This is a genomic window from Pantoea sp. JZ2, from assembly GCF_035191405.1.
Lineage (GTDB): Bacteria > Pseudomonadota > Gammaproteobacteria > Enterobacterales > Enterobacteriaceae > Pantoea > Pantoea stewartii.
This window is the reverse complement of record NZ_CP045247.1, coordinates 858456-916126: the sequence shown is the minus strand read 5'-3', so window position 1 is coordinate 916126 and position 57671 is coordinate 858456. Positions and strand designations below refer to the sequence as shown.

Genomic DNA, 57671 nt, shown 5'->3' with positions numbered 1-57671 from the left:
GAAAAACAAAAATGCCGCAACGCCTGACAAAAGCAGCGCACCCGGCAGCGACATTCCGATTGGTCTGGGCTATGACAACGGCACCAGTGGCAGCGTCGCGATGTCAGCCCCTGTCTCAGACGGCCTGCTGTGGGTCGAACCCAAAGACGGTATCCCGGTGGATGCCAGCGGCAAACCCGTGAATGACAGCAATAAAAACAGCGCGACCGGCTTCTCGTTTGCCTCGTCGTTCGGTGAAGCGGGTGATGCCGGTAAGCAGGCCGGCGCAGCGGTTTCCACAGCCGTCAGTCAGGCTGTGCCGGATGCGGTGAAACCCGTCGATCCGGTATTTACGCTGCCGGAGAACTCCACGCTGGTCGGTAGTCGCGCCATGACGGCACTGCTCGGCCGCGTTCCCATAGACGGCAAAGTCACCGATCCATACCCGTTCAAGGTTATGTTAGGCAAAGACAACCTGACGGCCAACGGCATCGAGCTGCCGGACGTTCAGGGCGCCATCGTGTCCGGTACGGCGACCGGTGACTGGACGCTGTCCTGCGTGCGCGGGTCCATTACCAGCATCACGTTTGTGTTCGCGGACGGCACGGTGCGCACGCTGCCGTCGCCGGACAGCCAGAACGGCGGCAGTAATAACCAGAATTCCCAGAACAGCAGCGGAAACGGCAATAACAGTATCGGCTGGCTGTCGGATGACAACGGCATTCCCTGCATCTCCGGCACCCGTAAAAGCAACGCCTCTACCTATCTGCCGACTATCAGCCTGCTGGCCGGCGCGGCCGCTGCCGGCGATGCCCTTTCACAGAACCAGATGACGGGCCAGACTAACGCCATGGGCGGCGTGACGCAGACCCTGACCGGTGATGCGGGACAGGCTGTGCTTGGGAAATCGCTGTCAGGGAGCATGAAAGAAACCGTGGACTGGGTAAAACAGCGTTATGGACAGACGTTTGACGCGATATACGTGCCGCCGGGTCAGACAGTGGCGCTGCACATTACCCGCCAGCTGGCGCTCGACTATGAAGAAAAAGGCCGCAAGGTTAAGTATGACTTCAGCCTGGCAGGCTCAGGTACGGGGATGGACTGATGAACAGCCAAAGTAAAGACAGCTGTGAGCTTGAGTACCGCGTGGGTTATACCCCGCTAAGTGGCCGACTTTATGCCGGCTTCGTCCGGCGAGATACAGGCAAGTGGGAAGCTGAACCGCAGGACGTGACGGACTGGGCCATGCTGGCCGTCGCGCAGAAGCTGGTTCGTGAAAATACTGATGTTCTGCTCAGGCAGGCGGATGGCCGCATCCTGCGCCTGTCAGCAGTCATTTCTGAGATACACACGCTGGAGGCTGATGATGAAGAATAATGCCTTAATTTTGCTCGTTCTGGGCGGAACAGTTGCTCTGATGCTGAGCGGCTGCAGCACCTCCAAAGATGAAATGCTGCCACCGGGTGACAGCACCATGCTGGAGCTCTGGAACAACGGCGCCTCAACAACCCACGCCACCGCTGAAAGCCGCACCACGCTGCGCCGGCCGGTCTCCGACAGTGAGCGTACGATCGGACAACAGACCCGGGACAGCTACAGCCGCACCCAGGAAAATGAAATTCAGCAGACGTTTCCGCGACTGCCCAACCCCGACATGGTGATGTATGTGTTCCCGCATCTGGCCGACGGCAACACGCCGGTGCCGGGCTACAGTACCGTTTTCCCGTTTTACAGCCAGGTGCAGTACGCGCTGCCCGGCGAACGCACGGAGGCGCTGTAAATGGCCTTTCGTCTTTTTCGCCGCAGCCGTGAAGCCCAGACTGAACATCAGTACGGTCATGGGCCGTTCTCGGTTGAGGGCCATGAGCCGATCACCCGTGACGGCCGGCTGACTCACGCCGATGAATCAGGTCTTTATGCCACCGGTCCCTCCATTATCGACCACGTTCCCTGGGGGGAATACCTTCCCGAACACCAGTGCATCCTGCTCGATGACGGCGTTTCTGTGGGTGCAGTTTATGAGATCAATCCGGTCGGCACCGAAGGCCGTCCCGAATCGCGCCTGGAAGAAATCCGTGACGTGGTTGAAAATGCGCTGCAGGACAGCATTCCTGAACTGGACTCACACCAGTGGGTGGTGCAGTTCTTCTGTCAGGACGATTCGGATTTGTCGGCGTATATGGATTCCATCCGGGGCTACGTCAGACCACGGGCACAGGGGACGGCTTTCACCGAGGCCTGGTTGAACGAACAGGAGCGGCATCTGAAGAACGTGGCCGCTGAAAAAGGCCTGTTTGTCGATGAAACCGTGACAGGTGCACCCTGGCGCGGGCAGATCCGTCGCACGCGTATGGTGGTTTACCGCTGGGTGGAAAAGCCTTACCGCGACCCGATGGCGCCGGAAGTTTTACTGAATCAGGTCTGCGACCGTCTGACCTCGGCAATGAGCGGTGCCGGCATTCGTTCCGTGCGCCAGAACGGTGAGCAGATACACAGCTGGCTGCTGCGATGGTTCAACCCGGCCCCCCAGTGGACAGACAAGGCCACGCTTTACCGCTGTGCCCGCCACCGCGATGACGCGCCCGGCGACCTTCCTCTGCTCAATGACTTCAGCGAAAGCCTGTGGTTCACCCGCCCCCGCAGCGATGCGGACAAGGGCATCTGGTGGTTTGATAACGTCGCGCACATAGCGGTGCCGGTCGCCCGTATTCGTACCCGCCCGCAGACAGGACACCTCACCGGTGAGGTAAAGCGCGGTGACAATATCAACGCCATTATGGATCTGCTACCGGAAGGCACCGTGCTGGCCATGACGCTGATTGTGCAGCCTCAGGACAAACTGGAGGCGAATTTTGCCAGCCTGAGCCGCAACTCGATGGGAGAGAACGTCGATTCGCTGCGTGCGCGTGAAGATGCCGCCACTGCCCGTACGTTTCTGGGTAACAAGCACAAGCTTTACCGGGCGGCAATCACCCTGCTCATAAAGGGTCAGGACGAGGACGCCCTGAGCAAACGCTACCTTGACCTCAGCAGTAAGCTGCTGAACTGCGGGCTGGAGCCGGTTAATCCGGAACACGACATCGGTCCGCTCAGCACTTACATGCGGGCGCTGCCGATGTGCTTTAACCCGCAGCTTGACCGCCACAACTGGTACACGCGCCTGATGTTTGTTCAGCACTTTGCCTGCCTGTCACCGGTTTACGGGCGAGACACCGGCACCGGCCATCACGGTCTCACCTTTTTTAACCGGGGCGGCGGTCCGCTGTCTGTCGACCCGCTGAATAAAGCGGATCGCACCCAGAACGCGCACCTGTTGCTGTTTGGCCCGACCGGTGCCGGCAAGTCAGCCACGGCGGTCGACAAGCTTTCTCAGATGGTGGCCATCTATCGATCGCGTATTTTCCTGATTGAGGCGGGGAACAGCTTTGGCCTCTATGGTGACTACTGTGCGTCGCTGGGCCTCAGCGTTCACCGCGTCAGCATCAAGCCCGGCAAGGTCGTGTCGCTGGCACCCTTTGGTGACTCGCACCTGTTACTGGATGTGAAGCCCGAAGCGTTGATCATCAGTGAGGAAGACCTGCCGGATACTGATGCAGACGATGAGGATGATGAAGACGGTGAGCGTGACGTTCTGGGGGAAATGGAGATTGCTGCCCGCCTGATGATTACCGGTGGTGAAGCCTCGGAAGAGTCCAGAATGACGCGTGCTGACCGTGGCATGATCCGCGAAGCCATCATGAATGCCGCCCGCAAGGCTTATGCTGAGTCCCGCCAGATGCTACCCGAGGACCTGATGTTTGCGCTGCAGGACATTGCTCATGACATCAGTCTGGGCACTGACGACCGCGAGAAACGCACGCCGGCCCGCCGCGCACGCGCCGAGGAGATGTCAGAGGCGCTGCGCATGTTCACGGAAGGTTTTGAGGGCGAACTGTTCAACCGCCCGGGCACCCCCTGGCCTGAGGCCGACGTCACGATCGTGGACCTGGGGCAGCTGGCCCGCGAAGGGTACGAAGCGCAAATGGCCGTGGCGGTGATTTCTCTGCTTAACACCATCAATAATATCGCCGAGCGCGATCAGTATCTTGACCGTGACATCATCGTGCCCATTGATGAGGGACATATTGTCACCACCAACCCACTGCTGGGACCCTATGCCACCAAAATCGCCAAAATGTGGCGAAAGCTGGGCACCTGGCTCTGGATTTTCACCCAGAACCTTGCCGACTTCCCTGATACGTCGAAAAAGATGCTGAACATGGCCGAGTGGTGGATATGTCTGGTTATGCCGCCTGAAGAGGTTGAGCAGATTGCCCGCTTCAAGACGCTTAATGATGAGCAAAAAGCAATGCTGCTCTCTGCCACAAAACTGCCGCGCAAATACACTGAGGGGGTCATTCTCTCGCGTAAGGTGCAGGCGCTGTTCAGGGCCGTACCGCCGAGCCTCTACCTGGCGCTGGGCATGACGGAAAAAGAAGAGAAAGCAGAACGCCGGGCCATCATGAATGAATTTAAATGTACGGAACTTGAGGCCGTTTACCATGTTGCACGTCGCCTTGACGAGAGCCGTGGTCTTATTCACTGACAGGGGATTTTATGAAAAAACTGACCATGGCGCCGCCACTGGTTGTCGGGGACAAGGCTTTAATCGCCACTGTTATTTTTACCGTCCCCCCGCAGGGGCAGGCATCGGTGGGTGAGACGGATAACCGTGCCATCGTGAAGCTCCGTGAGGAGATAGGTCAGCGCCTTGAGCATCCCTTGCTGGTATCGGTCTATCCTCATCGCGTCGGGCGCCGCAGCTGCACGGCGGTGCATATGTCCGGTGCCAATGATAAAGCACTGGATATTCTCATTACCGTCACTGGCAACACACTCTGGCCAACCGAGGGGGATTACAGGACCGGCATTCGCTGGAATATCTGTGTGCCGGATGCGACAGATATGCTGTGGGTGCTGAAGGAGATAGACCGCGCGACAGAAGCTGAGATGTGCCATTAAACAGACCCTCCGTTATCGCCCGGCACCGGTGTTTGGTGTCGGGCGGGAACGGAGGCTGCGGGTGCGGGCGGCATAGAGCCCGCGAATACTACGATTCAGTATCCTTCATTGTAGCGCTGCCGCGCCTTATACAATCGTCTCGTCTCGGCACGACGACCGTCAGGCGGTATATCTGCCGCCATGTTAAGGCAATGCTCACGCCGCCTGGCAATCAATTCTCTTTCTGCATCGTCTTTGGAGCCATCCATTACTGCCAGCCAGCGTCGTGCGGCACGGTGCCAGAGGCCGCGTTTTTCAAGTGATTCAGCAATGCTGTCTTCCAGTTTCATTGATTTTTTGCTCGTATTAATCAGCCTGATCGTACCCGCTATTCTTTCAGGCTCCCGTTATGACTTCTTCATTTAACCCTTAATCAGCATCAGAAAAATGGCTCTGAAACCACTACAGGAGCAGTCTGATGCGACACCCTTTCGAACTCGACCCCGAAATCATTCACCACATCATCTACAGCCAGGCCGGCTCAGTGGCCAAAGCCCTTATCGAACTCATAATGAACAGCGTCGATGCCGGCGCGGGTGCGGTCATTCTGGAGATTACCCCGGAGGGCTTCACCTGCCGTGACGACGGTCGCGGTTTTGCCTCACATGACGATGTGAAACGCTATTTTGGCCGCTTCGGTACGCCACACCGTGAAGGCGATGCCACCTACGGCCGTTTTCGCCTCGGCCGTGGCCAGATTATGGCGCATGCCCGGACCGCCTGGCGTTCGCAGCGCTGGCAGATGGACGTCGACACGCGGGTGATGGGCTATGAGTATGAACTGACAGAGTCGGGAGAGATTCAGGAGGGGTGTGCCATCAGTGGTGACTGGTATGAGCCGATGTCCACCCAGGAGCGTATGTCCTGCATGCAGGAGATTCGTGACCAGGTGCGTTACACGCCCGTCTCGGTCAGCCTCAACGGCAACGTGATTACGCGCAAACCGGAGCTCGAAAAATGGGATGCTGAAGACGACGTGGCCTGGTATCGCCTGCGCGAAGACGGCACCGTGTCCATTTCTAACCAGGGCGTGCTTGTCAGGCATGACCCGGGGCATAACTGGGGCGTTGGCGGCCTTATCGTGAGTAAAAAAGCCATTGCGCTCAACGTTTCACGAACGGAGATTCTGCGCAAGAGCTGCATGGTCTGGAAGCAGATAGCAGCAAAATTCAGCGGGCTGGCGCAGGCCTTTTCTGACAACACCGGCAGCCACCGCAAAACAGAGGCCCGGCGTGAAAAAACCGCCCGCGCGCTGCTTGCCGGCGAGGGAGACCTGCAGACGCTGGTTAACGGCGAAGAGGTGATTACGCTGCTCCCGGGCAAACAGCACGTCACCCTGGAGCACTTCCTGCGTAAATGCCGCTACTATCCCTCTGCCGTCGATAAAAACTGTTTTACTTTGGTTGAGTATGCTCGCAACGTCCCGCGCGGGGAGCTCATTGCGCGTGCCGGCATCGCGCCGGTCATTCACCCGGTGACGCTGACGCGCTTTAACTGCGACGGCACGGATGATTTTATGGACTGCATGCGTCGCGTGCGCGACAACCTCATCGCGCACCGCGCACAGCTGCCGTCTTCCGGCCGCTGGGGAATGCCGTTCAGCTCAGAGCTGCAGCTTATTGATTTTGACACGCTCAGCGCGAACTTTGTCGACCGCACGCAGATGGTGAGTGAAAAGACCCTGGATAAGGAAACCCGCAGGGCCTGGACGGCGCTGCGCTACTGCCTGGCCCAGTATGCACGGGTATGCTCGGGCGGCGAACGCCATAGCACCGCCCGGGCTCACGGCGGCGTGCGGTTCCAGATACTGCTGGGCGAGTCGACGTCGGCCGACGCCTGGACGGACGGTGAGACGTACATCGCCTTTGACACTGATATCGTGCGCCAGCTTAAAACTGACGCGCTCAGAACGGCCAGTCGCCTCTTCAGCCTGACAGAGCACGAGGTGGCACACGAAGGTGACAGCATGGACTGCGGCCACGATGAGGGGTTTTATCAGCGGTTTCACGATATCAGCACAGGGTGTGCGGCTGAACGTCAGCATTTTATGCACGTCTGGCTGATGAAATACACGACCAGCCTTGAAGGTGCCGGCAAACGCGCGAAAGGTCAGGCGTGGAGTGAGCGTTACCTGGCTGAGCGTGCCAGTACCGGTCGTGAAAGGAACGGCCTGCCCGGGATTATCAGTGCTGACAGCCTGGCTGATGACGTCGGGGCGGCTGTCGAGCCGGAGGACGGTAACCTTCTTACCTTCCTTAATCAGCAGCTAGGAGTAGCGGGTACGCAGTCACCTGAATCCGGCGACTGGGCTGACGTCGTGGCTGCGGGGATCGAGGAGGCCGGCGTCGCCCGAGAACGCAGGGCTGAGGAGAGAAGAATTTACGAGGAGGAATTGGAAATTTACAAAGCATCGCCCGAATACCAGCAGCTTATAAAAGACCAGACCGAGTATTTTGGTGCCTCTGAGCAGGAAGAGCGAGAGTTCATGGCGTCCAGCCGTCTTCGTTTACTTGAGTCCCTTCCCGGCGCAACCCCTGAAAACCTCACGCAGGAAATTTTAGAATATCTTGTCTACATCACAAATACAGATGAAGAGGAGCTGGATGCCTGGCAGCGAAAAACCTGGGAACAGCCCGGCGGATACAGACCTCTGCCCACAGCAGACGACAGCGCTTCCGTTGTTCAAAAGTCAGAGGCCCGACCAAAAGACAGCATCCCTGAGGCCTGGCAGCCTTACGTTAATGAGGGTGAGACGCGCGCAACGATTGAGCGCAACGCGGCCGCTGCGGGCTTCTTCTGGGAGCTGGATTATCTTGAATGGCGACATTCAAACGAGACTGGCAGTCAGGAATGACAGATAAAAAAAAGGGGGCCTGGAGGGCCCCAGAGAGTTCAATTTTCAGCAGTAGCTTTTTTATTATGATGTTCAAAGGGGACTCGATTTAGTTATCGACGGCATCCGTTCAATCTTCAGCACTTTTCAGAGTCTTTTTTCAATTTGAGCTATACCGGCGTAATGACCATGGAAGCTGCTCAGAAGTTAAAAAAAAGGGGCCAGGAGGCCCCAAACGGAATTAGCTAAGATTTTATTCACGATGCTCACCACCTTCTGGCAGTTCGCTTACTGGTGTATCGGCTGGCTTTTCCGGTCCTTAAGGGCCAGTGTGTAACGGTTTATGAATCAGCGTGCCGCACAGCTGACCGCCGTAAGAATTATGATTTCTGAGTTAAGAGTTAACGGCTGATCCTGCCACGCGAACAACGCACCCTGACTGTACTATCCACTCAGGGAGTGTTGTCCATGAAAATCCCCCTCTGCTGCCTTACCACTCTGTTTATCACCGCAGGTGCCCACGCCGGCACCGTGATTTATACCGACCATGCGCACCCCGTTACCGGTGAGCTGAGCCCCGACGTGACCGTCACTGAGCTGGACGCGCCCGACCGTCTCCAGGCCCAGCTATTCGGTCCGCTCTCCGCTAACCCGGCGCAGGCAGAGCAGCAGGCCCGGGCGGTCATCGCCTCCCCGGCGTTCCGTCAGAATCAGCAGGCCTTAGCAGCGAGCTATGCCGGCGTCGCACACGCCTGGTCACTCGGGCTGGAAAAGTACCCTGCCGTGGTGTTCGACGATAAATGGGTGGTGTACGGCACCACCGACGTCGCCGGAGCCCGGGCGAAACTCAATGCCTGGCGGGAGAAACAGCCGTGAACATGCGCCTGTCCCGTCCGCGCCGGCTGATGCTGGCCACGCTGTTTACCTGCACCGGCACGCTTGCCAGCGTGAACACCGCGAGCCTGCTCTCCGGCGCCATGAGCCCGGACTGTATCAGCTGGCGCATCAGCGGCATCTGTTACTGGCTGCTCTGCACACCTTTCGGCTGCACGGTGAAAACCTCGGTCAAAGTCACCCACTACACTCCGGAAGCCGTGGTCTCTGCCTACCTTAACCCGGGCGACAACCCCTGGACCGAAATGTCCGCCGTGAGCGCCACGGCCGGTGGCGCTGAAAGCCTCGTGTCGGGCGGTCTTGCCGGCGTATCTGCTGGCGGTGGCCGTCAGGAGATGAAGGCCCCGGGCATGCGCAAACAGAACCTGCATTTCTACTACGGCGATGCGTATGGCCATCCGGCGACGTCGCTCATCGGTGGGATGGTGCCGGGCTATTCCTGCCGCTCAGCGGCCACGCCGTTCGTGCCGTATTTCGTCAGCGCCATGGACGCGCTGGCCTGGCGAACGGGCGTGCCGGAGTCGCTCTATCCGGAAGCGCTCATCCCCGGAAAACGTGAAATCGGGAATACGTTTGCCGGCGAGATGTGGGGCAACGTTTATCCCCGCAGCGGCTTCGTCACGCAGACCGACAGCTACAAATCGGCGGCCGTCGTGGTCCAGCGCGTCGCCGACATCATCACCCGCGAGGGACAGCTGCACGTCTACACCCAACTTGTTGGCCAGCGGTCTCCGGGCTACTGGCCACCTGACCCCGTTACCGAAAACACTGGTACAAAAAATCACAAGTGGCAGCGGCTTTCGCCGCAGCTGTCGCAGAGCTGCGCGGTCTTTCCGGACACGGGTGGCCAGACGGCGGAAAGCGGCGATTACGCCTGGGCGCTCTGGCAGCCTTACAGCTGCTGTAAGCGACGTGGCCAGACCTTCCTGTACAGCACCGATTTTTAATAAGGACACACTGCATGAAGAATTTCAGCGTTAAAAAACTGCGCGTGGCCACGGGCGCGCTATTCCTTTTCCTGGTGATGCCGGCACTGGCCATCGATACCACGCTTTCCTCTCAGGGTGCCGGCGTCAGCGGCGCCATCAACGACGGCCTGTTCTACTCCATAGGTGGCGGCTCGGTCATTTCGCCGCCCTCAACGCGCAGCAATATGTCGCGCCTCGGCCTGGACGGCGGCTGGAGCAGCGATTTGATGTGCGGCAACTTCGACCTGAAAACCACCGTCGGTAACCAGCTCAACGGTATCACCAGCGGATTCAGGGACCTCATGGGCAACGTCATTCAGGGCGCGACCGGCGCGGTGATGAGTATGCCGGCGATGGCCATTCAGCGTGCCAATCCGGGTCTGTATGAAATGCTCACCAACGGCGTGCTGCAGGCAGGTCTGAACTTTGACAAGGCACAGATGAACTGTCAGAACATGTCGAAAAAGCTGGCCGACTACACCCTGGGCAGCAAGTGGCAGCAGGCGGCGGTGTCTGAAGAGTATAAAGACATCGTGGCATCGAGCGGCGGTGATGCGGTTTCGAGCGACCAGAAACTGCAGAAGGCCACCGGTGAAGAAGGCGTGACCTGGGTCGGTGGCCAGAAACGCGGCGGTAAGGGGCAGCCGGCGATTCAGCCCACGCGCGACCTGGCAAAAGCCGGCTACAACATGATGAACAGCCTGCCGGTGACCAGCAACAGCAGCGTGGGGTCAGCCAGCTGTAACGGTACGGTCTGCCAGCGCTACAAATCCTCCGATGAAGCCGCTGCGGCCGTAGTGAAGGTGCTCGGCGACCGCTCTATCCGCACCTGCCGTGAAACCAGCGAATGTACCAGCGGCGGCGCGGATAACCAGCCGGGCAGCACCGTTGCCGGCACCGGCTTCTCGCCGGTACTTGAAGACGCCACCAAAACCAACCTGGAGCAGCTCAGCAAGCTGGTTAACGGTCAGCTGCAGCCCACGGCCGATAATCTGGCCGCGCTCAAAACCGGCAGCCTCGTCGTCACGCGCGGCGTGATTCAGGCGCTGCGTGATGACCCGGACAGGGCCGCACTGGTGCAGCGACTGGCGGGTGAGCTGGCCATGGCTGACACGGTTGAGGCGGCACTCACCATGCGACGCATGCTGACGACCGGTGAGTCTGAGCCGAACGCGGCCGAACAGCCTGAGGCCATCGCCGAGGGTGACCGTCGCGTGGATGCGCTCGACCGCGAGCTGAACGCGCTGCGTAACGAGATGGAGCTGCGCAGGTCCATCAGCAGCAACAGCCTGCTCACCACGCTTGAACGTCAGGGCGAACGCAATCAGGACAACCAGCTGCAGCAGAAAGCCGGCAATCAGGACCAGGGTTTCAGCCAGATGAGCCAGCCTCAGCCGGGAGGCAACTGACATGAAGCGCAGATTCCTGAGCGGCCTCACCGGCCGCATTCTTCTGATATTCCTAATCATGTTTCTGGCCATGGGCGCGATTTTTGGTCTGGCGTCGGTGTTCATGGCGTATGACCCCGATGGCCACCTTCTTCAGAAGTGGCTCTACGACAGCCGGTGGGCCATGTTTGCCTGGCGACTGTGCATGTATGGCTTCATCGGCTGCGTCTGGATTATGAAGGTGCGACCGCGCCTGCTGAAGCGCTGGCCGGAAGACGCAGCAACAGTAAAAAGTACAGAAATCTATGCCGTGCTTTTCGTTCTGGCCACGGAGTACGTAGCCTGGTCAAACGCGGTTCGGGGAGGCTGACATGACGGCGAACAGTTACCTGGAATACTTCCTCATCCTGTTTGGCTGGGTACTCAATAACTCGATGTGGGGCATCCTCAGCAGCACCGGCCTGTTCGCGCTGCCGCTGGTTTTCAAGGTGCTCGGCGTGTGGCTGAAGGTGCGTGAGGAAGGGGCCGACGAGGGTAATAAAGGTGTACTCGCGCTGCCCCGCATCGAGCACACGATTTACCTTTCCTTTCTGGTCATGCTGCTCTGCTGCGTTCCGCTGGTGCCGGTGGATATCAGCACCATCAAGTTTGACGACGCGCGGGCGAAACAGTGCGGCTTCAGCGTACCCACGCCGCAGAACTCCGGCTATAAAGGGCTTGTAAATGACTTCGACGGCCGCACGGCTGAGGTGCCGGTGTGGTGGTATCTGCTGCATATGATGTCGAAGGGCACCACGCAGGCGATGATAGCGTCCATTCCCTGCGGCACGCAGCTGCGTCAGCTGCGCTTTGACGTGCAGAACACAAAACTGCGCGACCCGGTGGTGCTGCAGGAGGTCCAGGACTTCGCAAACCAGTGCTACTCCCGTGCCTATTTTAAGTTAAAAAACAGCAACAGCCAGCTGAGCGACGCCACCATCAACTCAGTCGGCTGGATTGGCAGTGACTATTTCCTTAACACCTCAGGTTATTACGACTATTACACGGCCATGACGCCACGAAGCCAGTGGCCCTACAACAGCAGTCGTGACAGTGGCTATCCGGATACAGGCCAGGGAGGGTATCCGACGTGCAAAACCTGGTGGTCTGACGGCAGCAACGGACTGCGTAAGCGTGTACTGGCCAGCTTCAGCGAATCTACCCGAAAAGAGCTTCAGCGCCAGTTTCCAGGCACACAGTGGGAAGAGCCGGCGCTGCGCTGGCTGGTCAGCCCCAGCAACGCAGAAATTTCAGGGAGCGGCGTCACCTACATGTCCGGCAGTGCGGACACAACGAGTGGTATCGGAGGGAGCCTGTCACGGTTTACGTCCACGGTCGGGCTGGGCATGAAGCAGGTTGAGGCGTTGCCGGGCTTTGATGCGCTCAAGCAGGCGCTGCCGATGATACAGGCGCTGCTTCAGATGATGATCATTATTGTCATCCCCGTGCTGATGATGTTCAGTGCCTACGAGCCAAAGACAGTAGTAACGATTTCGTTTGCGCTGTTTGCGCTGCAGTTCATCACGTTCTGGTGGGCACTGGCGGGCTGGCTGGATGACAGACTTATCACCATTCTCTACTCAAACCTTGCGGCAGGCGGCATGGCATCAGGGCAGCCTATTGCAGACTTCCTCAGCTCACCGCGTGACGGATGGATCATGAACCTGGTCCTGGGGATGATGTATGTGGTGTTTCCGGCGTTCTGGGTAGGAATGCTGGGATGGGCAGGAGCAAAAATTGGGTCGATGGCCAGTCATTTATCAGACGGAGCTAAAATGTCTATGGATGCAGGTGCCGAAGCAGGGAAAAAGGCTCAAGGTATAGCCACTCAAGGTGTCAAAGGGGTAATAAAGTAGCAAAATCAAATAAATAAAAGCGGCGGTATCATTTCGCCGCTTTATTAAAAACCGTCTTTCTCTTTAAAAAAACCCTCTTTTTCCCAACTGTATTTCAAAGATGACTTATATTCATCACTTGGTTTAGATGCAGCTTTGGTTATGGAAGAAACTAAGGTAGTGGCAGAAAAAGCTGCTCTAACAGAATCTCGCAAATCCTCACCAAAGCTCCGACCATTCTCGTATTTATCAAGCTCATCATTCCAGTCGCTGGCCATGAAGTCTGCCTCCGATACTATGATAAACGCCCGACCCCAGATTACTTTAAAGACAGCTAAGTTGGCAAATTTTTGTACAGTATCTGGGGTGTACGTTTACAGGGTTAAGTTGGCAAACAGTAGTCGCTGAGTGCGGCAGCAGTTTTGCAATTAATTACAAAATTCAGCTTTTACCAGGCAAACAGAACAGGATACATAACAGTAAATTCATCTTGTAACTCGCTCAGGAGTAAAAATGAAATCATTCAAAACCTTTGAAATGGATGAGAGTTTTATTAAATCTAAACACTGCATGAAAAACGATATTCTTGCTGCTTGCATTGGGTATAGAAGTAAATATGAGGAATATGAATACATCAGGGGATTTAGCGAAGAGAAAGGCAATGGTTACGCCATTTTATTATGGTTTTATTCAAAGCTATTTAGTGATCTAAAATTACCTATTAATAATGACAGAAATTATTTGAGATACAAAGAGGATGTTGATAAAACGATAGAGTCGCTTAATGAACTGCAATTGAACGAGGTTGTGAGCGAGTTGACGGAAATCTACAATGGCACTCAGAAAGCACTAAAGGATGCTGGCGTAAGTTATATAAATTTGAGACGTGAAATTGCGCCTGGGAAGATACGCTCAATGGGAGGAAGTTCAGCTAAAATATCACCCTTTGGGATTTTCGAAATGGATTACAGTGGTATGCTCATGCTTTACAAAGCTTCTGCTGAAGTTATAGGTAGAAAAACAATACCCGTATATATGGATGTGATTAACTCTTTTACAGACACAAATGACAAGGGCGGGTATGGCTCTATTTCATTAGAGTTAAGCATCCCGGCAGAAGACGTTCTGTATTCGCATCTTAATTTTCACACCGATGAGACAGAAGGAGAAGAGTGGGTGATACTTAACCGTTCTCCCACAGGCATGGTTGAATTACAAGTTTCCAGTATTGTTATTATTGATAAGGAGGTTGAAAGCTTTTACAAAAATTGTTATAGCAATATTGACATTGATTCGGCATACCAGATTTTATCTCAGGCATATTTAAAAACATGGGGGTGCTAGTTATTTAAATTCCTGATAATAAGCACTGAGTAAATCTGAGCATAATCCTTTTCCCTAGGGCTATTCGAAGCCCCCTGCTTAACTAAACATAACTCCTTATGTCGCTATGATATTTAGCTTGTAAATGGATCTCATAACGATCTAACATTCCTGCTGCTGTACCGTTGCTTTTGCAACACGCCAATGTCCCGGCAATCTGAGAGGGACGCCTTCGGGTGATTGCGCTGCCAAAACCGTCATGACCTGAGAGACGGAGCCTTCGGGCGGTAACTTCGTTTAACCTTTGAGAACGAAGATCGCTATGCGATTAAGGTCCTTTCTTTTACAAAGCCATTTCTGGCATTTTCTGATTACGGTTTCGGCCGTATTGCTTTCACTTTTCTTTACGCACTGACGCTGAAGGGCTGCTGCGAACTTTGCAACGCGGGTATGACCATTTGGAACATTTGGGCATCTTCCACGTTTGCATTGAAAGCAGAGGAGCGCGGCGTCACTTGTGTACGAGTGAAACGAGTACCAAGTGACGCGCGCGAAAACACGTCCTGAACGCGCATTTTACGTACCTTTTCTTCCTTCACTACAACGTGAAACGAAGTGAGAAGACGAACACAATTTTATCAACCCAGTGAAAAACGCAAAACGAATCCGTTTATCACATTGTTATTAAAGGAATAGCTATGTAATGAGATACCGAATCGGCGACATCATCGGAGGATGATGTCGGGGGCGACCTGGAAACAGGTACAGCGAAAGCTGCGGTCAGTGTAGAACACTGATTTGACACCTCTCAAAACCTCAACACTTTGCACTTCCCTGGTGCTCAGGTACTCATTACGACGCAGGATGCGCGAACTCAAACCGTGTCGCCAGGGTAATGCGGGTGTCGTTTTCTGCCGTTTTCACGGAACGGCAGAAAACGACATCTGCCTGTAATGCTGTTTTACGTGGCAAAACTGTTAAGGAGGTACAGATGTCCAGACGTGAAAAACTGTTAAAGCAGGAACTTGTCGCTGAAATCCGTAAAAGCGGGGGGAGCTTTAAAAAGCAGGATGACTATTCCAGAATTATGCACCGGTTTGCTGAGCGTCTCGCCGCGCTCAATATTCAGATAAACTCGGTATCACAACTCAAAGTCCGGCACATTGAGTTGTATATGAACAGCCGGGCATCTGATGATGTTTCCCGGCGAACCCGTCAGAATGAAATGTCGGCAATACGGGTAATGCTCCGTAATGCCGGTAAACACAAACTGGCTGACCCTTCACATGAACGACTGAATAATAAAAGTCTGGGTATTTCAGACACGAGTCGCATGGGCACAAAAAAATCTGTTTCTGACGAGCGCTACATCGAGATTCTTCAGAACATTGAGAAAAAAAATGAAGGCGTTGCCGTGGCGGTATGTCTGTCACGTTATATCGGACTGAGAAATGAAGAAGCTATTCAGTCAGCAAAATCGTTAAATACCTGGCAGAAGGCATTACAGCGGGGCGATAAAACCCTGAAGGTTATTTTCGGAACCAAAGGGGGACGTGCAAGGCTGACCACAATCGTCGACAGGGATAAAGTTCTGGATGCCGTTAACCGTGCTATTAAACACGCAGAAAACAATAACGGTAAGATTATTGATAAGCCCGATTTAAAATCCGCGATGGACTATTACAGAAATACGCTCCGGACCGAAATGACCGGGGGGCATGAGACACCACACAGCTTACGTTACAGTTACGCGGAAGATGCTTTCAGATATCACCTTACCAGAGGTTTTTCGAAAGACGAATCACTTGCACTGACCTCGATGGACCTCGGACATGGTGACGGACGAGGAACCTATATCAGAAATGTTTACTGCCAGTCCCTGATGGACTGATGATTAATCATGAGGTGTACTGTGAATAATTTACCCGTTATAACTTTCAGCATCTTATCTGTTGAGTATATTCACGAAATTAGCTTATCTGAAATACCACCCTCAGAAATCAGGATTACGTTTAGTTGTCTTTCACCGGTTAATGAAGCGGATACGTTTGCGACAGTTAACCGTTATTATGATGACGGTATCGACTTCAGTTGCGCGACTGCCATTTCAGAAACAGGCTATATATTTACGGGTTCATTAAAGATGTGTAGCCGCGACAACATGGAAAACATTGCGGCGGGTGAGTTTATCATTCCTCTTTCAGCGGTTTTAGCCACGTTGCTTAAAAACGGAACCTACATGCAGCAGTGTGATCCCGATGCCATTATGGCAGACGCCTGGTTTGGGGATCGGTGCGATACGGTGAAAGCGTCCTGGTTATCTTCATAAAATTCACTCCGGCGTTATTGATTTGGACAGTGCGCTGGAGTACATTTTCCATGCTAACCGTTGTCATCTCGACAACTGCCAATGTTCCGGTGATTTGAGAGGAACGCCTTCGGGTAATCACACGCCAATGTCATCATTACCTGAGAGATGACGCTTTCGGGCGGTAATAAATCTGTTTAACCTTTGAAAACAGAGACCCCTGCGGTTAAGGTCCTTTTCTACTTCGCATCACCCCCCATACACCTGTTTTACTCATCTGGCATTCTGTGCCTGATTTTCACTCCTGAGGGATACTTTCCCTCCGGGACGGTTCCCTTTTCATTAAGGGATCGTACCCATGCATTACACCAGAATGATCAACCCTCTCACGTTACTGAACTGTGATTCGCCGGCTTCTGCAAAAATCTTGGTGGATTACGTAAAAACTCAGCTTAACGCTCGTCTGGATTACAGACTCATGGTCGACGCAGACCCACAGGTTCCTGCTGACGGCCTTCCTGACTACCTGACTTTCTTGAGGCATGTCGCCTATACCGTTGGTTTTGCGACTGAGAATGGCTACATCAGGCATGCCTTCATTGCAGAGGCAGTGAACGAGCTCACTCTGCTGGGGATGGAAATTAACCGTCTTCACTGGAACGCGGCTTTTCATGAGGGCGCTGCCCGGTCTCGCGAGGACAAAGCGCTGGACAACGCTACAGAGCAATTACGTGAAATGTTTTATCAGAGCGCTGATGCTTCTGACATTGTCTGAAAGCCTTATTAACTGATTAGTTTCTCACCCTGACGGGACTTCTGTCCCCGTCCGGGGCAGGGTTCCTCAATTCTTTAAGGAATCCTTTATGAACGCATTAACGTTAGCACATGATTTTGCCCGTGATTTTACCATCGATTATGCAGCTGAAGCTTATGCAGAAGACGCAGAAGAAGTGTTTACAGTTGATTTTAACACCCACGCTGCGGAACTGACCGCTCATAAAGTTGCACTGGCCAAAGCTGAAGGAGACCTGCTGATTATTGCAGCGCATCGTCGTCTTGGTCTTAACACCGATACCGATGAAGACGGTTTTCAATACTATGTCTGGGAAATGGCTCAAGTCGCACGGGACCTTGCCGAGCTGTCTGTACGCAAACTCGTGCCGGCATCCTGGCAGTCTTTCTTTGAAAGCCTGTGCCAGATGGCCAGAGACATTGATGAAGCCGCCTGGACGTTTTTTTTCGGCTGTGCCGTGTGGGACGAAGAGGCTTTGCTTGAAGAAGACAGCTGGTATGACTGAGGAGGATATCTCAAAGCAACCAGCAACCTGTCAGCATCACAGCTGTCTGTTTTACCCTTGCGGGGACTTATCTCCCTGCGGAGACAAATCCTCCTTTAATTAAAGAGGATTTGTCGATGAACACTCAGGCTTCTGAAATATCACTGCTGGTTAAGCACAACAGCGAAGAGTGGCACCGTATGTGGAACAGGCTTGCGGAGCACCCCTTTAACCGTTCTCTCACCGCCCCCGGGCAGACTTATCATGGTGGCGAAGACTGGGAGTACGTTGAAACACTGGAGCCACCATCCAGCGGAGCTGAAAGATGTTATCTCCATCAGTTCAGACACCGTTGTCACCCTGTGGCAGGGAATGTGAGTGTTAACATTTCTGCCAGCCGGCGCTTTACCCCGCAGGATTCGGGTAACGCTTACTACCACGATTTTGGTTAGTGATTAACCGCCGGCCTGCGTCAGTTTCTGACAAAGGCTTTAACCCGCGCGGGGACAACCTCCCCGCCACAGCGGCGATGGTTTCTCCGCGCTTTATCAGGAGAAAACCATGAGCAGTATAATGCTTTCACTCGTCACCCGCCTTTCAGGCGCACTCAACCGGCTTGCCGGCAACCTGCAGCAACAGCAGGCAGAGTGGTTTACTAACCGCAGCGGCCGCTGCAGCTTTAAGGCCGACGTCGTGCTGACAGAGAACGGGTTTACGCCCGTCATCTCCCGTCGCACCGGCTTTACCCAGCGTGACTGGCGTGTTGACCAGTTGCCGGGGGCCGGTACGTACGCAACAGCCCGCAAGGCTCTCAGGGCCGGTCGGCTGATGGCGCAGCAGATGGCGGAACTTCGCTATCGCTTTGACTGATATTAACTGAATGACACTTCCCGGAGGGACCTTCCCTCCCGGGGAGGTCACCTCCTTTTTTAAGGAGCCACCATGATACGTTTCACTTCCATACAGCTTCGTCCGGTTCTGTCTCTCAGGCGGGGCATGAGAGGTCCCGTGATTCTCGAAAAAAACAACGGTATCTTTCTCCGCCGCAGTGATCTCAGACCGCTGGTAAAGGAGCCACTGGCCTGGGCAGAAGGATGCAATCCGTTGTCAGATGACGGATGGCGTAAGCTGTCAGACTGCCTGATAACCGAAAAATACTTCTTTCATCAGTTTGATCTGAGCCAGGACGCCTGCGACGCAGTCCTGAATGAGCACCAGGACCTGCTTGTGTCTTTCATTTGCCAGACTCCGGGTGACGTCAGGGTTTTTGCCGAAACAGTTGAGCCTGAGAAGGTTTATCTTCCTGTCGGCATTTACCGTAGCAGGATCTCCTGGCTTTATGACCATGCATTACATCACTACCAGTCTTGCGGCGGTAAGGCTGATCATCTCAGCTGGCGTTCACAGGCCCTGAGCGTGCTCGACAGGGTTGTCCGGCTTGATTCAAGGCGGGCTAAACCCTCCGATTATGAAATGTTAAACACTGCTGTGCAGGAGCTTCGTAAGCGTATCAGTCAGATCGCACCAGACGGCTCGATACATTTTTACTCATAAAGAAAGTTTTCCCACTCACCGGTGGCGCACTGTCCGCCACCGGGCAGATGCGCAGTTTTTTTAAGAGGCGCATCTCATGAAGAAAAAAACTCCTGGCCGTAAGGCCCCAACTGAACAACAGACTGACCTTTATCAGCACGTCACCGACAAAATCATCACCGCACTGGAAAACGGCGTGCCGCCCTGGCGCCGGCCGTGGTGCCGGGGGCAGAAGGACCATTGCCTCGGGCGGCCGGTCAATGCCGTCACGGGAAGACACTACAGCGGCGTCAACATGCCGCTGCTGTGGATGGCCGCTGAAGAGGCAGGTTACAGCAACGACTGCTGGCTCACGTATCAGCAGGCAAAAGTTGCCGGCGGACGGGTAAGGAAAGGCGAACGCAGCTCGCTGGCCATCATCTTTAAGCCGTCTCAACGGCGTTCCCGTCATGGTAGTCATGGTCAGGGACCCGAAGACGGGGAAGCGCAGGTCAGAATGCGGTCGCTGCAGCTTTTTAACGTTGCGCAGTGTGAAGGCCTGCCTGAAACGATGTTTGCTCCGCCCTGTACCCCGGATGCGTTGAGTGTTCAGCATCAGGTGCGTGAAATATTCAGTGCCTCCGGGGTTATGGGGACACATCACGGGCTTTACCGTTCCGACTACATCAGCTGTATTGACACCATCGTGGTGCCTGAAAAAGGTTTTTTTCAGTCACCGCCGAACTACATGGCCACCGTACTGCATGAGCTTGTTCATGCCACCGGTCACGCCAGCCGTCTCAGCCGTGAGGGAATAACGTCTCATCTCAGCAGGTTTGACAACCCGGTGTATGCCCTGGAAGAGCTTATTGCCGACACCGGCACTGCCTTTCTTTGCGCACAGCTGGGAATAGCCGGCAGGGTCCAGCACGACAGCTATGTTGATGAATGGCTGAGCCTTCTGCGTAACGACAAAAAAGCGTTTTTCCGCGCCTGCCGGCTTGCCCGGGAAGCATCGGAATATCTGCTGAAGCTGCCCGGTGAAACCCGCACTGAAGCAGCGTAATTAACCCCGGCGACGTCAGTCGCCATCATCCCCCTGAGGGCATTCCCCTCTGGGAGATGCCCTCTTTTTTAAACGTAAAAGAGGAGTACAACGATGTTTTCATGGTGCAAAAACCGTCTGGAAATCACCGGTAAGTCTGCCGACATCGACGTTATGCAGTCGTGGATTACCGGCACCGAAGCGCCGCTTTACCGCCACGCCATACGGCAGGCCATAAAGCTGTTTCTCGCCGGCTGTGCCGGCATGCTCAAACCCGCGAAGGCAACGGAATACCGTGCTTATCCGGAGCTGGTTTCATCAGGCTCCGGGGGCGGCACGTCACCCAACCAGGCGTTTCAGCATTTTCTGGAGCTGCTGGAGAAGGATGCCTGGCTTGACGGCGCAACGCTCTCGCGAATGGACAAAATCTGGGTTCAGTCCGGCATTGGCGACATCAAATGGGAGAGTATTCCCTTTGCTGCCCGCCAGACCATCACCCAGCTTATGGCCGTTCACTACGCCGACTGGTTCGGCGTCGCCTCTGCGGGCGATCAGTTTGACCCGCAGGAGCGCTGGGAGTGGCTCAGTATAAAACCGGACACAACCTGCCCGTGTGACATGCTGATGGTGATGCCGTCACGTCTGGCCACCGAGCTCAACGGGGACAGCGGTCTGTTCAGTGGCCTCAGTACCACGTCAGAACTCTATAACCAGCTCTACGGGACGGAGTTTCCGGCGGGGCACCGGATGGAGTGTAGTCGTGATGATATCGGTTCACTGAAGCTGACGTTCTCTTCGCCCTGGTCTCCGCCGTCGGCGGAAGTCATGGGGCAGATGTCGGAGAAGTTTAACTGTGAAATCCGTCACTACTGGCTGTCTCCGGATGCCGGCACGTCGGGTTACCACTGTTTTGATCGCGGTGACCACGTCGACAGCGGCCCTTATCCGGAGGATGAGGTGCAGTATCCGGTGAGTGAAGGGGCCCGTCTGTATCAGTTCAGTGCTGAAGGAGGCGCACCTGCCACTCCGGCCGTTGCACATTACGCCGGCGTTCGCGCATGACGTTACCAACCGACAGACCGGTATCTCAGGTCTGTCAGACAATGGCCACAGCATCTGCTGTGGCCGCTTTTTCACCCGAAGGGGGAACATCGTTTCCCTTACGGGGCGTGTTACCCCTTTTTAATGAGGAAACACGCATGAGTATCCGCACCGACCATGAGAAAGAATTCATCTCCCTGTTCAACTCCATCGCCCGGGGCACCCGGCGTCTTCAGGTGTTTACCGACTTCATCAGCTGCAGTGTTATTGCGATTCAGAATGGCCTGCAGTTCTGTGAGAAACGTGAAAAGAAATACATGGCCATCGTGGCCAGATACAAAAAAGAGGACGTTTCATCAATGGCCAGACTGCTGGCATACGTGGTGAACGGCCTGGAAGAAAAGCCCTGTGACTTTCTCGGGCGCATTTACATGCTGCTGGAGCTGGGTGACAAAGGTAAAGACCAGTATTTCACGCCGTGGAGCGTGGCGCTGATGATGGCGCAGATGCAACTCGGCAGACCAGAAGAGCTGTTCAGGGGCAAGCCGTTTATCACGTTTGCTGAGCCCGCCTGCAGTGCCGGTGCCATGACGCTCGCATTTGCCTATGTGCTCCGGCAGGCCGGTTATTCTTCGCACCGCCATATGTGGGTATCGGTGACTGACATTGATCCGCTGGCTGCGGCCATGGCCTATATCCAGCTGTCACTCTGCGGCATAGCCGATGAAGATGTTATCGGGAACGCCTTGTGTGACGAACGGCGACGGGTACTGCTTACCCCGGTACATTACTGGGAGGGATGGTTCAGACGTCTGCAGAAGTATGCCGACAAGCAAAATAAAGAAGCTGCATGACGGGAAATAAATTCGAATCTGTTAATCATCAATAAGGATTTTTTTACAGACAAAAAGAGTGACCTGCCCCCAAGGTTAAATACAAAACTAAGTTAGTAATGTAGGATCCTTCACTCTCAGAATTACCCTTTCTCCAGCTCGCTGCAAATTCAGACAGCGTCTGATAATTCAGCGTGGAGTGCGGGCGACATTCGTTATAATCCTGACGCCATTCGCTGATGGTTTTCCTGGCATGACTGACGTCGCTGAACCAGTCTTCATTCAGCCATTCATCGCGAAAGTGTCCGTTAAAACTCTCAATAAATCCGTTCTGTGTCGGCTTGCCGGGCTGGATAAGTCTTAGCCCCACTCCATGCTCAAAGGCCCACTGATCGAGCGCGCGGCAGGTAAACTCCGGGCCCTGATCGGTTCTTATCGTAGCCGGATAGCCGCGAAACAGCGCAATGCTGTCCAGAATACGCGTGACCTGCACGCCTGAATTCCCGAAGGCAACATTGACCGTCAGGCATTCCTTTGTGAAGTCATCGACGCAGGTAAGGCACTTGATCCTGCGACCAGTAGCCAGCGCATCCATGACAAAATCCATCGACCAGGTCATGTTGGGCGCCGCCGGGCGGAGCAGCGGCAGACGTTCTGTTGCGAGCCTTTTACGACGACGTCTGCGTTTAACGCCAGCCCGTTCAGATGATAAAGGCGGTACACTCGCTTGTGATTAACCAGAAGCCCTTCACGGCGCAGTAACTGCCATATGCGGCGGTAGCCAAAACGCCTGCGCCCCAGTGCCAGTTCAGTAATGCGCCCTGATAAATGGGCATCAGCCGCCGGACGCTGAGCATCATAGCGGCAGGTCGACTGGGACAAACCTGTGAGTCTGCAGGCACGACGTTTCGACAGACCGGTCGCATCACACATCAACACCACGACTTCGCGCTTCTGGTCTGTCGTCAGTACTTTCGCCCAGGAGACACCTGAAGCGCCTCCTTATCCAGCATGGCCTCGGCGAGCAGCTTCCTGAGTCTGGCGTTCTCTTCCTCAAGTGACTTCAGGCGCTTAACCTCAGGCACCTCCATGCCGCCATACGTCTTACGCCAGGTATAAAACGTGGCGTCGGAAATAGCGTGCTTACGGCAGAGTTCCCGGGCAGAAACGCCGGCTTCAGCCTCGCGGAGAATACTGATGATCTGTTCGTCGGAAAAACGCTTCTTCATGGGAATGTCCTCATGTGGCTTATGAAGACATTACTAACATCGCGGTGTGTTAATCAACGGGGAGTAGGTCAAATTCGGTCTGCCCCCGGGCTGTAATATGCCCGGTTCTGCCGGTGAGAAGAGCACTTCAAGTCGGTTGCGTTGCGTATCTCCAGAACCTGTTGCTGCTGTTCGGTTGAGAACCCCCTCAGGGGAAATATCCGGTAGCGCCCCGCAAAGCCACGGTAAATCGCGCTTATGAGCGCTTCTGGCACCTGATGGACCGCCACAGCCTTGATGTCGCGCAGGTGGTCACACTACTCTCTGAGCTGAACATCGGCATGAGTGTGCTTGAGAACCGGGAGCGTATGCTTGTGACCAGCCGGTAATTTTTCGTGAGAACAGAAGAACCACCACGGCCAGATACATACAGCCTTAATGGGCCCGGAAGTAGGTTATATCCGTCACCCAGCGTTCATTCGGTGCGTCCGGATTGAACTTCCGCTGGAGCCTGCTGGATGCCATCACGCTGGCCTTACTTTTACATGCCCGTGGACTCCGGTACCCGACCTGAGCCTTTATTCCGGAACGTCTCATCAGCCGACGAACCGGTTCAATCCGCACTGTAGCCCTGTATCAAGCAGAAAGAGATGGATTTTGCGATGACCACAGGCACAGCCTGTTTCCAGTCAGATCTCTTTTCAGTCATCTCAGATAATTCTGAGGATCTATTAAACCTGTGGTGATTCATTTAAATTATTGAAACATAAGTTGTGAAACAAATCCTGCCAATTATCAGTATTTGATGCAGAACAACATGATGGGATAGTTAAATGAAAATTATGTTTTTTTGTTAACTGAACTTTCCAGATGGCTGCTGTTTCAATTTAAATTTCTAAAAAACTAGATTAAAATAATCCTAATTTTATCTTCAATCATCATGATGCCATGAATCGACAAGGAGAAAAAACTGGAGCCAATCAGAAATAGAAAATAATAAACGCGTTAATAACTCCACTACCACTTCATAATTAATTAATTTAAAATATATAAAAAATGAAACTTAACCAGTGAATAAAGAATAAAAAAAACGAAAAATTTAGCACATAATGTTCATTTTTTTTATTAAATCCGCTTTAAGTTAACCACTGGAATTTAAACAGTTTCAATATACGGAATGTGAATTATCTGATTACATGATTGAGATAGGATAATAATGGAGAAGGAGCCCCTATGAAATATCTTAATGATAAGCAAGTCATTTCTGAGATAAATAAAAATGAAGGTCATGAAAAACAGCCCGATTCCCTTCAGCTTTTACCACTTAGTTCTGTGCAACAGGCGATATGGCTAGACCAACAACTTAATTCTGACTCAATCAATTATAACATTGGCTACGTAGCTACCATTGAAGGTGATGTAGATCCAATAGCTATGTCCCAAGCTTTTAATACTATTGTTGCACGACATGACGTATTCCATTTGCGCTTGGATAACAATGGTAATCCACTACAATATTTTTCGGATAACTGTCTACCAACTCTTGAGTTTCAAGATTTCTCACAAATTTGCAGTTACAATGATTTTGATTTAGAGAAAAACATTGATGACAGATTTAACACCCCTTTTGCTTTGTGTAAGATTTTATGGAGAGCTGCTTTAATAAAAAAATCAAATAAATTATTCTACTTGCAATTTTGCTGCCATCATATTGTCTCAGACGGCCTGAGTTTAAGTTTGCTTAACGAGGAAATTGCCGAGGTATATAATCAATTAGTAAAAGATGGTGAGTATTTATCAAAACAATCACTATCTTATAAAGATTTTATAGCTGATGATATTGCTTACAGAAAATCTAACCGCTTTTTCAAAGATGAAATTTTCTGGTTGAAACGTTTTGAGAAAATCCCGCCACCTTTGTTTTCAAAATTAAAAAATAACAAACCCAATCACGCACTCTCGTCTAAGCCTTTAATATGGTCGATAACTAATGAAAAATTTGATAAAATAAAGAAAATAGCTAATAAATATGAGCTTTCAGTATTGCATTTTATGTATGCAATTTTTTCATGTTATTTTGCCAGAGTGAAATCTGTAGATGAAGTTTCTATTGGAATTCCTTTGCACAATCGCAGGACTGCCTTGCAAAAAAAAACCATGGGTATGTTTGCATCTGTTATTCCTGTGAAAATTAAAATAAGTTCCTGTGATTCATTTACTGATATTATGCGCAAAGCCTCTGTTGAGTTGCGTAAATGTTATAAACATCAACGTATGCCTATTATTGAAATTCAAAGAAAAATCAATAATAAAAACAAAGCACAACATTCAAATTTATTTGACATAAGTTTATCTTATGAATCCTACGACGTAAGTGTTCATTTAGAGAAAGCGGTTATTCAATCGATCAGGCCACATCATAGGGCACAATACCCACTTGCAGTAACGATTAATGAATATACATTCAAAAACAGAGACTGTGATAATCCGATAACAATTGATTTTGATTTTTCTAGTGCTTACATGACACTTGATGAAGTGATTGCTATGAAGAGCCGATTATCTATTTTACTTGATGGGGTTTTAGAAAATGAAAACACACCTATCTTCCAATTACCCTTGTTATCACAAGAAGATAATCAGTTTCTTTTGAAAAAATGTAACGCTGACACTGAAAAGATGACATGCAGTGGATTAATCCATAAGATATTTGAGGAGCAAGTAAAAAAAACACCACTAGCTATTGCTGCTGTCTTAGGTGAAGAGAAAGTTTCTTACACAAAATTAAACCAACTGGCAAATAATTTAGCTCATCATCTTATTGGTTCAGGTATACAACCAAATGATCGTGTTGCCATTTGTCTGGATCGTAATCTTGATATGTTGGTAGGAATACTTGGCATCCTTAAAGCAGGTGGGGCTTATGTACCATTAGATCCGGTATATCCATCAGACAGGTTGGAGTATATTCTTGAAGATGCCTTACCAAAAATATTAGTAACACACAACGACCTTGTCGATAAATTTAATAGTGCAGTACCAAAGTTTTTTATTGACTCATCATCCGCACAATCAGTAAATGCGGATTATCAAGAAAATCCCATAGTATCTTCGTTAGAACTAAACTCCCGCAGCTTGGCATATGTGATCTACACTTCCGGTTCAACCGGACAACCAAAGGGAGTGATGGTTGAACATTGGAGTGTTGTTCGTCTCCTACTTACTACTAATTCGCATTTTAAATTTAGCAGGAATGATGTATGGACTTTATGCCACTCTTTCTCATTCGATTTTTCAGTATGGGAATTATTTGGTGCAATATGTCATGGAGGAAAACTTGTTATTGTTTCATCGCAATGCGCTCGCTCCCCACAAACACTCTTTGAGCTCATATGTCGAGAAAAAGTCACCATCCTTAATCAGACTCCAAGTGCTTTCCGACAACTAATAGCGGTCCAAGGTAACTCAAATCATTCACTACGATGTGTAATTTTTGGTGGTGAAGCGCTTGAGATGCACACACTCATTCCATGGGTAAATAAAAAGGCTAATATCTCTACACGCTTGATCAATATGTATGGAATCACGGAGATAACAGTACATGCAACATTTTATGAGATTAAACAGGCTGATATTGGTACTTATACAGGAAGTATCATTGGATCACCTCTCAATGATCTTAGCATATACATTCTTGATGACCACGGACAGGTCGTTCCGGTCGGCGTGCCGGGTGAGCTTTATATCGCAGGCGACGGCGTGGCCCGGGGGTATCTCAACCTGCCCGAAATGACCGCCTCGCGCTTCCTTGATGACCCGTTTTCGCCCCTGGCGGCACAGCGCATGTACCGCACCGGCGACCTCGGACGCTGGCTGCCCGACGGCAACATCGAATATCTGGGGCGCAATGATTTTCAGGTTAAAATACGTGGCTTCCGCATCGAGCCCGGGGAGATAGAAGCCTGCCTGACGGCCTGCGACGACGTGCGCGAGGCCGTTGTCATCGCTCGTGAAGACGTCCCCGGCGACAGGCGTCTGGTCGCTTACCTGATACCGGAAGACGGGTGCGTACCTGAGCCTGCAGCGCTGCGCCTGCAGCTTTCCCGCTCTCTGGCGGAGTACATGCTACCGGCCGCCTTCGTTGTGGTCAGCACGTTTCCGCTCACCCCTAACGGTAAGCTTGACCGCCGCGCCCTTCCGGCGCCGGACCAGTCCGCAGTGGCTTCCCGCGGCTACGCCGCGCCACTCGGGGACACCGAAACCGCCCTCGCTGCGGTGTGGTGCGAACTGCTTGGTGTGACGCAGGTCGGGCGGCATGACAACTTCTTCGAGCTTGGTGGTCACTCCCTGATGATGGTCAGCCTGCTTGATCGCCTGCGCATTCTGGGCTGGTCGCTGGATATCCGCAGCGCCTACTCGGCAACCACGCTCGCTGACATGGCCCTGTGCGTTACGCTGCAGCATTCCGGTGCAGCCGAGGCGCCCCCGCATATGATCCCTGAGGGCTCTGCCGCCATCTCACCAGACATGCTGCCGCTGATTACGCTGTCACAGCATGAGATTGATACTGTGGTCGCGACAGTCTGCGGGGGAGCTGCCAACGTGCAGGATATTTATCCACTGTCTCCCTTACAGGAGGGCATCCTGTTCCACCATCTCCTGCAGGAGCAGGGCGACACCTACCTGCTCCACAGCCTGATGGCCTTTGATTCGAGAGGTCATCTGGATGCGTTCATTCAGGCACTCCAGTTCGTAATTGACCGTCACGATATTCTGCGTACCTCTGTCTGCTCACAGGGAGTTTCCCGTCCGGTTCAGGTTGTCTGGCGCAGGGCGGTGCTGCAGGTGAACAGCTTTGAATCCGGCAACGCAGATGACAGGCTCTCCTCACTCCGTGAGCATATTAATCCGCGACAGCGCCGCATCAGCCTGGAAAAAGCGCCCCTCTTCTCCGCAGACTGTGTTTATGACCCAGGCCGTCAGCAGTGGCTGCTGGGGCTCTGCTTCCATCACATGGTCTGCGATCACATCACGATGGCGCTGATTTGTGACGAAATAACCCGGGTGCTGCAGGGTAACGGCTCCGCACTGCCTGCCCCGCGACCTTACCGTGACTTTATCGCGCAGCTTATTTGTACCCCCAAGGCGGCGCACGAGGAATATTTCCGCAGCCGGCTTGCCGGCATTGACACGCCCACAGCACCCTTTGGCATACTAGACGTTCAGGAAAGTGGCGGCCGCACCGCCGAGGCATCTCTCACGCTGGATGCGCTACTTGCCGGGCGTATTCAGGCCGGTGCGCGTGGCCTGGGCGTTACCCCCGGCATACTTTTTCATGCAGCCTGCGCCCGCATGCTTGCACAACTCTGTGGCCGCGATGACGTGGTTTTCGGAACTGTGCTGATGGGCAGGCTTCAGGCAGGAAGAAGTGCTGAAGGCGGCCTCGGTATGTTTATCAATACGCTGCCGCTTTGCCTTTCTCTGGCTGGTTACACGGTGCGTGAAGCCATACTGGCCACGGCCCGGGAGCTGGCCACGTTGTTAGAGCACGAACAGGCCCCTCTGGCTCTGGCCCTTCGTTGCAGCGGCGTTGCAGCACCGCTGCCGCTGTTCAGTACGCTGCTGAATTATCGCCACAGCCTGCCCGGTGGCGGCGCTGACAGCTGGCAGGGAATGCATCTGCTGGAGGCAGAAGAGCGTACTAACTATCCGCTCACCCTGTCGGTTGACGACACGGGGGACAGCTTTATACTGACAGCGCAGACCGTCACCGGCATCTCACCGGGCAGGATCCTCAGCTATATGAAGACCGCAATGGAGGGGCTGGTAAACGCGCTCGGGAGGGAGCCGGAAAGTCCGTTTTCCCGTGTAGCCATCCTGCCCCCCGACGAGCGACGTCTGCTGCTGGAGACGTTCAATGCCCCCCGGCAGGACTATCCGCACGACAGCCTGGTGCATGTCCTGTTCGAAGAGCAGGCCCTGCGCACGCCGCAGGCTCTTGCCGTGGTCTCTGAAGAGGCATCCCTCACCTACGACAGCCTGAACCGTCAGGCGAACCGTCTGGCCCATCGCCTGCTTGCGCTGGGGATCGGCCCGGATGACCGGGTGGCCGTCTTCATGGACCGGGGCCACGATACCGTGGTGGCACTGCTCGGGGTGTTAAAAGCGGGCGGGGCCTATGTGCCGCTCGATCCGGCCGCGCCGCGCGCGCGCCTGCAGTACATGCTGGGAGACGCGGCACCGGTTGCGATAGTCACCCGCCGGGAACTGTTGCAGGAACTGAACAGCCCGCTGCCGGTTGTGCTGACAGACGCACCACAGCCCGGTGCAGGCGGGACGGAGAAAGAAAGCAACCCGGGCACGCCGGGGCTCACCTCACGCAATCTGGCCTACGTTATTTACACCTCCGGCTCCACCGGGCAGCCCAAGGGCGTCATGGTGGAGCACAGAAGTATTAACCGGCTGGTCATCAACAATGCTATTGCTCATATAAACAGCCAGGACTGTGTCGCCCACTGCGCCAATGTTGCTTTTGATGCCTCAACATGGGAAATATGGTCTGCGTTGCTGAATGGTGCAAAACTGCTGGTTGTTTCATCAGCCACCCTGCTTGATCCGGTCCGTTTTAGCGACACTTTACTGGCGGGTGAGGTCAGTGCACTGTGGTTAACATCTGGTCTGTTTAATCAGTATATTGACGGGCTTAAGCCGGTATTTAGACAACTGCGCTACCTGCTTGTCGGGGGAGAAGCTCTTGACCCGCGAAAAATCAGTCAGCTGCAGCAGTCAGCATCTCAGCCAGCACAGCTGATTAACGGTTACGGCCCGACTGAGACTACCACCTTTGCTGCCAGCTATCTCATTGACTCGCCAGTCAGTCCGTCAAGATCAATTCCTATAGGCAAACCAATTTCCAACACCCGTATATACATCCTTGATGACCACGGACAGGTCGTTCCGGTCGGCGTGCCGGGTGAGCTTTATATCGCAGGCGACGGCGTGGCCCGGGGGTATCTCAACCTGCCCGAAATGACCGCCTCGCGCTTCCTTGATGACCCGTTTTCGCCCCTGGCGGCACAGCGCATGTACCGCACCGGCGACCTCGGACGCTGGCTGCCCGACGGCAACATCGAATATCTGGGGCGCAATGATTTTCAGGTTAAAATACGTGGCTTCCGCATCGAGCCCGGGGAGATAGAAGCCTGCCTGACGGCCTGCGACGACGTGCGCGAGGCCGTTGTCATCGCTCGTGAAGACGTCCCCGGCGACAGGCGTCTGGTCGCTTACCTGATACCGGAAGACGGGTGCGTACCTGAGCCTGCAGCGCTGCGCCTGCAGCTTTCCCGCTCTCTGGCAGAGTACATGCTACCGGCCGCCTTCGTTGTGGTCAGCACGTTTCCGCTCACCCCTAACGGTAAGCTTGACCGCCGCGCCCTTCCGGCGCCGGACCAGTCCGCAGTGGCTTCCCGCGGCTACGCCGCGCCACTCGGGGACACCGAAACCGCCCTCGCTGCGGTGTGGTGCGAACTGCTTGGTGTGACGCAGGTCGGGCGGCATGACAACTTCTTCGAGCTTGGCGGTCACTCCCTGATGGCAGTTCAGCTTATGAACCGTATCAAGGCCAGCTTTTTGATTGACGTGCCAATTTCTACTTTTTTCATGTCACCCACAATATTTGAATTGTCAGAAGCTATTTTATCGGCGCAAGTAAAAATGGCTCAGGATACGGAAATTGAGGAGATTGAAAAAATGATCGACTTAATGTCTCCTGAAGAATTAGAGCTAATATTGAAAGAAGGATCTGATTTATGATGAATAACGGAAAGGACATTGAAGCTCTTAAACGTGCCATCTTAAAAAGTAAAGTCAATGCATTATTAAAGCGACGCGAAACACCTCATATGCATAAGGGGGGGGAATACCACTTGCTGACAGGAGAGATGTTTTACCGCTATCTTTTGCTCAGCAACGTTTGTGGTTTTTATGCCAATTAGACTCTTCGGCAAGTCTGGCCTATCACATTTCAGCGACTCTGAAAATTAAAGGGCAACTTGAACGTCCTCACCTAGTTAAAGCATTTAATGATGTTATCTCTCGGCATGAGAGTTTAAGAACACGTTTTGTTGTCATCAATGGGGTTCCTTGTCAGAAAGTTGATCCTATCAATAATACTTTTTCAATTGAATATCACGATTTACGGACTATCGATAATAAAAAACATCATAAACATATAGAGGCGCTATCCAATTTAGAAAAGTTCACACCATTTGACTTAAGCAGAGGTCCTCTTATCCGAGGGCGGTTATTACAACTAACTGATGACGAGAATATTTTAATCCTCACTCAGCACCATATTATTTCTGATGGTTGGTCTATAGAAGTATTGATAGATGAGCTAGGAGTACTGTATAGTTCTGCTTGCTCAGGTAATAATCCACATTTGACAGAATTACCTATTCAATACGCGGACTATGCAAAATGGCAACAGCAATATCTTAGCAGTGAGAATCTAAGTAAGTCCCTTGATTTCTGGAAAACTTACCTGCAGGGAGCTCCATCCTTGCTTGCTCTACCAACAGACAAGCCTCGACCAAATGTGCAAACTTTTAAAGGGGGGCAGGTTCCCGTTCAATTTGATGAATCGTTGGTATATTCACTCAAAAGGATAGGCCAAAACCACGGCACAACATTTTTCATGACTTTATTGACGGGTTGGTCGATAGTTCTTTCCCGCTTAAGTGGTCAAAAAGATATTGTAATAGGTACACCGATAGCTAATCGTTCACAACGTGAATTGGAGGGATTGATAGGTTTTTTTGTTAATACACTGGCGCTTCGGATCAATTTGCATCGATGTGCAACAGTTAGCGATCTGCTTGCTGAAGTACGTCAGCAGACTCTGGCTGCATATACACATCAGGAAGCGCCTTTTGACAAAGTTGTAGAACAAAAACAGCCTGAACGTAGCTCTAATTATAGTCCTGTATTTCAAGTAATGTTGGCTCTTAACAATACACCTAAGAAGCATTTTGAGCTCAGTGGATTAGATCTGTCATTAATTGAGCAGCAACAATACTCCGCACACTTTGATCTGACACTCTCTCTGGCTGAGAATGCTGGTAAGCTTGCCGGCTATCTTGAATTTTCTTCAGATATTTTTGAGCGTTCTACAGTTGAGCGAATAGTTTCTTATCTAATCCATGTGTTAACTGAAATGATCAGAGATGATTCTCAGAATCTCCAAACTCTTCAGATAATGCCTAATGCAGAGTATGACCAAGTAACAACTGGCTTCAACTCGACCCAAACACATTTTCCTTGTAATAAAACGGTCCATACCCTATTCGAAGAGCAGGCCCTGCGCACGCCGCAGGCTCTTGCCGTGGTCTCTGAAGAGGCATCCCTCACCTACGACAGCCTGAACCGTCAGGCGAACCGTCTGGCCCATCGCCTGCTTGCGCTGGGGATCGGCCCGGATGACCGGGTGGCCGTCTTCATGGACCGGGGCCACGATACCGTGGTGGCACTGCTCGGGGTGTTAAAAGCGGGCGGGGCCTATGTGCCGCTCGATCCGGCCGCGCCGCGCGCGCGCCTGCAGTACATGCTGGGAGACGCGGCACCGGTTGCGATAGTCACCCGCCGGGAACTGTTGCAGGAACTGAACAGCCCGCTGCCGGTTGTGCTGACAGACGCACCACAGCCCGGTGCAGGCGGGACGGAGAAAGAAAGCAACCCGGGCACGCCGGGGCTCACCTCACGCAATCTGGCCTACGTTATTTACACCTCCGGCTCCACCGGGCAGCCCAAGGGCGTCATGGTGGAGCACAGAAGTATTAACCGGCTGGTCATCAACAATGCTATTGCTCATATAAACAGCCAGGACTGTGTCGCCCACTGCGCCAATGTTGCTTTTGATGCCTCAACATGGGAAATATGGTCTGCGTTGCTGAATGGTGCAAAACTGCTGGTTGTTTCATCAGCCACCCTGCTTGATCCGGTCCGTTTTAGCGACACTTTACTGGCGGGTGAGGTCAGTGCACTGTGGTTAACATCTGGTCTGTTTAATCAGTATATTGACGGGCTTAAGCCGGTATTTAGACAACTGCGCTACCTGCTTGTCGGGGGAGAAGCTCTTGACCCGCGAAAAATCAGTCAGCTGCAGCAGTCAGCATCTCAGCCAGCACAGCTGATTAACGGTTACGGCCCGACTGAGACTACCACCTTTGCTGCCAGCTATCTCATTGACTCGCCAGTCAGTCCGTCAAGATCAATTCCTATAGGCAAACCAATTTCCAACACCCGTATATACATCCTTGATGACCACGGACAGGTCGTTCCGGTCGGCGTGCCGGGTGAGCTTTATATCGCAGGCGACGGCGTGGCCCGGGGGTATCTCAACCTGCCCGAAATGACCGCCTCGCGCTTCCTTGATGACCCGTTTTCGCCCCTGGCGGCACAGCGCATGTACCGCACCGGCGACCTCGGACGCTGGCTGCCCGACGGCAACATCGAATATCTGGGGCGCAATGATTTTCAGGTTAAAATACGTGGCTTCCGCATCGAGCCCGGGGAGATAGAAGCCTGCCTGACGGCCTGCGACGACGTGCGCGAGGCCGTTGTCATCGCTCGTGAAGACGTCCCCGGCGACAGGCGTCTGGTCGCTTACCTGATACCGGAAGACGGGTGCGTACCTGAGCCTGCAGCGCTGCGCCTGCAGCTTTCCCGCTCTCTGGCGGAGTACATGCTACCGGCCGCCTTCGTTGTGGTCAGCACGTTTCCGCTCACCCCTAACGGTAAGCTTGACCGCCGCGCCCTTCCGGCGCCGGACCAGTCCGCAGTGGCTTCCCGCGGCTACGCCGCGCCACTCGGGGACACCGAAACCGCCCTCGCTGCGGTGTGGTGCGAACTGCTTGGTGTGACGCAGGTCGGGCGGCATGACAACTTCTTCGAGCTTGGTGGTCACTCCCTGATGATGGTCAGCCTGCTTGATCGCCTGCGCATTCTGGGCTGGTCGCTGGATATCCGCAGCGCCTACTCGGCAACCACGCTCGCTGACATGGCCCTGTGCGTTACGCTGCAGCATTCCGGTGCAGCCGAGGCGCCCCCGCATATGATCCCTGAGGGCTCTGCCGCCATCTCACCAGACATGCTGCCGCTGATTACGCTGTCACAGCATGAGATTGATACTGTGGTCGCGACAGTCTGCGGGGGAGCTGCCAACGTGCAGGATATTTATCCACTGTCTCCCTTACAGGAGGGCATCCTGTTCCATCATCTCCTGCAGGAGCAGGGCGACACCTACCTGCTCCACAGCCTGATGGCCTTTGATTCGAGAGGTCATCTGGATACGTTCATTCAGGCACTCCAGTTCGTAATTGACCGTCACGATATTCTGCGTACCTCTGTCTGCTCACAGGGAGTTTCCCGTCCGGTTCAGGTTGTCTGGCGCAGGGCGGTGCTGCAGGTGAACAGCTTTGAATCCGGCAACGCAGATGACAGGCTCTCCTCACTCCGTGAGCATATTAATCCGCGACAGCGCCGCATCAGCCTGGAAAAAGCGCCCCTCTTCTCCGCAGACTGTGTTTATGACCCAGGCCGTCAGCAGTGGCTGCTGGGGCTCTGCTTCCATCACATGGTCTGCGATCACATCACGATGGCGCTGATTTGTGACGAAATAACCCGGGTGCTGCAGGGTAACGGCTCCGCACTGCCTGCCCCGCGACCTTACCGTGACTTTATCGCGCAGCTTATTTGTACCCCCAAGGCGGCGCACGAGGAATATTTCCGCAGCCGGCTTGCCGGCATTGACACGCCCACAGCACCCTTTGGCATACTAGACGTTCAGGAAAGTGGCGGCCGCACCGCCGAGGCATCTCTCACGCTGGATGCGCTACTTGCCGGGCGTATTCAGGCCGGTGCGCGTGGCCTGGGCGTTACCCCCGGCATACTTTTTCATGCAGCCTGCGCCCGCATGCTTGCACAGCTCTGTGGCCGCGATGACGTGGTTTTCGGAACTGTGCTGATGGGCAGGCTTCAGGCAGGAAGAAGTGCTGAAGGCGGCCTCGGTATGTTTATCAATACGCTGCCGCTTTGCCTTTCTCTGGCTGGTTACACGGTGCGTGAAGCCATACTGGCCACGGCCCGGGAGCTGGCCACGTTGTTAGAGCACGAACAGGCCCCTCTGGCTCTGGCCCTTCGTTGCAGCGGCGTTGCAGCACCGCTGCCGCTGTTCAGTACGCTGCTGAATTATCGCCACAGCCTGCCCGGTGGCGGCGCTGACAGCTGGCAGGGAATGCATCTGCTGGAGGCAGAAGAGCGTACTAACTATCCGCTCACCCTGTCGGTTGACGACACGGGGGACAGCTTTATACTGACAGCGCAGACCGTCACCGGCATCTCACCGGGCAGGATCCTCAGCTATATGAAGACCGCAATGGAGGGGCTGGTAAACGCGCTCGGGAGGGAGCCGGAAAGTCCGTTTTCCCGTGTAGCCATCCTGCCCCCCGACGAGCGACGTCTGCTGCTGGAGACGTTCAATGCCCCCCGGCAGGACTATCCGCACGACAGCCTGGTGCATGTCCTGTTCGAAGAGCAGGCCCTGCGCACGCCGCAGGCTCTTGCCGTGGTCTCTGAAGAGGCATCCCTCACCTACGACAGCCTGAACCGTCAGGCGAACCGTCTGGCCCATCGCCTGCTTGCGCTGGGGATCGGCCCGGATGACCGGGTGGCCGTCTTCATGGACCGGGGCCACGATACCGTGGTGGCACTGCTCGGGGTGTTAAAAGCGGGCGGGGCCTATGTGCCGCTCGATCCGGCCGCGCCGCGCGCGCGCCTGCAGTACATGCTGGGAGACGCGGCACCGGTTGCGATAGTCACCCGCCGGGAACTGTTGCAGGAACTGAACAGCCCGCTGCCGGTTGTGCTGACAGACGCACCACAGCCCGGTGCAGGCGGGACGGAGAAAGAAAGCAACCCGGGCACGCCGGGGCTCACCTCACGCAATCTGGCCTACGTTATTTACACCTCCGGCTCCACCGGGCAGCCCAAGGGCGTCATGGTGGAGCATAGAAGCGTTCTTAGTCTTCTTAATGCCATGCATGAAAAACTGGAATTAAAGCAACCACTGCGTATAACAATGAATGCCAGTATTGTTTTTGATGCCTCAGTTCAATGCTGGATTCAGCTCCTTTTAGGTCACACCTTAGTTCTGATACCTGAAGCATTACGCACAGATGGAAAACAGCTATTGCAGTTTCTTATCAAACATCGTGTCAATGTTTTAGATTGCACTCCCGTTCAACTTCAATGGTTACTGGATGCTGGCATAGGAGAAAGCCATCGCTACCCTCAGTTAATCCTGGTAGGTGGTGATGCTCTTTCAAACTCGATGTGGGCCTCCTTGCAAAAGAAAAAAAATATCAAGTTTGCCAATGTTTACGGCCCCACGGAATGTACAGTAAATGCATCTTGCTGCTTCATTAATAACCACCTTGATAAGGCCAGTATAGGTAGGCCGTTAGCTAACAATTCAATATATATTCTCGACGAACATAGAGAACTGGTTCCGGTCGGCGTGCCGGGTGAAATTTATATCGCAGGCGACGGCGTGGCCCGGGGGTATCTCAACCTGCCCGAAATGACCGCCTCGCGCTTCCTTGATGACCCGTTTTCGCCCCTGGCGGCACAGCGCATGTACCGCACCGGCGACCTCGGACGCTGGCTGCCCGACGGCAACATCGAATATCTGGGGCGCAATGATTTTCAGGTTAAAATACGTGGCTTCCGCATCGAGCCCGGGGAGATAGAAGCCTGCCTGACGGCCTGCGACGACGTGCGCGAGGCCGTTGTCATCGCTCGTGAAGACGTCCCCGGCGACAGGCGTCTGGTCGCTTACCTGATACCGGAAGACGGGTGCGTACCTGAGCCTGCAGCGCTGCGCCTGCAGCTTTCCCGCTCTCTGGCAGAGTACATGCTACCGGCCGCCTTCGTTGTGGTCAGCACGTTTCCGCTCACCCCTAACGGTAAGCTTGACCGCCGCGCCCTTCCGGCGCCGGACCAGTCCGCAGTGGCTTCCCGCGGCTACGCCGCGCCACTCGGGGACACCGAAACCGCCCTCGCTGCGGTGTGGTGCGAACTGCTTGGTGTGACGCAGGTCGGGCGGCATGACAACTTCTTCGAGCTTGGTGGTCACTCCCTGATGGCAGTGAAACTTTTAACGCAGATGTCAAGGGCAGGATTAAAAACGACCCTCCCAACTCTTTACAAAAATTCAACATTGTGTCAACTCGCTGAGGCTATAGATAAACCTAGAGATATAGCAATTTCTCTTTTAGAGGATAATCCCATACCTCTAAAATTAAGCGGAAATGAAGCGCCCCTATTTCTTCTACATGAACCATCTGGCGATCCTCTGGTTTATTCTGCTTTAGCTGAAAAACTTAATTTAAATCGGCCTGTGTATGCACTTCAGGCAATAGGGCTGCATACCCTTACTCCTTCTCCAGCAACATTAGAGGAACTGGGAAATTATCACCTTCAAGCAATACGTAAGGTTCAATCTTCTGGACCTTATTATCTCGCTGGATGGTCTTTAGGAGGTGTGTTGAGTTATGAAATAGCAACGCAACTTGCGAAAATGGGAGAAAAAGTTGCTTATATAGGAATGATAGACTCCTACAATCCAAATTTTATAAAAAATAATACATTGGGGAAATCATATGAAAACTCTATAAAAGATGAAATGATTTTAAGATTCGTAAATAAGTTTGTACCAAACAATCAAAAACATATTTTGTGCGAGTGTAGTCGACCGATTGACGCAAAAAAAATATTTGATTTAGGTTTGCATCACCAGTGGTTTCCATCGAAATTTTCTTTTGATGATTTGATGTTGCGCTTAAATACTGCACTCTACTTAAGAACCCTGGGTCTTAACTACGTGCCAATCTATTCAGGTTTGAATGTTGACATTTACATTGCAGAAGATGGAGGAGAAAAAGATCTGTGGCGAGGCTGGCAGCAATTGATAGGTATTGAATCATCCATTCATATTATTGGAGGGACCCACGACTCAATAATGCAAATGCCTTTATTGGAAAGTCTGGCAAAAAAAATGTCTTCTAAGTTATCCCCGTACGAAAATTACAATCCCTTGGTAAGATTAAGTGATGGAATTGTTGGCGAACCCCCCATTTTCTGCATTCCGGGAGCTGGAGCCTCTGCGATTAGTTTTTTCGAATTTGCAAATGCTATCTTGTATAAAGGCCCAGTCTATGCTTTTCAAGCTCGCGGTTTAGATGATTCCAACATCAAACCATACCAGACGATTCAAGAAACTGCGACTGATTATATAAAAGCCATGGTTAAAAATTACCCTTCTGGCCCATACAGATTGATAGGCCACTCTTTCGGAGGTTGGATTGCTTTTGAAATGGCGTTGCAGTTGCATGCTTCGGGGAAAGTAGTTTCAGAAGTAGTTATACTTGACAGTCGAGCTCCTGGAGTTAGAATTGAAGAAGACAAATTATTGGGCAGTACTGATACAATAATAAAGCTTATAAATATTTATAATCTTACCTTAGAAGAACCGTTACCAATAAATGGAGATGAAATTATTAATTTAGAGAAGAGGGAGCAGGTTAACTTGCTGTATAAAGCTCTAATCCAGTGTGGGGTTTTCACAAAAAAAACTCCAATCTCCTCTTTGGAAAGGATTCTAGATGTTATGCAAAAGAATATTAACACTCACTACTCTCCATCTTCTTCTTATAGTGGAAAGGTATTGTTAATTAATGCAAAAGATTCTGACATTAAAGCAAGGAAAAGAAATGAAAAGCACTGGAAAAAATATGCTTACAAATTAGAGTTAATGAAATCTGATGGCAACCATATGACTATGCTGAAAAAACCTAATATCACCAGCTTGATTAGAATGTTGCGTGATGTGTATAGTTAAAACCCTCAAAGATAACAAGTAATATTTTGATGGCTAAAAAAATGCATAAAATACTATTTTTATGCATTTTTATAATGAGGGTTTTTCACCACCAGCCGACTCAGAGTTAAGTTTAAATAGTTTTATTTTTTATGGATAAGAACTTAATTATGGCACTTAAAAACTGTCGAGATTCACTGAAGGGATTTAGTTGATTTTATTGGCTCAAAGTTTTGTCGGGGGTATTAATGTTTATCGCAATCAATTTAATGGGGATTTAATAGTGACTTTTAATAAGCCACTTATATGATTTCTTTCGAATTTTACATAGGTATTGCATTTAAGATGTTTTCACAAAAATATTATGACTCACACCATGTCTTTATTAGGAGTGTTGAAGTTGGTCTTGCAGGAGGATTTGATTTTCTAACTTATTCTGCGGTCGACTTTTCAGTGCGTTATTATGAGGATTGCCTTTTTGATTTTTTTTGCATTCCTTTTCCGGAAGGAATAAAGTTAGCAACACTAAAACGGAAGGCTGAATATCTCGCGACTCGTTATGCTGCCAAAATAGCACTTCAAAAACATGGCTGTAATTCGCTTCCTTTTTTGGGGGCGGACAGGGCTCCGGTGTGGCCTATAGGGTGGAAGGGAAGTATCTCACACTCAAACGAAAGCGGTATCGTTTTAATTGCACCAACACACTCTGGAATTAATCCGGGTGTTGATGTTGAATACATACCTCCACATTCTATGGCTGAGGCAGCTGATGTTTTCTCTTCCCGGTTAGAGCAGGAGCTAATTAAAGCTAGCGATATAGACTATGAAATGGCATTACTAATAGTTTTTTCAGCTAAGGAGAGTCTGTATAAATCTCTTTATCCTGTAACTCGAACCTTCTTGGATTTTGATGTAGTGAGTGTTTGTTATATCGACACACAAAAAAAATTAATTCTTTTGACATTAAATAAAACTATTTCCACTGAATATCCTAAAGGAAAAAAAATCACTTGTCACTATATTCTTTTTGTTGAAAAGATTATCACATTTGTCGCAAAGTTATAATTTTTTATTTTATTGCGAATTAATATTATTTGCATTGCGCTATTTTTAATCTCATATTCCCAGCTGGAGGGAGCGTTCTGGTTAAAAATGAATTATCATGGGTTTAACATACACTTCAGAATTATCTGAGATGACTGAAAAGAGATCTGACTGGAAACAGGCTGTGCCTGTGGTCATCGCAAAATCTATCTCTTTCTGCTTGATACAGGGCTACAGTGCGGATTGAACCGGTTCGTCGGCTGATGAGACGTTCCGGAATAAAGGCTCAGGTCGGGTACCGGAGTCCATGGGCATGTAAAAGTAAGGCCAGCGTGATGGCATCCAGCAGGCTCCAGCGGAAGTTCAATCCGGACGCACCGAATGAACGCTGGGTGACGGATATAACCTACTTCCGGGCCCATTAAGGCTGTGGCGGTCCATCAGGTGCCAGAAGCGCTCATAAAGGGGTCAGTTTGGATATCGAACATTATTGTACGTTAAGCTCATCTTTTGAACGAATGTGTATGCTCCATGGGCGTGTCCCAGGGGCTGTTAAAGTGAGCCAAGAAGAGGAAGTGGCTGGTAATCCTGTTTCAATTTTTTGGGGAACAGCATAAAGTGGTACTACGGTACGGATAACCGTTATACAAATATATTCAGGGAGGAATATCTTGTTTCGTACGGAGGCGCTTCAAAACAGGCAACGGAAATGGCAGGGGAAAGCGCTTCTGCTTACGCGTATCCCCTTCTGGGTCACGGCAGGATTATGTTTCTTCTTCATTACAGCCTTTCTTACCTTTGTCATTGCAGGTAGCTACACACGCAGAGTAAATGTTTCCGGTGAAATAACTACTTTTCCCCGGGCTGCCAACGTTTACTCCGGCGTTCAGGGAGTGATCGTAAAACAGTTCGTCAGTGAAGGACAGAATATTAAAGCCGGCACTCCCGTTTATCGAATAGACGTCAGCAAAAGTACCCGGACAGGTGTCATCAGTGATAATCAGCGCAAGGATCTGGATAAACAACTGGAACGTATCAGGCAGATTACGGCCAGGCTTGAAGCCAGTAAGCAGTCAACACTCGCGATGCTGACAAAGCAAAAGGAACAGTATTCCTCTGCCCTGAAGCGCTCTGCTGACATTCTTCAACGCGCACGGGAAGGTCTCAGGTTTATGAAGGAGAACATGGAGAACTACCGCCACTATCAGGCCAGAGGTCTTATCAACAGAGATCAGCTTACCACCCAGGTCGCCCTTTACTACCAGCAGCAGAACAGTCTGCTTGGTCTGTCCGGTCAGAACGAACAAAATGCATTACAGGTAACGGTGCTGGAAAGCCAGATCCAGACGCGTGCGGCTGAGTTTGATAACCAGATTCATCAGATGGAACTCCAGTACTATGAGCTTCAGAAAGAGCGGCTCAGTATCGACGCTGGCGGGGAAATAATAGTGCGTTCGCTGACAGACGGACGCGTTAATTCACTCAGTGTCACAGTAGGACAAATGGTTAATATCGGGGACAGTCTGCTCCAGATTATTCCGGATAAAATTGAACATTACTCACTCATTCTCTGGGTTCCTAATGATGCAGTTCCTTACGTGTCGGCTGGTGACCGGGTCAATATCCGCTATGATGCCTTTCCGTCTGAGAAATTTGGCCAGTTTCCCGGAAAATTATCTGTTATTTCAAAAGCCCCTGCTTCACCGCAGGAAATGATGACCTATCAGGGCGCACCTTCCCCCTCTTTAAGCGGCGGCAAACCTTACTACAAAGTGATTGTCAGACCGGACGACCAGAGTATCAGATATAATGACCGCCGCCTTCATCTTGAAAACGGTATGAAAGCGCAGAGTACGCTTTTTCTGGAAACAAGGAAGATATACCAGTGGATGCTGTCACCCTTCTACGATATGAAACACAGTGCTGCGGGGCCTGTCGATGCTGATTAACAGGCTTTCAGTAAGAAAACTGCTCGACCAGATTGATCTGCGCCTGAGACACCGGGTCCCCCTTATTCATCAGACTGAGTCTTCAGAGTGCGGCCTGGCCTGTCTGGCCATGATTTGTGGAGCCTGGGGCAAAAATGTCGACATGATTGCGCTTCGTCAGCGTTTTAACATGTCAGCCCGCGGGACCACGCTTGCCGGACTGAAAGGAGTAGCCGCGCAACTGGAACTGACGACCCGTGCTCTGTCGCTTGATATTAACGGGCTCAGTTCACTTAAAACACCCTGCATACTGCACTGGAATTTCGATCATTTTGTGGTACTTGTCAGCGTCAGGCGTAAAAGTGTTGTGCTGCATGACCCCATGTACGGACGCCGTGTCGTCCGCACTGAAGAACTGTCCCGGAGTTTCACCGGGGTGGCACTTGAAGTCTGGCCAGACAGCAACTTCCGGGCCTTCACGGAGAATAACCGGTTAGATTTTCGTAAGCTGGCAGGCAGTGTAAACGGCATTAAAGGCGCGTTGGGCAAGATATTCTGTCTGTCACTTGTGATAGAAACAATAAACCTGGTGATGCCGGTAGGCACACAGCTTGTGATGGATCACGCCATTCCGGCAGGCGATCGCGGCTTACTGACGCTCATCTGCTCAGGCCTGATGGTATTTATTTTGTTGCGCACGGCAACAGGCATGGTCCGCGCCTGGTCCTCACTGGTTATGTCGACCCAGATAAATGTTCAGTGGCAGTCGGGGCTCTTCAGCCACCTTCTGAGATTACCCCTGAGTTATTTTGAACGACGTAAACTGGGCGACATCCAGTCCCGTTTCGGCTCGCTGGACACCCTGCGCAGTACATTCACGACCAGTATTGTTGGTGCCATCATGGACGCTATTATGGTTACGTCCGTTCTGATAATGATGATGCTCTACGGAGGATGGCTGACCTGTGTAGTCACGGCATTTACATCCCTCTATGTGCTGCTCCGTCTGCTGACTTATGGTCATTACCGTGAGCTTTCAGAAGCCGCTCTGCTGAGAAAAGCCCGGGCTGACTCGTATTTTATGGAAACGTTATACGGTATTGCGGCAGTCAAAATGCAGGGGATGACAGAACGACGCAGCACGCAGTGGCTTAATCTTGAAATAGAGACGGTCAACACCGGTATCCGCATTACAAAGATGGATATGCTGTTTGGCGGGATCAACTCATTTATCACAGCCTGTGACCAGATAGTTGTTTTATGGCTGGGAGTGAGCCTGGTAATAGACAACCAGATGACGATTGGGATGTTTGTGGCTTTCGGTGCTTTTCGCGGACAGTTTTCTGAGCGGGTCAAATCGCTGACGGAATATCTGCTGCAGCTGCGAATGATGAGCCTGCACAACGAGCGTGTCGCCGATATCGCCCTGAACAGCCGTGAAGCGCAGCGGGCCGATAATCCACGTATAAACACTTCAGGGCATCCGGTGACACTCAGAACGGTCAGTTTAAGCTACGCGTATGACAGCCAGCACAGGCCGGTATTTACCGGTATTGATATCCGTATAGAAGCCGGTGAATGCGTGGCGATCACAGGTCCCTCCGGTGTGGGGAAAACCACGCTGATGAAAGTACTCTGCGGCTTATTTGAACCGACAGAAGGTAAAGTCCTGGTCAATGAAACTGATATCTGTCAGATGGGCGTGAATAACTACCGCAAATTAACAGGCTGCATCATGCAGGAAGACAGGCTTTTCTCGGGCTCTGTTCGTGAAAATATTTGCGGTTTTGTCGGAGAGTGTGATGAGGAATGGATGTTTGTATGTGCACAGTCGAGCTGCATTCATGAAACTATTATGGCCCTGCCAATGGGGTATGACACGCTGACTGGTGAGCTGGGGGAAGGACTGTCCGGCGGGCAGAAACAGCGGATTTTTATCGCACGCGCCCTGTACCGCAAACCGGGAATACTGTTCATGGATGAGGCAACCAGTGCGCTGGACAGTGCAAGTGAAGCCGCTGTAAACGAATCAATCAGGAAAATGAATATAACGAGAATTATCATTGCTCACCGACCATCAACGATAGCTGCCGCGGACCGCATCATTGATATCGGGGAGCTTATTAAAACGTGAGTGTCATTTTCCGGAAAATGATGAAATCTGAAAATTGCTGATAAAATAAATTCGTCATCCCCGTATCTGGCGGGGATGACATTTCATTAACCTGTCTGAGCGCTATACTTGCCTATTCACTCCCAAATCAGATGCCCGCCCTGCATGCGTGCTGTTCTCGCTCTTCCTCCGCCCATAGGGACACACATTATTCCCCCTCCGGGCAGTCTGGTGCTGTAAAATCCACCGGGCCATGAGCAGTTTCTTCCTGAAATAGCACTGACAGCGGTTCCCCAGACTGCCTGCGCGCCGGTTCCCCAGTCACCGCTGCCCTGTCCTCCGGCGACAAGTAACAGATCAACCTCATCAGTCAGTTCCTTAACGATTTGTTCATGTTGATTTTTCATTGTCCATCTCCTTTATTTTCCTGATTACAGGTCCGATATTAACGGTTGCATAATCCATCATTCCAAGATAGATGATGTATTCTTTACTGAATCCACGGTGGCTGAACTGGTATTTTAATCCTGGTGCGCAGATAAGAAGCCTGACGTCTTTTTTTATGATCAAATCAATATCTGATTCAGTATCATCCCGGTAAACGGCCCAGTCTGGATAATGTTCTTTGAGATATTCAGAAAGCTTATTTATATAATCGTCTTCAGTATAGATACCGAACACCCTTCCAAAGAAACCAGAGCCGTTGAAAAACTGAAGTGGATTTCGTCCAAGAACCGGAGTTGGCATATAAATAAAATAAATTTTCTTCTTGCTCATATCTGATTCGGTCCTAGAAAAGTTAACTGCAGATGTATTTTTCAGTAAGGGGGGTTATAAACCCAGATTTTCTGACACTCGTCAGAAGTTTTTCACCCTGTTCAGAAAAACCTGCTTCATGAAGGTAAAAAGCAAGAGCAGCATCAATATGCATGCCTTCAGAGTGGAGCATGTCATCGTGGAGCAGTTTATTTTCCTTACGCAACCGTATCAGCCTGGCCATGGTTTTATTTGCAAAAATCTTCCACTTTAGCAAATAAAATACGACCTCATAATATACGGCGTTCGAGTTATTTGGTATGAGGCTGTTCATTACCGAAAGCAGTGTGTTGAACCCGGCCTCATCATCCATTAACTCAAGTTTTGCCATGACCATCAGGTCCACAAGGGGGAAGGTATAGTCACAGAAAATGATATTGTTTAACGATAAATCCTCATCCTGATTTTTTTTCAAAAGTCTTGAGAGATTATAGCAAATCTCTTCTGAAGAGAAATCCTCAAAATTATCCCGGTAAAGAAAATACGTCCATCGCAGATTGTCCGGTTCAAGGAGGGTGTTTTTTATGTTCAAGTGCCTGTTTCTTTCTTTTTTTTCTTTTGAACACATTACTTCTGGAGAATAACCATCATGAGAAAGAATGATGTTTAATTTCTGCTCGGTTACTGCATTGTGCTCTTTGTTCCGCAGTTCTTCATGGACGTAACCAGCGAAATAAAAAAAACCTGTGTTTCTGAAAAAACGCCTGACCGAACAGGTAATATTGTTATCACCTGTATCTCTGATACCGGGGCTCCATGCATAAGTATGATTATCACAAATTCGTTCAACCCGCTCAATTTCGGAGCAGACAGTATTTTTATCAGATATTACAAATTCATCCGCATCAATAAAGAAAATGTACTTACAATTCGCCTGAGAAATAGCCATGTTTCTTGGTTCGGAAAAGTCATCATTCCACGTGCAGTGGAACAGTTTTACCTGAGATGGTTCATAGCTACTGACTATATCGAGGGTGGAGTCTGTAGAACCGGTGTCTACGACCACTATTTCCGTAAATAAAGGTAATACACTGTCAATACAGCGCTTAATGCAGCGCTCTTCATTCTTTACTATGACTGCAGCTGTGACGTCCATGCCGTTCTCCCTTAGTCAGCCAATCCTGTAACGACTAAATTATAGACAAAGTATCACCCAGAAAACCGTGATGCAAGTATGAATAATTCTTATTCAATAAATTGCGGATTTTTATCGATTACATCAACGTTTTTAAAGTGATGCTTTAGCAGCACAAAGTGTCTGAGATGGAAGTAGCACTAATGTAATTCCCTTAAATAATGGTGCCGCGAGAGAGGATTCTGCTTCCAGCAGGGTGAGAGGAACTCAATACGGTAACCTCTGTTTTCCTGAATTAAGTACAGCCAGTTAATTACTGGAAATCGCCTTTTGGGCAGGAGCACAGGGCCTCAGCGACCATTATCTGCATCTGATGGGGCCGAAGAATCTGATTGCCGGTACAAAGCCTGGATTCGACATACCTGCGAGCAACTGTATCCTGTAGCATCAGCTGTTTCACGAATGCTCAGTTTTTTAATCAGGCGGTAGTACAGGACTTTCTGGTGCCGCTCCTGATCGGCCCGTTTGCCCCGGTATTTCCCCAGCGTATGTGCGCGTTCAATTCCCTGTTTTTGCCGCTGGCGGCGGCTCAGCCAGTCCTTATGTGACATTGCGGCCATCAGGTCTATCAGCATATTATTGATGGCAGTTATAACGGCGCGGGTAACCGGGTCAGCCTGTGAAGGCTCTTTATCGGAGAGCGCCTGCCATGATGTGGGAACATCAAGGCTGACAATTCGCAGCTCGTGTTGTTCGATCTGCTTTTTCAGCGTCATCCAGTCGCTGTTGCTGAGGCGGGTCAGGCGGTCTATCTGCTCAACCAGCAAAATATCACTGCGGTGACTGTCTATTAGTAAGCGTTCCAGTTCAGGACGGTCAAGTTTTGTTCCACTGATGTTTTCACGATAGTAGCTGGCGATTTTATGCCCCCGCTCATGAACAAAGCGCTCCAGCATCTCTTTTGCCCGATCCGCAAACTGATCTTCCGTCGATGCTCTCAAATAAGCTCTGATGAACATTTTTTCACCAAATTATCGCATTTAGGTTGTTGCATTAACTCTATCGCATATAGGTTATGTCATTTATCGTGAGCCGTCACGGTTTGGTTATGGCATAAGGGTATACTCTTATACCATATCTGGTTCTGTTAAAAATACCGCACTGAATAATTTACAAGGAAAACTATATTTCAAGGAGGCAGATTCTTTCTCTTTCTGAAAGAGAATCATTACTGAAATTACCAGACGATGAGTTAACGCTGACCCGGATGGCTTATTTCAGTGAACATGATCTGGCACTTATCAGTGCCCATCGTAAACCTGCCAGCCGTTTTGGTTTTGCCGTCCTTCTTTGCTATCTGAAAAATGTTGGCTTTGCCCCGGATAAAAAAATCCCGCCCTCTGATGCGCTGCTGAAACATATCGCCAGCAGGCTAAAACTTGCCGGGGATCTCTGGCCTGCTTACCTTTCCGGCAGGAATTCCACCCGCCGCGAGCATTTAACCGAACTGTACCGCTATCTTGGCGTAAAAGCGTTCACCGGCAAAATACAGCAGAACTGTATTACACACCTGCTGCCGATGGCGACGCGCACCGATAAAGGTATTCTCCTGGCCGAAGAACTGCTGGTCTGGCTCCGGAAGAACAACGTGATAATCCCCGCGATTGATGTCGTGGAACACACCTGTGCAGAGGCCATGGCTGGCGGCGATAAAATCGTATTTCAGACCCCGAATGCCCCGTTAACTCCGGCGCACAGGGATGCCCTGGATCGTTTACTTGAGTCCTCAGATAATCAGTCTTCCAGGCTGACATGGCTTCTGCAACCGCCGGGTAAAATCAATGGTAAGAACGTGCTGCAACACCTTGATCGGCTCAGCAGCATTGAATCGCTGGCATTACCTGAAGGTATAGAACGTACCATTCACCAGAACCGGTTGCTGAAACTGCCGAGGGAAGGCCGAAAGATGAGTAGCCGGGATTTGACCCGATTTTCAGCAGCCCGCCGTCATGCGATCCTGGTCTGCGTGCTGGAAGAAGCCAGAGCCACACTGACAGACGAAGTGATTGAGCTGCATGAGCGAATGCTGAACAGCCTTTTCAGCAAAGCCAAAAGAACACAGGCTGAGCGCCTTCAGCAGACCGGAAAGCTGATCCAGTCCAAACTGAGGCAGTACATCGATGTTGGTCAGGCGCTGTCTGATGCCCGCGACTCCGGTGGCGATCCATGGCTCGCAATAGAAACCATACTACCGTGGCCTGAGTTTGTCGCCAGTCTGGAGGAAACACGCCATCTCTCCAGAAAAAATAATTTTGACCCGCTGCATATTATTACTGAAAACTACAGCACATTACGGAAATATGCCCCGCGCATGTTATCCGCTTTACAGTTAGTCGCAACCCCGGCAGCACAACCTCTGGCTGATGCGCTGGTTGTGATCAAGGATATGTACCGGAAGCAGTCACGTAAAGTTCCGGCGACTGCGCCGCTTGAGTTTGTCCCTGAAAGCTGGCGCAGGGTGGTGATTACACCTGCGGGTATTGACCGACAGTATTATGAATTTTGTGCGCTCAGCGAGCTTAAGGGAGCGTTGCGCTCCGGGGACATCTGGGTTAAAGGCTCGCGCCGCTACAAAAATTTTGATGATTACCTCATTCCCGAAAAGGACTTTGACAAACTCACACCGGCGCTGCCCCTGCCCGTATCTGCTGATTGTCATGAGTACATTACCAGCCGTATGACCCTGCTACAGTCCAGACTTGAAGAGGTCAATGCCATGACTGCCCTTGGTGAACTGCCCGATGTGGAAATATCTGACAGGGGCGTAAAAGTCTCTCCGCTGGATAACTGCGTTCCGGCACAGGTTTCACCGCTGGCAGAGCTGGTTTACAGCATGCTACCGCGACCTAAAATCACGGAAATTCTCGATGAGGTAAACAGCTGGACGACGTTTACCCGTCATTTTTTGCATATAAAAAATGACATTACCCGTCCCGTTACCCGCCTGCTCCTCACCACCATTCTTGCGGATGGCATCAATCTTGGCCTGACCAAAATGGCAGAAGCCTGCCCCGGGAGCACCAAATCATCACTCGAAGATATTCAGGCATGGTACATCCGCGACGAAACCTATTCAGCCGCTCTTGCTGAGCTGGTAAATGCGCAGGGAAAAAGACCACTGGCGGCATTCTGGGGAGACGGAACAACGTCATCATCAGACGGACAAAATTTCAGAACAGGCAGCTCAGGCCGATACGCAGGGCAGGTTAACCCGAAATACGGGCAGGAGCCCGGACGTCAGTTTTATACCCATATTTCGGATCAATACAGCCCGTTTTACACCTGTATAATCAGTCGGGTCAGGGATTCAACCCATGTGCTCGATGGCCTGCTGTACCACGAAAGCGACCTGGAAATCAGGGAGCATTACACCGATACAGCTGGTTTCACCGATCATGTCTTTGCCCTGATGCATCTGCTGGGATTTGCATTCTGTCCGCGAATCAGGGATCTCCACGACAAGAAGCTGTTTATCAAAGCGAAAGCAGACCAATACCCGGCGCTTCAGTCACTGATATCAACAACCAGCCTGAATCTGAAAGAGATCGAAATTCACTGGCGTGAAGTGCTGCGCCTGGCAACCTCGATAAAGCAGGGAACCGTGACGGCATCCCTGATGCTGAAAAAGCTTGCCAGCTACCCCAAGCAAAACGGACTTGCCAAAGCACTGAGGGAAATTGGCCGTATTGAACGAACGCTGTTTATGCTCGACTGGTTTCGCGATCCGGCACTGCGTCGGCGGGTCCAGGCGGGACTGAATAAACGGGAAGCCCGTAACGCGCTTGCGCGCGCGGTATTCCTGCACCGTCTGGGTGAAATCAGGGACAGAAAACCGGAAAATCAGAGCTATCGCGCCAGTGGACTGACGCTGCTGACAGCAGCTATCTCGCTGTGGAATACCGTCTATATGGAAAGAGCGGTCGATGCCCTGAAGCGTAAGGGACTAAAGATCAACGAACAACTGCTGTCGCATTTGTCGCCGTTAGGCTGGGAGCACATCAATCTGACAGGCGATTATATATGGAAAAGCAACCGGATACCGACTTCAGGTAAGTTTCGTCGGTTGAGACCAGCTAAAGTCGTAAGGTCAAAAAACAGCCTTAACTTACAATAATTTTCGATATCCAAACTGACCCCATAAACACGGTTAACCGTGGCTTTGTGGGGCGCTGTGGTTTCTGTCATGACGCCCTAGACAATCACATTGACCAGTTCCGAAACGGAGATGCCGAGTTTAAGTGATGCCTGATTAACAAATTCTCTTGATGCCGGCCGGAAACGAATGGTCACTGGCGGACTTACAGGTTTCTTCCCTTCCGCAAACTGCTCAAGCAGTTGCCTCTGTTCATCGGTCTGTTCTAAGGCGACCCGGGACAGGATTTCTGTCAGGTCCATGCGTTTCATAAAGTTTCTTGTGTTGGCTTAATGAGAAAATATTTTGTTAATCTTTTCTGTATTCGGTGTGAATACAACACCTGGCGAAACCGTGCCTTGCATAACGCGATATTTCGATCGTTCAGATCGAATACATGCGTGTAATCAGTCTGAACATTGCCTTTGTGACTTAACACACGAAATTATTTTTCCGGTTCAGAAGTTTTTTTCAGCAGCATCACCGGCCACCAGGTCCGGGACGGACAACGCCAGTGCCACTGCCGGAAGAGGATTTCCATCTGCATCAGCGCGCGGGCTGAATCCCGGAAAGGGACGCTGGTCAGCCTGCTGCGGTAAGACCAGCCCCGCACCTTCAGGTATGTCCTGAGCCTGGCGGCACGGGCAGGCGTCAGCAGATGTGAAGCAACTACAACGGTTTTCCCCCCGGCTAACGCGGCTTCAGTTGACTCAAACACCCCCGACCAGAACCAGCTCACGCGCTCAGGCGTGAGTCCGACGGTTGGCTGACAGGGTGACAGATGAACGGTGATACGTTTTCTGCGGCTCAGCATGCAGGGCTTCCTGAGCAGCTGACGGGTCAGCCAGTCAAGGGGTCTGAGCAGGAACGGAGATAGAGCCGTAAGCAGCCACATAAAAAAGAATGCATCGCGGCCGGATGAAATAAAAAGGCTGATGCTGCCGGACAGAGTCAGCCACAGAAGAAGGTACAGCGCTACCAGACGTTGCTGCATGAGTGAGTTTAGATTAATTAAAGGAAGGTTGCGCAAGAAAAGCACGGGACGTTAAAGCCGTCCGTCGTTAATCCTGAATCCGTTCCTGAAAATTAACGCAAGCAGAATATCTCTCTGCGCTAAATCCAGGTTTAACGTTGCAAATGTCGCCCCGTCTCTTAGCGTTACGTCATTTCAGATAAAGAGCGGGTGTCGATGGAGCGGGTGATGAAGTGGCTGACGGGGCGGGGAAACAACAGGCCTGCAGAGCAGATGGCGAGTGCGGTCGTCAGGGAGGTGGCGTTTCGCCCGGTTCTGGAGGGCAGCATGCTCATGCAGACGGAGGAGCGCCGCAGGCTTGTCAGAATGCTGGCGGATAACAGCCCGCTTTCACAGTCCGTTACCGGGGCTTGGTGGCTGATGCCTGCGCAGACGATGCTTGAGCGTGTGCAGGACTGCCCGGCCGCATGGAACGGTGCCTATTCGTCACCGGGGGGATTTGGTGACCTGAGCCTCGGCGTGGCCGTCCGGGCGGTCAGGCTCGTCAGGGGAATGATGCTGCCGCCAGGTGCCACACCTGAAGAGCAGTCGGCACAGGCCCCGGGCTGGGTCTGCGCGGTATTCTGGGCAGGCCTGTTTCATCATCTGCCCTGGCTGACGCAGGTGGAAGGCGCGACACAGTCCGGAAAAATCTGGTATCCGGGGCTGCACACGCCGGACGGCCCGTGGCGGGTCCGGCCCGCAAAGACTGCCCGGGCTCAGGCCCTGACAGGTCAGTATATGGCGGCAAAGCTGCTGCCAGAAACAGGCATGCTGTGGCTTCACCAGTGGCCGGAAGCGTCACGCTGTCTTCTTCAGTTTATGTCGGGTGAGCGTGCCGGTGCCGGAGTGCTTTACAGCATCATCATGCAGGCGCGGGAGGGGGCGGGTCTGGAAACAGGTGGTCTTTCAGTTATTACTGGCACGTCTTCTGTAAACCCGACGCCGGAAATGCAACATGCTCATAACGCCCCAAAATTAGCAGATAACGCACCTGTCCTTTTGTCGAGTCACATCATTTCAGCAAATATTTCAGAGCCAATTGAAAGCGAAGCGGCAGCGTATACTTCCACACAGGCAGCCGTAGAGGAGGCCTGTCCCGGAACAGAAGAAACTGAGTTACCGGTACTGAGCTCCGCGCTGCAGTCTGCAATCGGCGGGCGCGAAGCGACTGAGTATGGTTCAGAGAGTGAAAATGAAAAGGAAGATTCAGAAATTAAACAGAGAGTGGATTTACTTTCGGTACTGGACCTGATGGCTAAAGGGGAGGCACCCGTCTTATCAGCCGTACAAACTGCTGAGTCAACGAAGCGGGAGCAAACGGAAGACGGTAAGCCGGCGGGGGACAGTGAACCCTCTGAGGGCACCGTTTTTCTGGACTGGCTGCGGGAGAGCGTGGAGGCCGGAAAAATTACCGTTAATGAGTCCGACAGTCTTCTGCATATGCTGTCCGGTTTTATTTTTATGATATCGCCCGATGTGTTTTTCCGGTTTATTTCCTCGCAGACAGAAAATAAATACGAAAAAAACAAGCTGCAGAAAAACTTTGAATCACTGGGCCTTCACCACATACGAAATGGAAAGGGGCTTTACCCCTACCATAAATATGACTCGCCGGATAAACGCGGTCAGTTCACCAAACTGTCGGGCTACATGATTAAGTCTGACATTATTTTAAAGAAAGGACGCTGTCTTTCAGACAGCATATGGCTCTCTCCTAAAAGAGAGTAATTACAGGGTTAATAAAATACGAGGTTACCATGTCTGAAAAAACGACCTTCGATGACATTCTGAACGACTATTTTTTCAGTAAGGTTCTCCGCCCAGCCAGTGAATGGAGCTACAGAAAGGTTGTAAAAACTTTCACAGAATTCAGTGAAGGTAAAATATTGCCTGAAAGTATATGTCGCCTTGATGTTCTTAAATGGCGACGTCACGTTCTGAACGAACAAAACTGCAGTAAACGGACATGGAATAATAAAGTTGCACATATGAGAGCGCTGTTTAACCACGCTATAACGCACTCTCTCGTTACTGCACGGGACAATCCGTTTAATGGCGTGGTTGTTAAGCCAGACCGTAAACGAAAGAAAACACTTACCCGGGAACAAATGAAGAAAATTGATCTCGTAATGCAACGAAAAATTGAACAGGAGCAAATCGGTATTCATGATCCCCGGCCGAACGCGCTTGAACCCGCATGGTTCTGGATGACAGTGATTGAAACGCTAAAGTTTACGGGCATGCGTCAAAACCAGCTGCTGCATATAAGGCTGTGCGATGTGGATCTTAAACAGGGTGTTATTGAGCTGAGACCTGAAGGCTCAAAAAATCATCGAGAACACCGGGTGCCTGTCACGGACAAGCTGAGGCCTCGCCTTGAAGATCTGTACCGTCAGGCTAAACAAATGGGCGCAAGGCCGAAGGATCAACTGTTTAATATCAACCGTTTCAGTCGTTTAAAAAAGAAAACCGTCATAGGCAGTAACATGGATCATCCCCCAATGAGGGCGTTTTTCAGGCGGCTTTCACGCGAGTGTCAGTGTGATATCAGCCCGCACCGTTTCAGGCATACCATCGCTACAGACCTGATGAAAACACCGGAACGAAGCCTGAATGACGTGAAAATGTTGCTGGGGCATTCAAGTGTTGCGGTCACTCTGGAGTATGTTGAAGCGAATATGGATCATCTCCGAAGGAATCTTGAAAGCGCATTTATGCTCTAGGACTATTCCTAAGTCAAATTTCTAACGGATTGATATCAGTGGAGGAAAAATTAGCGCGGTTTCATTTACAGATCGTTGACACAAACCTTGTGAAAAGGTAAAAACCTGTAATTGAAATACTCGGGATGTGAGAAATCCGGATGATGCTACCAACATCATCCGGATTCTTAATCCCATAATCTTCAAGTGTAGAACGAATGCGACTCATCCTGCACGATGACGAAAAGGGATCTCTGTCTTGCCCGTTAAGGATCTCATCTCTTAACGAACAGGCTCTGAAGAGTGGTGCCCGAACCCGGAATCGAACCAGGGACACGGGGATTTTCAATCCCCTGCTCTACCGACTGAGCTATTCGGGCAACGGGGCGCATTAAACCCTATGCAGGCCCCAGCGTCAAACGCTTTTCACAAAAATGAAATCAACTGCCGCCTTTTCCATCAACCGCAGCAACATTGACCGCCGGTCCCGGTGGCGCATAACTCGGGTGCCGGATTTTCACGCTGTCTAACGCCGCCTGGCTGGCGGTTTTTCGCTGCTATTTTGCTTTATCCACGATTTATCGGCGCTCTTTTTACTAACTGTTTTTTTGCCATAAATCCGTCATCTGCGCTCATTACTCTTAAGATTATTCCTGGACAATCAAGAGCCGCATCATGCAGTTACCCGCCTCTGTGAATACTGTGGTTTCCGCCTCAAGTCGTTACGACGCGCGGGTGTTATGCATTGAGGTCCCTTTTGTCAGTCCGGAGACGGATAACCGTGCGGTGATGGCGCTGTTTGCCGAGCATAAAGATCTCATCGGTTTGCCCGTGGTAGAAAACGGCAAACCGTTTGGCATGATTAACCGCCACATCTTTTTGTCGCAGATGGCGCGGCCCTTCTTTCCCGAACTGTATGACCGTAAAAGCTGCATTGCCTTTATGGATAAGTTCCCGCTGGTAATCGATGTAGAAAACACGCTGGAAAGCGTGGCGCAGCAGGTGGTGGCCAATGGCGATAAGTCCGTCGCTGATGGCTTTATCCTGACGGAGAACGGACACTATATTGGCATTGGTTTAGGGATCGATCTGATCCGCCGCGTCTCCGACTTACAGGCGCGCCAGCATCAGCAGATTTTACAAAGCATTGATTACGCGCGGGTGATTCAGGACGCGATGCTGGACCGATCCAACCAGCTAATCGCGACTCTGCTCGACGACTGGTGTCTGTACTGGCAGCCCAGGGACGGCGTGGGGGGCGATTATTACGCCTTTCACCGTCATAATAACGGCTGGCTGGCGGTCATTGCCGACTGTACGGGCCACGGCATTCCTGGTGCCTTTATGACGGTAATTTTGCAGTCTGCGCTGGAAAATGCGCTACGCGAGGCCGATCTGCAGGCGCCTGCCCGCATTCTGCATGCGCTTAACCACCATATTAAACAAACCCTGGGACAGTTAAATGCGTCTCAGCAAACGTCACTCTCTAACGATGGCTGCGATGCCATCGTGCTGTCTGTCGATACCGAACTGCATCAGCTGCGTTGGGCCAGCGCCCGAACCCAGGCATTTATGCTCAGCAACATCAGTAACGAAATCATCGCGCTCAGCCAGGATCGCGTCGGCGTGGGGTATACCGATACGCCGGAGGATTATGACTGGCCAGAACAGAGCCTGGCATTTAATCGCGGCGATATGCTGTTTGTGCTGACGGACGGCGTCACCGATCAGCCGGGTGGCGAGCGCAATATTATGTTTGGCAATAAGCGTATTCAGTCACTGCTGATGCGCTATCAGCATTTGCCTATGGCGGAGTTATCGCTGGCGTTTCAGCAAGACTATTTAAGCTGGCAAGGTAACCAGGCGCGACGCGACGACGTCACCTGGTTTGGCTTTCGCTATTGATTGCACCGGGAAGAAAATGAAAAACGAATCACTCCGTGGTCTGCCGTTCAACACCGAATCGCAATCTGGTCTTATCGCGCTCCAGTACACCGGCTTTTTTTCGCCGCAAAACATCACGGCAATGGGTGAAGTGGTCAAACTGTTTCTGGAGAACCACGAGCAGTCACAGAAAGTGCGACGACGGCTGTTCTCCAGCTTTGTCGAGATCGCGCAAAACATCCTGCGCTACTCGCAGGACAGCCGGGCGCTGAGCCACAACGATCAGCTCTATCGTTTTGGATCGCTGAGCCTGCGCTATGATGGTGGGCGCTACTATCTGGAAAGTGCCAATCTGGTAGGCAGCGATGCCAGCGTTCAACTGCGTGGCGATCTGGACTCGTTACGGGTCATGAACGCAGACGAAATTAAACAAGCCTACCGCAGTCGGTTACGCGCAGAGAGTCCTGTCTGGAGCAAAGGCGCCAATATCGGCTTACTTACCCTTGCCCGCGACGTCAGTGAACCGCTGGAATACTGCTTCCAGCCACTGGAAGCCAGCGAGCTCTCTGCCTTTTGGCTAAAGGCGACAATCTGCCATGACTAAAGAATCCTCTATGCAAACCATTCATCTCACCGCCACCGAATGCACGCCCGCCGTGGAATTTGATTTTGCGGCCCAGCGATTTTCCCTGCGGGGCGAATCCTGGCCGGAAAATGCGGCCGCCTTTTATCGCCCGCTGCAAAGTGCACTGGAATCCTGGCAACCGCAGGCCAGCCAGCTGACTGAAGTCAATATCGACCTGAGCTATTTCAACAGCTCCAGCACCAAAATGCTGTTTGGGCTGTTCGATCAGTTCAACAGGCTGGCGCAGAACGGCTGTGAGATTGTGCTGAACTGGTTCTATGACGCTGAAGATGACGTGTCAGAAGAGTTTGGCGAGGAGCTGTCGCTGGATTTCACCGCCCTGACCGTCACATTACATGCGGAACAGCGCCAATGACGCACCTTAATGAGCTGTTTCTGGAAGAAACCCAGGCGCTGAACCATGCCAGCCATGTGGCGGCGCAGAGCTGTCTGCACGCCGAAGAGTACCGCCAGGCGCTGTCCGATCTTAATAACCACTATCAGCGGCTGATGCGCGAAACCTACCGGCTGATCTCGCGCAGCGATCGGGCCGAGCGTGAGTTAAACCGGGTGAATGAGCAGCTTATTGAGCTGACGAGAGAGCTGGAGTACAAAGCCACTCACGATCCGCTGACGAATGTCTGGAACCGCAGCGCCATTATTCAGCGCATCAGCGACACACTGACGCGAACCCCCGCCGCTCTGATCATTCTTGATATCGATTTTTTTAAACGGATTAACGACGAATATGGCCATCCCACCGGGGACAAAGTGATCTGCGAGCTGGTGCAACGTATCCAGCGCAACACACCGGACATTG

Annotated in this window: 41 protein-coding genes, 1 tRNA gene and 6 pseudogenes (2 of these 48 cut by a window edge); 37 read left to right on the top strand and 11 right to left on the bottom strand. The window is 51.7% G+C overall.

Annotation, left to right across the window (positions count from 1 at the left end; all coding sequences use genetic code 11):
• The 5 genes in view from GC087_RS04505 to GC087_RS04485 are tightly spaced (at most 11 nt apart) and all read left to right on the top strand, a layout consistent with a single transcriptional unit that may run on beyond the window.
• On the top strand, positions 1-1084 hold the 3' portion of the coding sequence (locus GC087_RS04505; protein ID WP_324029772.1) for a TIGR03752 family integrating conjugative element protein. The gene continues 440 nt to the left of window position 1, outside the view; 1084 of the gene's 1524 nt are visible here — the last part of the coding sequence; its start codon lies beyond the left edge, outside the window; the stop codon is at positions 1082-1084.
• Positions 1084-1356 carry a DUF7446 family protein gene (locus GC087_RS04500; RefSeq protein WP_064353008.1) on the top strand — a complete coding sequence of 91 codons (273 nt, stop codon included), beginning with the start codon at positions 1084-1086 and terminating at the stop codon, positions 1354-1356. Before GC087_RS04505 ends, GC087_RS04500 begins: the two co-directional genes overlap by 1 nt.
• Positions 1346-1759: a TIGR03751 family conjugal transfer lipoprotein gene (locus tag GC087_RS04495; protein ID WP_064353009.1), complete on the top strand. Its 414-nt coding sequence runs from the start codon at positions 1346-1348 to the stop codon at positions 1757-1759. Before GC087_RS04500 ends, GC087_RS04495 begins: the two co-directional genes overlap by 11 nt.
• A complete protein-coding gene (locus GC087_RS04490) occupies positions 1760-4564 on the top strand; it encodes a conjugative transfer ATPase (protein WP_324029770.1) in 2805 nt (934 codons plus the stop codon).
• An 11-nt stretch (positions 4565-4575) separates the two neighbouring features.
• A complete protein-coding gene (locus GC087_RS04485) occupies positions 4576-4980 on the top strand; it encodes a hypothetical protein (RefSeq protein WP_064353011.1) in 405 nt (134 codons plus the stop codon).
• 95 nt (positions 4981-5075) lie between these two features.
• On the opposite strand, the gene GC087_RS04480 is transcribed toward GC087_RS04485, so the two are convergent.
• Positions 5076-5309, bottom strand: a complete 234-nt coding sequence (locus GC087_RS04480) for a PerC family transcriptional regulator (protein ID WP_064353012.1) — start codon at positions 5307-5309, stop codon at positions 5076-5078.
• Between the two features lie 128 nt (positions 5310-5437).
• On the opposite strand from GC087_RS04480, the gene GC087_RS04475 reads away from it, so the two are divergent.
• From GC087_RS04475 to GC087_RS04450, 6 genes are all read left to right on the top strand, one after another.
• Positions 5438-7873: an ATP-binding protein gene (locus tag GC087_RS04475; protein ID WP_064353013.1), complete on the top strand. Its 2436-nt coding sequence runs from the start codon at positions 5438-5440 to the stop codon at positions 7871-7873.
• Between the two features lie 447 nt (positions 7874-8320).
• Positions 8321-8728, top strand: a complete 408-nt coding sequence (locus tag GC087_RS04470; RefSeq protein WP_064353014.1) for a TIGR03757 family integrating conjugative element protein — start codon at positions 8321-8323, stop codon at positions 8726-8728.
• Between the two features lie 2 nt (positions 8729-8730).
• Positions 8731-9693 carry a TIGR03756 family integrating conjugative element protein gene (locus GC087_RS04465; protein ID WP_416383434.1) on the top strand — a complete coding sequence of 321 codons (963 nt, stop codon included), beginning with the start codon at positions 8731-8733 and terminating at the stop codon, positions 9691-9693.
• Positions 9694-9770: 77 nt separating this feature from the next.
• Positions 9771-11123 (top strand): integrating conjugative element protein, encoded by a 1353-nt coding sequence (locus GC087_RS04460; protein ID WP_166504093.1) that lies wholly within the window; start codon positions 9771-9773, stop codon positions 11121-11123.
• 1 nt (position 11124) lies between these two features.
• Entirely contained in the window at positions 11125-11472 is a 348-nt protein-coding gene (locus tag GC087_RS04455) for a hypothetical protein (RefSeq protein ID WP_064353017.1), read from the top strand.
• A gap of 1 nt (position 11473) precedes the next feature.
• Positions 11474-12997: a conjugal transfer protein TraG N-terminal domain-containing protein gene (locus tag GC087_RS04450; protein WP_064353018.1), complete on the top strand. Its 1524-nt coding sequence runs from the start codon at positions 11474-11476 to the stop codon at positions 12995-12997.
• 44 nt (positions 12998-13041) lie between these two features.
• Here the strand turns inward: GC087_RS04450 and GC087_RS04445 are convergent, their stop codons facing one another.
• Entirely contained in the window at positions 13042-13254 is a 213-nt protein-coding gene (locus GC087_RS04445; RefSeq protein ID WP_064353019.1) for a hypothetical protein, read from the bottom strand.
• A 235-nt stretch (positions 13255-13489) separates the two neighbouring features.
• Here GC087_RS04445 and GC087_RS04440 point away from each other — a divergent pair, with 235 nt between their 5' ends.
• The 11 genes from GC087_RS04440 (at position 13490) to GC087_RS04390 (ending at position 22336) form a co-directional block, all read left to right on the top strand.
• Entirely contained in the window at positions 13490-14320 is an 831-nt protein-coding gene (locus GC087_RS04440) for a hypothetical protein (protein WP_064353020.1), read from the top strand.
• Between the two features lie 970 nt (positions 14321-15290).
• Positions 15291-16190, top strand: coding sequence for an integrase domain-containing protein (locus tag GC087_RS04435; RefSeq protein WP_064353066.1), 900 nt, complete (start codon positions 15291-15293; stop codon positions 16188-16190).
• Positions 16191-16211: 21 nt separating this feature from the next.
• Positions 16212-16628, top strand: coding sequence for a hypothetical protein (locus tag GC087_RS04430; RefSeq protein ID WP_064353021.1), 417 nt, complete (start codon positions 16212-16214; stop codon positions 16626-16628).
• A 337-nt stretch (positions 16629-16965) separates the two neighbouring features.
• Positions 16966-17382, top strand: a complete 417-nt coding sequence (locus tag GC087_RS04425; RefSeq protein ID WP_064353022.1) for a hypothetical protein — start codon at positions 16966-16968, stop codon at positions 17380-17382.
• Between the two features lie 88 nt (positions 17383-17470).
• Positions 17471-17905: a hypothetical protein gene (locus tag GC087_RS04420; protein WP_226376326.1), complete on the top strand. Its 435-nt coding sequence runs from the start codon at positions 17471-17473 to the stop codon at positions 17903-17905.
• A gap of 116 nt (positions 17906-18021) precedes the next feature.
• Complete coding sequence (locus GC087_RS04415) at positions 18022-18336, top strand: hypothetical protein (protein WP_064353023.1); 315 nt, start codon at positions 18022-18024, stop codon at positions 18334-18336.
• A 109-nt stretch (positions 18337-18445) separates the two neighbouring features.
• Positions 18446-18754 carry a hypothetical protein gene (locus GC087_RS04410; protein ID WP_064353024.1) on the top strand — a complete coding sequence of 103 codons (309 nt, stop codon included), beginning with the start codon at positions 18446-18448 and terminating at the stop codon, positions 18752-18754.
• A gap of 72 nt (positions 18755-18826) precedes the next feature.
• A complete protein-coding gene (locus tag GC087_RS04405; protein ID WP_064353025.1) occupies positions 18827-19438 on the top strand; it encodes a hypothetical protein in 612 nt (203 codons plus the stop codon).
• 76 nt (positions 19439-19514) lie between these two features.
• Positions 19515-20462, top strand: coding sequence for an ArdC family protein (locus GC087_RS04400; protein WP_064353026.1), 948 nt, complete (start codon positions 19515-19517; stop codon positions 20460-20462).
• 93 nt (positions 20463-20555) lie between these two features.
• Positions 20556-21503 carry a DUF1281 domain-containing protein gene (locus GC087_RS04395; protein ID WP_064353027.1) on the top strand — a complete coding sequence of 316 codons (948 nt, stop codon included), beginning with the start codon at positions 20556-20558 and terminating at the stop codon, positions 21501-21503.
• A gap of 137 nt (positions 21504-21640) precedes the next feature.
• Positions 21641-22336, top strand: coding sequence for a DNA methyltransferase family protein (locus GC087_RS04390; protein ID WP_064353028.1), 696 nt, complete (start codon positions 21641-21643; stop codon positions 22334-22336).
• 43 nt (positions 22337-22379) lie between these two features.
• Here the strand turns inward: GC087_RS04390 and GC087_RS04385 are convergent.
• Positions 22380-23544 (bottom strand): annotated as a pseudogene (locus tag GC087_RS04385) (IS3 family transposase).
• Positions 23545-23750: 206 nt separating this feature from the next.
• Here GC087_RS04385 and GC087_RS25810 point away from each other — a divergent pair.
• Positions 23751-23897: pseudogene (locus tag GC087_RS25810) on the top strand (conjugal transfer protein TraE); the annotation flags it as partial.
• Position 23898: 1 nt separating this feature from the next.
• On the opposite strand, the pseudogene GC087_RS04380 reads toward GC087_RS25810, so the two are convergent.
• A pseudogene (locus GC087_RS04380) lies at positions 23899-24212 on the bottom strand (DDE-type integrase/transposase/recombinase); the annotation flags it as partial.
• A gap of 544 nt (positions 24213-24756) precedes the next feature.
• On the opposite strand from GC087_RS04380, the gene GC087_RS04375 reads away from it, so the two are divergent.
• From GC087_RS04375 to GC087_RS04345, 7 genes and pseudogenes are all read left to right on the top strand, one after another.
• Positions 24757-31335 (top strand): non-ribosomal peptide synthetase, encoded by a 6579-nt coding sequence (locus GC087_RS04375; protein WP_324029765.1) that lies wholly within the window; start codon positions 24757-24759, stop codon positions 31333-31335.
• Complete coding sequence (locus GC087_RS04370) at positions 31332-31517, top strand: hypothetical protein (RefSeq protein ID WP_324029763.1); 186 nt, start codon at positions 31332-31334, stop codon at positions 31515-31517. The genes GC087_RS04375 and GC087_RS04370 overlap by 4 nt, the downstream gene beginning before the upstream one ends.
• Entirely contained in the window at positions 31496-39478 is a 7983-nt protein-coding gene (locus GC087_RS04365) for a non-ribosomal peptide synthetase (protein ID WP_324029761.1), read from the top strand. Before GC087_RS04370 ends, GC087_RS04365 begins: the two co-directional genes overlap by 22 nt.
• A 285-nt stretch (positions 39479-39763) precedes the next feature.
• Positions 39764-40522 carry a 4'-phosphopantetheinyl transferase family protein gene (locus GC087_RS04360; protein ID WP_064353033.1) on the top strand — a complete coding sequence of 253 codons (759 nt, stop codon included), beginning with the start codon at positions 39764-39766 and terminating at the stop codon, positions 40520-40522.
• A 150-nt stretch (positions 40523-40672) separates the two neighbouring features.
• Positions 40673-40923: pseudogene (locus GC087_RS04355) on the top strand (IS3 family transposase); the annotation flags it as partial.
• Between the two features lie 249 nt (positions 40924-41172).
• The gene (locus tag GC087_RS04350; protein WP_064353034.1) at positions 41173-42450 is read left to right on the top strand and encodes an HlyD family secretion protein; all 1278 of its coding nucleotides are present in this window, start codon (positions 41173-41175) and stop codon (positions 42448-42450) included.
• Positions 42440-44563 carry a peptidase domain-containing ABC transporter gene (locus tag GC087_RS04345; protein WP_166504089.1) on the top strand — a complete coding sequence of 708 codons (2124 nt, stop codon included), beginning with the start codon at positions 42440-42442 and terminating at the stop codon, positions 44561-44563. Before GC087_RS04350 ends, GC087_RS04345 begins: the two co-directional genes overlap by 11 nt.
• A gap of 116 nt (positions 44564-44679) precedes the next feature.
• Here the strand turns inward: GC087_RS04345 and GC087_RS04340 are convergent, their stop codons facing one another.
• The 4 genes from GC087_RS04340 to GC087_RS04325 all read right to left on the bottom strand — a co-directional run bounded on the left by GC087_RS04340 (position 44680) and on the right by GC087_RS04325 (position 47452).
• Positions 44680-44949 carry a hypothetical protein gene (locus tag GC087_RS04340; protein ID WP_064353035.1) on the bottom strand — a complete coding sequence of 90 codons (270 nt, stop codon included), beginning with the start codon at positions 44947-44949 and terminating at the stop codon, positions 44680-44682.
• The gene (locus GC087_RS04335; protein WP_205957189.1) at positions 44933-45319 is read right to left on the bottom strand and encodes a nitrogen fixation protein NifS; all 387 of its coding nucleotides are present in this window, start codon (positions 45317-45319) and stop codon (positions 44933-44935) included. The genes GC087_RS04340 and GC087_RS04335 overlap by 17 nt, the downstream gene beginning before the upstream one ends.
• A 22-nt stretch (positions 45320-45341) precedes the next feature.
• Positions 45342-46454, bottom strand: a complete 1113-nt coding sequence (locus GC087_RS04330; RefSeq protein ID WP_064353037.1) for a glycosyltransferase family 2 protein — start codon at positions 46452-46454, stop codon at positions 45342-45344.
• A 329-nt stretch (positions 46455-46783) separates the two neighbouring features.
• Positions 46784-47452, bottom strand: a complete 669-nt coding sequence (locus tag GC087_RS04325; RefSeq protein WP_064353038.1) for a recombinase family protein — start codon at positions 47450-47452, stop codon at positions 46784-46786.
• A 167-nt stretch (positions 47453-47619) separates the two neighbouring features.
• Here GC087_RS04325 and GC087_RS04320 point away from each other — a divergent pair.
• Positions 47620-50597, top strand: a pseudogene (locus GC087_RS04320) (Tn3 family transposase).
• Between the two features lie 90 nt (positions 50598-50687).
• On the opposite strand, the pseudogene GC087_RS04315 reads toward GC087_RS04320, so the two are convergent.
• Both GC087_RS04315 and GC087_RS04310 read right to left on the bottom strand, forming a co-directional pair.
• A pseudogene (locus GC087_RS04315) lies at positions 50688-50897 on the bottom strand (conjugal transfer protein TraE); the annotation flags it as partial.
• 173 nt (positions 50898-51070) lie between these two features.
• Positions 51071-51439 (bottom strand): pili assembly chaperone, encoded by a 369-nt coding sequence (locus GC087_RS04310; protein WP_226376333.1) that lies wholly within the window; start codon positions 51437-51439, stop codon positions 51071-51073.
• Between the two features lie 375 nt (positions 51440-51814).
• Here GC087_RS04310 and GC087_RS04305 point away from each other — a divergent pair, with 375 nt between their 5' ends.
• Entirely contained in the window at positions 51815-53368 is a 1554-nt protein-coding gene (locus tag GC087_RS04305) for a conjugal transfer nickase/helicase domain-containing protein (protein ID WP_064353041.1), read from the top strand.
• Between the two features lie 29 nt (positions 53369-53397).
• Positions 53398-54363 carry a tyrosine-type recombinase/integrase gene (locus GC087_RS04300; protein ID WP_064353042.1) on the top strand — a complete coding sequence of 322 codons (966 nt, stop codon included), beginning with the start codon at positions 53398-53400 and terminating at the stop codon, positions 54361-54363.
• A 283-nt stretch (positions 54364-54646) separates the two neighbouring features.
• Here GC087_RS04300 and GC087_RS04295 read toward each other — a convergent pair.
• Positions 54647-54722 (bottom strand) — tRNA-Phe (locus tag GC087_RS04295).
• A 295-nt stretch (positions 54723-55017) separates the two neighbouring features.
• Between GC087_RS04295 and GC087_RS04290 the strand changes: the two genes are divergently transcribed.
• The 4 genes in view from GC087_RS04290 to GC087_RS04275 are tightly spaced (at most 16 nt apart) and all read left to right on the top strand, a layout consistent with a single transcriptional unit that may run on beyond the window.
• A complete protein-coding gene (locus tag GC087_RS04290; protein ID WP_006118246.1) occupies positions 55018-56247 on the top strand; it encodes a SpoIIE family protein phosphatase in 1230 nt (409 codons plus the stop codon).
• A 16-nt stretch (positions 56248-56263) separates the two neighbouring features.
• Positions 56264-56830 carry a SiaB family protein kinase gene (locus GC087_RS04285; protein ID WP_006118245.1) on the top strand — a complete coding sequence of 189 codons (567 nt, stop codon included), beginning with the start codon at positions 56264-56266 and terminating at the stop codon, positions 56828-56830.
• Entirely contained in the window at positions 56823-57227 is a 405-nt protein-coding gene (locus GC087_RS04280) for a DUF1987 domain-containing protein (RefSeq protein WP_033739731.1), read from the top strand. Before GC087_RS04285 ends, GC087_RS04280 begins: the two co-directional genes overlap by 8 nt.
• On the top strand, positions 57224-57671 hold the 5' portion of the coding sequence (locus GC087_RS04275; protein WP_324029757.1) for a GGDEF domain-containing protein. It continues 263 nt past the right edge of the window; the window shows 448 of its 711 coding nt (coding positions 1-448); its start codon is at positions 57224-57226; its stop codon lies off the right edge, out of view. The genes GC087_RS04280 and GC087_RS04275 overlap by 4 nt, the downstream gene beginning before the upstream one ends.

Excerpts from the sequence above, each read along its gene's own strand:
- GC087_RS04390 (WP_064353028.1), top strand. The coding sequence starts at position 21,641 with ATGAGTATCCGCACCGACCATGAGAAAGAATTCATCTCCCTGTTCAAC.
- GC087_RS04465 (WP_416383434.1), top strand. The coding sequence starts at position 8,731 with ATGCGCCTGTCCCGTCCGCGCCGGCTGATGCTGGCCACGCTGTTTACC.
- GC087_RS04360 (WP_064353033.1), top strand. The coding sequence starts at position 39,764 with ATGATTTCTTTCGAATTTTACATAGGTATTGCATTTAAGATGTTTTCA.
- GC087_RS04345 (WP_166504089.1), top strand. The coding sequence starts at position 42,440 with ATGCTGATTAACAGGCTTTCAGTAAGAAAACTGCTCGACCAGATTGAT.
- GC087_RS04330 (WP_064353037.1), bottom strand. The coding sequence starts at position 46,454 with ATGGACGTCACAGCTGCAGTCATAGTAAAGAATGAAGAGCGCTGCATT.
- GC087_RS04370 (WP_324029763.1), top strand. The coding sequence starts at position 31,332 with ATGATGAATAACGGAAAGGACATTGAAGCTCTTAAACGTGCCATCTTA.
- GC087_RS04450 (WP_064353018.1), top strand. The coding sequence starts at position 11,474 with ATGACGGCGAACAGTTACCTGGAATACTTCCTCATCCTGTTTGGCTGG.
- GC087_RS04495 (WP_064353009.1), top strand. The coding sequence starts at position 1,346 with ATGAAGAATAATGCCTTAATTTTGCTCGTTCTGGGCGGAACAGTTGCT.
- GC087_RS04500 (WP_064353008.1), top strand. The coding sequence starts at position 1,084 with ATGAACAGCCAAAGTAAAGACAGCTGTGAGCTTGAGTACCGCGTGGGT.
- GC087_RS04395 (WP_064353027.1), top strand. The coding sequence starts at position 20,556 with ATGTTTTCATGGTGCAAAAACCGTCTGGAAATCACCGGTAAGTCTGCC.
- GC087_RS04400 (WP_064353026.1), top strand. The coding sequence starts at position 19,515 with ATGAAGAAAAAAACTCCTGGCCGTAAGGCCCCAACTGAACAACAGACT.
- GC087_RS04325 (WP_064353038.1), bottom strand. The coding sequence starts at position 47,452 with ATGTTCATCAGAGCTTATTTGAGAGCATCGACGGAAGATCAGTTTGCG.
- GC087_RS04335 (WP_205957189.1), bottom strand. The coding sequence starts at position 45,319 with ATGAGCAAGAAGAAAATTTATTTTATTTATATGCCAACTCCGGTTCTT.
- GC087_RS04290 (WP_006118246.1), top strand. The coding sequence starts at position 55,018 with ATGCAGTTACCCGCCTCTGTGAATACTGTGGTTTCCGCCTCAAGTCGT.
- GC087_RS04340 (WP_064353035.1), bottom strand. The coding sequence starts at position 44,949 with ATGAAAAATCAACATGAACAAATCGTTAAGGAACTGACTGATGAGGTT.
- GC087_RS04455 (WP_064353017.1), top strand. The coding sequence starts at position 11,125 with ATGAAGCGCAGATTCCTGAGCGGCCTCACCGGCCGCATTCTTCTGATA.
- GC087_RS04410 (WP_064353024.1), top strand. The coding sequence starts at position 18,446 with ATGAGCAGTATAATGCTTTCACTCGTCACCCGCCTTTCAGGCGCACTC.
- GC087_RS04425 (WP_064353022.1), top strand. The coding sequence starts at position 16,966 with ATGCATTACACCAGAATGATCAACCCTCTCACGTTACTGAACTGTGAT.
- GC087_RS04475 (WP_064353013.1), top strand. The coding sequence starts at position 5,438 with ATGCGACACCCTTTCGAACTCGACCCCGAAATCATTCACCACATCATC.
- GC087_RS04435 (WP_064353066.1), top strand. The coding sequence starts at position 15,291 with ATGTCCAGACGTGAAAAACTGTTAAAGCAGGAACTTGTCGCTGAAATC.
- GC087_RS04305 (WP_064353041.1), top strand. The coding sequence starts at position 51,815 with ATGGAGCGGGTGATGAAGTGGCTGACGGGGCGGGGAAACAACAGGCCT.
- GC087_RS04480 (WP_064353012.1), bottom strand. The coding sequence starts at position 5,309 with ATGAAACTGGAAGACAGCATTGCTGAATCACTTGAAAAACGCGGCCTC.
- GC087_RS04470 (WP_064353014.1), top strand. The coding sequence starts at position 8,321 with ATGAAAATCCCCCTCTGCTGCCTTACCACTCTGTTTATCACCGCAGGT.
- GC087_RS04375 (WP_324029765.1), top strand. The coding sequence starts at position 24,757 with ATGAAATATCTTAATGATAAGCAAGTCATTTCTGAGATAAATAAAAAT.
- GC087_RS04440 (WP_064353020.1), top strand. The coding sequence starts at position 13,490 with ATGAAATCATTCAAAACCTTTGAAATGGATGAGAGTTTTATTAAATCT.
- GC087_RS04280 (WP_033739731.1), top strand. The coding sequence starts at position 56,823 with ATGACTAAAGAATCCTCTATGCAAACCATTCATCTCACCGCCACCGAA.
- GC087_RS04420 (WP_226376326.1), top strand. The coding sequence starts at position 17,471 with ATGAACGCATTAACGTTAGCACATGATTTTGCCCGTGATTTTACCATC.
- GC087_RS04310 (WP_226376333.1), bottom strand. The coding sequence starts at position 51,439 with ATGCTGAGCCGCAGAAAACGTATCACCGTTCATCTGTCACCCTGTCAG.
- GC087_RS04445 (WP_064353019.1), bottom strand. The coding sequence starts at position 13,254 with ATGGCCAGCGACTGGAATGATGAGCTTGATAAATACGAGAATGGTCGG.
- GC087_RS04285 (WP_006118245.1), top strand. The coding sequence starts at position 56,264 with ATGAAAAACGAATCACTCCGTGGTCTGCCGTTCAACACCGAATCGCAA.
- GC087_RS04405 (WP_064353025.1), top strand. The coding sequence starts at position 18,827 with ATGATACGTTTCACTTCCATACAGCTTCGTCCGGTTCTGTCTCTCAGG.
- GC087_RS04490 (WP_324029770.1), top strand. The coding sequence starts at position 1,760 with ATGGCCTTTCGTCTTTTTCGCCGCAGCCGTGAAGCCCAGACTGAACAT.
- GC087_RS04485 (WP_064353011.1), top strand. The coding sequence starts at position 4,576 with ATGAAAAAACTGACCATGGCGCCGCCACTGGTTGTCGGGGACAAGGCT.
- GC087_RS04300 (WP_064353042.1), top strand. The coding sequence starts at position 53,398 with ATGTCTGAAAAAACGACCTTCGATGACATTCTGAACGACTATTTTTTC.
- GC087_RS04460 (WP_166504093.1), top strand. The coding sequence starts at position 9,771 with ATGCCGGCACTGGCCATCGATACCACGCTTTCCTCTCAGGGTGCCGGC.
- GC087_RS04415 (WP_064353023.1), top strand. The coding sequence starts at position 18,022 with ATGAACACTCAGGCTTCTGAAATATCACTGCTGGTTAAGCACAACAGC.